Below are 56,275 nucleotides of genomic sequence, written 5' to 3'. Positions count from 1 at the left end.
CCTCTCCTGCATTGTGGCGATCACCCTTAACGCTGGAGCCTATGTGTCGGAGATTTTCCGCGCCGGCATCCAGTCGATCGACAAAGGGCAGATGGAGGCCTCCCGCGCGCTGGGCATGCCGTGGTGGAAAACCATGCGCAAGGTGATCCTGCCCCAGGCGTTTCGCCGCATTCTGCCGCCGCTGGGCAACAACGCCATCGCCATAGTCAAAGACTCGTCGCTGGCCTCGGCGATAGGCCTGGCCGATCTGGCCTATGCCGCGCGCACCGTCTCCGGCGCCTACGCCACCTACTGGGAACCCTATCTGACCATCTCCCTGGTCTACTGGGTGATCACCTTCCTGCTGGCGCAGCTGGTTAACCGTCTGGAAAAGAGGTTTGGCAAAAGTGATTCACATTAATAACTTACATAAGCGCTTCGGCGACAGCCACGTGCTGCGCGGCATCAGCTGCGACATTAAACCGCAGGAAGTGGTGTGCATCATCGGCCCCTCCGGCTCGGGGAAAAGTACCTTTCTGCGCTGTATGAACGCCCTCGAGACGGTCAGCGAAGGCGAGGTGGTGGTCAACGGCTTTGCCGCCCACGACCGCACTACCGACCTCAACAAGATCCGCGAAAGCGTCGGCATGGTGTTCCAGCGCTTTAACCTGTTCCCGCACATGACGGTGCTGGAAAACCTGATTATGGCGCCGATGAATCTGCGCAATATGCCGCGCCAGCAGGCGGTCGACCTGGCGGAAGCCTTGCTGGCGAAGGTGGGCTTAAGCGATAAGCGCGACGCCTGGCCCTCGAGCCTGTCCGGCGGCCAGCAGCAGCGCGTCGCGATTGCCCGCGCGCTGGCGATGAAGCCGTCGATAATGCTGTTCGATGAGCCCACCTCTGCGCTGGATCCGGAGCTGGTGGGCGACGTGCTGGAGGTGATGAAAAATCTCGCCAGCGAGGGGATGACCATGGTGATCGTGACCCACGAAATGGGCTTTGCCCGCGAAGTGGCCGACCGGGTGATCTTCATCGACCAGGGCGTGATTCAGGAAGAGGGCAAGCCGGGGCAGATCTTTAGCGCGCCGACCAACCCACGCACCGCCGCGTTCCTCAGCAAGGTGCTGTAAACCGGGCGGGCTGGCGCCAGGCCAGCCCAGCCCGCTGAGTGTGGGCCAGCCCAGCCCGCTGAGTGTGGGCCAGCCCAGCCCGCTGAGTGTGGGCTGGGGAGCGTGAGGGAGTGTAGGCTGCTTTTAGCGTGGTTGGGGAAGGTGTGGGAGTCAGGGTGGGGCAGAGTTGGCCCAGGAGCGGACCATATCGGCCATTGACATGGTTAACGCCCCGATACACGTGATTTATCCGCCTCGACATTTACGCTGACATTCAATCTTTTGGCTTCTATCGTTATCATTTTTTGCGCAAGCGCCATGTCCCCACCGTGCACCCGGTCTATCAACGTCTGGACGATTGTCATCATCAAAAAAGGCTGATTGGCAGGATAAAACTCTGTCATATCAATGCCATGCTCCGCAAGTTCCTGGTGTGCGGCTTTTTCTGTTTGTTCAACAATATTAGCGACTTCCGCAGTCATTTTATCGATATGCTTGAAGACAACGCGATTGATAAAGTCAATTTGCTCAGGCGTGAAATTCTTTTCCATCCGGACTTACCTTTGAGTATTTTAAGTATCCTGAAGCATATCATACCCTGACCAGAGGCGACGGAACCACTGGACGCCTGAAGCTATGCCTGAACATTACAGAGGTTATTACGGTAATCATTTCTTTGTTGTCGAAATGCCCGATGGCGGATTGGTGGCAACGGGGTATCTGGATCTTACCGGGGAAGCGTAGAAGCGATTAAAAGAGGGCTGAAACAGTTAACCCTGACCTCAACACCCAATGCGCAAACCTTCTACGAAAAGCATGGCTTTATGTTTATCAGGGAAAGTAAATACCCATCAAGACTTGCCCAGACAGATGTACGCGGTATGGACATGTCTATTGCACTATAAATTTGAGTTTCCTGTTGCCTTTCAATGTCAACCCTTCGCTCAGCGCTGAAACTCACCAAAGCCACCATCGCCTGGATTTTCTGCCACCGGTCAAAGCGAGTGCGTGGTCCCATTTTTTTAGAATGGCCGTTTCGCCCGCGAAGGAGAGCTTTTGCTCCAAATGGAAATACCGAAATGGCCTTAAGCGACCGGGAATATTTCACCTTATGATGTGAGCGATCCCACTGTTTTTTACCTTGTTATGTTCTGCTTTAATCATTCACAGAAGTGCCATCAGCTTTTAAACTCCACAACGCCTGTCTTCTGTTAAACATTTATCCCGAAAGACCGGTTTCCTGTTCCTGTCGGGCATACACCACCAGCCGCAGGTGTCGGTCTTCATCAACGGTCAGTGAGGTGAATTCGAAAGGGACGGGCTGCTCGTCGACCAGTCAATGACGGACACCATGGCACGGGACCTGCACCTGATGTTGCCGCCACCATAATTTAAACGCTGGCGAGATCCGTTCCAGATCGTTGACCAGTTCAGGAATGTCGGTACTTTGGCTGGCGCGGGTAAAATCCCGGCGAAAGCTGGACAACATCAGCGGCGCCTGTTGCTCCCAGTCAACGATACGCGCCTGCAGGACTGGTCTGCTGGCTGTTGTGGATGATGCAAAAATCGCCACGAATACCGAGATAAACGGCGTTTATCCCTTAACGTCCGGGTCAAACTTAACCGCGAATATGCAGGGTGAGAAATGAGGCTCACCGCGCATAATAAACAAACGCCAGCTTATTGCCGTCGGGATCGCGGACGTAGGCGCTGTGAAAGCCGTCGCCATACTGCGGACGGTGACCGGGCGCGCCTTCGTCACGCCCGCCGAGGCGCAGGGCGAGGGCATGCAGTTCCGCAATATGTTCGACGGAGCGGGCGTTAAGCGCCACCATCGTTCCATTGCCCACCCCGGCAGGCTGCTGATCAAAGGGGACGCCCACGCACAGCCCGCAGGTGTGGTTGCCGTTGAAGGTGCCCCATGAGGCGCCTTGTTCGTTACGGCCGGCTTTGGCGTGCCCCAACAATGCCATTAACGGGTCATAGAACTCGATGGCGCGTGGTAGATCGTTCGTTCCCAGCATAATGTATGAAAACATAGTGTCCTCCTGTTGCGGGCAAAAGGTGACTCTCGCCCGCTTACTGCGTGAAGCGGATGGCAACAGACCCGGCGCTGCGCTCAGCCTCGCCATGGTACACCGCCTCAATATTATTCCCCTGCGGATCCAGCACAAAAGCGGCATAGTAACCAGGATGATAGTGTCGTTCGCCAGGCGCGCCGTTATCGCGGCCGCCATGGGTCAGCGCTGCATGGTAAAAAGCGTCCACCATGTCGCGATCTCTGGCCTGGAACGCCAGATGGTGGCGCCCAGTCAGTTTCCCGGCGGCCTCCGGGCTGTGGCGTGAGGCCACCACCAGTTCGTCAGCCAGCAAGTATTCATTGGCGGTGGCGATCGCCGGGATCTCCAGCGCCGACAGTACGGCGGTATAGAAGTTTTTGCTTGCCTCAAAGTCTTCGACAACCAGCAGAATATGATCGATCAATCTGCCACGATGTAAGGTATTGCTTTCCATGGAATGTCCTCCTGGCAGGGGGGCCGGCAATGGTTAACAGCAGTGAGCCAGCAAAAACAGGATGCCCTCCGGTAAGGGCCATAAAAAAGGCTGGCGCCAGGCCAGCCCGTCAGGACTACTGCGCGGACTCCGTCGCTTCGTCCATGTCCTCTTCCTGCTCGCTGGCGAGCAGGGTTTTCTCGTTTTTACACAGACACTGGATCAGCAGGAACAGCCCGCCGCTGGCCACCAGGGTGGCGATCAGGCCATCGTAGCCGGTGATGCCGATCAGCATGCCGCTGACTACCGGTCCGGCGACGCTGCCGGCGGACCAGAAAAAGCCGAACAGGGCGTTAATCATAATCAGCTTCTGCCCGCTAAAGGTTTTCCCCGCCCGCACCAGCGACAGGGTATACAGCGCCCCCGCCGCGGCGCCCAGCAGCAGACAAATGGCCATCAGCTGAATGCGTGAGCCGAGCATCAGCGGCAGGGCCAGCAGCGACAGGCTGAAGACCACCGCGCAGGCCAGATGCACGCGGCGAATGCCGACCCGGTCGGCCAGCCAGCCGAGCGGGGTCTGGAACATCGCATCCCCGGTAAGCACCACGGTCACCAGCAGCACCGCCATTCCTTCATTAAGCCCCTTGTCCATGCCGTACAGCGGCAGCAGGGCGAGGATGCTGGCGTCGAAGAAGGCGAAGCAGAAGACCCCGGAGGCCAGTACCGGCAGGAAGGCGCCGAGGCTGCGCCAGCTGGCGCGCTCCCCAAGGCTTTCTCGGGTGCCGGTGGGCAGATGGCGCAGCATCAGCAGGCAGACGGCGGTGACCGCGACGATCGCCATCAGCGCCGAGGCCTGCCAGGCGGGGCCGACGGAGATCAGCAGCGGCCCGGCCAGCTGGCAGCCGGTAAAGGCCGAGGCGTAGATGCCGGTGAGGGTGGCGCGCTGGCTGCCCGCCGCGCCGCCGGTGATCCAGCTTTCGCCCAGTACGATAATGACCCCGGAGGCCAGGCCGGTCAGCAGGCGCGGCAGCAGAAGCAGCGTCATATCGGTGGTCATGCATGAGGCGATGGTCGCCAGCGCCAGCAGGATCAGACTGCCGCTCAGCAGCACGCCCATTTCAACGCGCCGGCACAGCGCAGGAGAGAGGAAAGAGGAGATCATCATACCGGCGGGCGGCAGGGCGGCCAGCAGGCCGACGTACAGCGGCGCAACCTGCTGCTGCGCCAGCTCAAGACTGATTAACGGCACCGTATAGCCGGTGATAAATCCCACGAGCGACGCGGCCATGATCATCGCCAGCGTGGGGGCAAGACGATTCTGGTCTGGGTTAAACATTTTATTTCCGATGACGGAGAGGTCAGTAGTGGATCCTTCGGCAAATTGCCGTCCTGAGTTGCATAATAATTAATCGCCTGGCCGTTGTCACCGTTGAAATCACTCCCAAAAAAGGTCCGCCCGGCGGCGGCTGGCGTGTACGCCGCGCCGCCGCCGCATTTCGTGACGTTGTCAGCGTGTTAACGACAGGATATAACGGAGGGAGCGGCAGCGACCCGGCGCCGGTGAGCGACGGGGAAAAACGCAGCGCATGACCCAATTATTCAGCATTACGCTATGCAGGAAAGGAGTAATACATGGCCGTATCGCCGTCACTGATCGCCGAAGCCACAGGCTGGCGACGTGAGTTTCACGCCGCGCCTGAGCTCGGATATCAGGAGCAGGAGACCTCGCGCCGCGTCGCCGAGCTGCTGGTCTCGTTTGGCCTGCAGGTTCATCGCGGGCTGGCCGGCACCGGCGTCGTGGCGACGCTGGAAAACGGCCCCGGGCCGGTTATCGGCCTGCGCGCCGATATGGACGCCCTGCCGATCACCGAGCTGGGGAGCGTCAGCTACCGTTCGCGCCGCGCCGGGGTAATGCACGCCTGCGGCCACGATGGCCACACCGCGATGCTGCTGGCGGCCGCGGCCCATCTGGCGCAGACCCGCCAGTTCAGCGGTACCGTCCACTTTGTCTTCCAGCCGGCGGAAGAGAACCTTGGCGGCGCGCGCAAAATGGTGGAAGAGGGGTTATTCGAACGCTTCCCGATGGATGCGATTTACGCGCTGCATAACTGGCCGGGGATCCCCCTCGGCGAAGTGGCGCTCAGCGATGGCGCGATGATGGCTTCCCTCGACGCCTTCGAGATCACCCTGCGCGGCAAAAGTTGCCATGCGGCGATGCCGGAGAGCGGGGCCGATCCCATCGTCGCCGCGGCGCAGCTGATTATGGCGCTGCAGACCATCCCCTCCCGTCGCCTGTCGCCACAGGATTCCGCGGTGGTCAGCATCACCCAGATAAACGGCGGCGAGGCGATCAACGTCCTGCCGGACACCGTGGTGCTGCGCGGCACCTTCCGCTGCCTGAGCAATCGCGTTCGCGCCCGCGTGCGGGAGCTTATCGAAAGCTATGTGGCCACCCAGCCTCAGGTGTCCGATGTCCGGGGCGAGATTAGCTGGTTTCCCGGGTATCCGGTGACCAAAAACCATGCGCCGCAGGCGCAGCTGCTGCGCGAGGTGGCGGTCGCCACCCTCGGCGCGGAGGCGGTGCGCTGGAACCAGGCGCCGTCGATGGCCTCGGAGGATTTTGCCTGCATGCTGGAGGTCTGTCCGGGGGCCTATTTCTGGATCGGCACCGATGGCGAAACGCCGTCGAAGCCGTTGCATAACGCCAGCTATGACTTTAACGACGCGCTGATTAGCCACGGGGTGGCGATGTGGGTGGCGCTGGTGGAGAAACAGCTGCCGGCGGCGTAACCCGCCGGCAGCGGCAGGAGGGAAGGGAGCGCGCGCTCCCTGAGGTCAGACGTCGGCGGCGGCTTTCAGTCGCGCCTTCATGTCGCTGTAGGCAGTCCAGGCATAGCGCTCCGCCCACTGCTGGTCGGCAATCGCTTCCACTTTCACCGCACAGTATTTGGTCTCCGGCGTTTTGGAGATCGGATCCAGGTTATCCTGGGTCAGCTCATTACAGGCGCCCACCCACCACTGATAGGTCATATAGACCGCGCCCGGGTTGATGCGATCGCTGAGGTCGGCGCGAGTGATAACCTTTCCGCGCCGGGAGCTAACCCACACCAGCTGTTTGTCGGCGATCCCCAGCCGTTGCGCATCCACGGGGTTCATCTGCACCCGTCCCGGCTCGTCGGCCAGCGACTGCAGCGCGGCGCAGTTGCCGGTCATCGAGCGGCAGGAGTAGTGCCCCACCTCCCGCACCGTGCAGAGCACCAGCGGCCATTCATCATCCGGACGCTCCGCCGGCGCGCGCCAGGCGGTGGCGAAAAGCTGCCCTTTACCCGATGGGGTGTCGAAGCGGTTGTCTTTATACAGCCACGGCGTGCCGGGGTGGTCGAGGGTCGGGCATGGCCACTGAACATGGCCCATATCGCCCATTTTCTCCCAGGTCACGCCGTAGAACAGCGGGCAGAGCTCGCGCATCTCGTCCCAGATCTGCTGGTTGTTGTCATAGTGCATCGGATAGCCCATTTCGCTGGCCAGCAGACTGATGATCTCCCAGTCGCGCTTCACATTCCCCGCCGGCGGGATCGCCTGTTCAAACCGCTGAAACCCGCGGTCGGCGCAGGTGAAGACGCCGCCGTGCTCGCCCCAGGAGGTGGCCGGCAGCAGGACATCGGCAATCTCCGCCGTTTTGGTCATGAAGATATCCTGCACCACCACGAAGTCCAGCGCCTCGATGCCTTTGCGCACCAGGCCGAGGTCGGCTTCGGTCTGCAACGGATCTTCGCCCATAATGTAATAGGCTTTGATCTCGCCCGTCAGCGCCTTATGCGGCACCTCGGTGATGCGGGTGCCGACCTGGTCATCCATCTGCGCCGGGTTGATCCCCCAGGCGGCGGCGAATTTCGCCCGCACGGCTGGGTCGGTGACCTCCTGATAGCCGGGGAACAGGTTCGGCAGCACGCCCATATCGCAGGCGCCCTGTACATTGTTTTGCCCACGGACCGGGCCCACGCCGACGTTCGCCCGTCCCAGGTTGCCGGTGAGCAGCGCCAGGCTTGCCAGGCCGCGCACCACGTCCACCGCCTGGCCAAACTGGGTGACCCCCATGCCCCACATAATGGTGGCGGAAGGGGCGGCGGCAAACATGCGCATTGCCTCGCGGATCGCCTGCGCGCTGACTCCGACAATCCCTTCCACTGCTTCCGGGGCGTAATCCTTCACCGCCTCGCGGTAGGCGTCCAGCCCTTCGGTATAGCGTTCGACATAGGCTTTGTTGTACAGCTCTTCTTCCAGCAATACATAGCCGAAGGCGTTCACCAGCGCCATGTTGCTGCCGTTGTTGAGCTGCAGATGACGGTCGGCTATGCGTGCGGTTTCAATGCGTCGCGGATCGCAGACGATGATTTTGGCGCCGTTTTCCCGGGCTTTGATCACCCGGCGGGCGACGATGGGATGGGAGTCGGCGCAGTTGTAGCCAAAGACCAACAGGCACTTCGAGTTTTCGATGTCGCTTATCGAGTTGCTCATCGCCCCGTTGCCCAGCGCCTGCTGCAGCCCGGCGACGGAAGGGCCATGGCAGACGCGGGCGCAGCAGTCGACGTTGTTGGTGTTCAGCACCGCACGGGCGAACTTTTGCATCACATAGTTGGTTTCGTTGCCGGTGCCGCGCGAGGAGCCGGTGGTCATGATGGCGCGCGGGCCATGCTTCTCTTTGACCTCCCTGAGCTTGCTGGCGGTATAGCGAATCGCCTCCTGCCAGCTGACCGGCGTGAAGGCGCCGCCTTTCTGGTAGCGGATCATCGGTTGTTTAAGACGGGGCGTCAGGAGCTGCGTGTCATTAAGAAAATCCCAGCCGTAATAGCCTTTCAGGCACAGCTGGTTCTGGTTGGTGACGCCGTCGGCGGCTTCCGCGCGAATGATTTTATTGTTGTCGACAACCAGTTTAAGTTTGCAACCCGCCCCGCAGTAGGGGCACACGCTCGTGATTTTTTTCATCAGTAACAGACCTGTTAACAGTGAACAGAGGATCGCTGTCGCGCCGGGCCCGACGGGCAACGATCGCGGTATCGCCTGGTGGTGATGCGGACGCAGGCCCGCTGCGCTATGCAGGTCTCGTGCCAGAATTTAATTTATTGATTTAAAATCAAAAATAACAGGGGAGGGATGACGGGAGCGTGACCTCGTCACTAATGACAATGACGCAGAGCGCCGACGTCAGACGCTCTGCAGGGGATAATGCCGCTACGCGAGAGGGCGGCAGCGGGCGATATGCGACTCGCTCAGGCCGACGTCGCGCGCGGCGGCGCAGATCGCCTGCCAGCTGCCCGCATCCAGCGGGATCCCCTCGGCCAGGCGCGCTTCGCGGTTGGCGGCCTCCCATTCGCCGGGGGCCAGCACCGGGGCATCGGGATCGTGCGGCGACTGTTTACACCATGCGATAAAGGCCTCCGTCTGCGCCTGGCTGTCCGGGGCATCGAACGCGTCCGGGCGCAGGATCACGGTGGTCATGCAGTTAAAGATGGCGTCGACGCTGGTCTGCAGGCTTTCCTGATGGGTGGTTTGCCCCCCGGAGAGCGCGCCGCCGAGCACTTCGCACAGTGTCGCCAGGGCATAGCCTTTGTGCTGGGCGAAGGTGAGCAGGGCGCCCAGCGGCGAGGTCTGCATCACCGCCGGGTCGGTGGTGGGCACCCCCTGGGCGTCGATCAGGCAGCCGGGCGCCACGGCTTCTCCTTTGTGCCAGGCGACGCGGGTTTTACCAAAGGCGATGGCGCTGGTGGCGTAGTCCAGCAGCAGCGGCGGATGGCCCGCGCGGGGGAACACCACGCACAGCGGGTTAGTGCCGAAGCGGCTGTCTTTTCCGCGGAACGGGGCGACCATCGGGTCGCCGATCACGCTGACGAAGTGAATGGAGATCAGCCCGGCGGCGGCGCACTGCTCCGCCCAGTAGCCGATGCGTCCGACGTGATGCGCATTGCGCAGGGCGATAGCCGCCATGCCGTGCTGCTTCGCCTTTTCGATGCCTAACTGCATCGCTTCGTGGGCGACCACCTGGCCGAAGCCGGCGTTGCCGTCGAGGGTGACCACGGCGCCGGCGTCTTTGGTGACCGTGGCGTGGCGGTTCAGCTGCAGAAAGCCGCCGGCGTGGGATTTCACATAGCTTGGGATCATCCCGACGCCATGGGAGTCATGCCCGGCCAGGTTGGCGGCGATCAGATGGTCGGCGACCAGCGTCGCTTCTTCTGAGCGGCTGCCGAGATGGGTAAACAGTGAGACGACAAACTGATGCAGATCCGTCGCCAGAAAGCGGTGTCCTGTTGGCACTGATTCTCTCCTGTAGTCTGTTGTTATTTTGTTATGTTTGCCGTTTTATGCTGCGCCGCCCGGCGCAGAAGGTCAAGGGCGGACTCTCCCGGCGACAGGCCCCTGCGCCAGCGCCTGGGTTATACGACAGACGATAAAAAACCGGTCCGGGATCGCGTTTTAATTAACGTCATAAACACCACATTTTTAAATTCTGCCACTGTCACAAAAGCCAGAAAAAAGCCAGCCCCGGCGTTGCAAGGGGAGCTGATACCACTATATGTTAAATTTGTGTTTATTAATTGATGATTAAAGGTTGGTATCATGTATAGGAAAATAAGTGGTTTAGTGGTTTCACTGACGGCCGTTTTCGCCTGTGCCGCCTGGGCGGAGGTGCCTGCGGGCTATCCGGCGGATTATCAAAAAACGGTTGATGCCGCCGTCAAAGAGGGCAAGGTGGTGATCTATTCCACAACCGATACCAAAGCGGCCGGGCCGTTAATTAAAGGATTTGAAGCGCAATATCCGGGCGTAAAAGTCGAATATAACGACATGAACAGCACCGAGCTGTATAACCGCTATATCAGCGAGCAGGCCGCCGGGGGCGGCAGCGGGGACGTGGTGTGGAGCTCATCGATGGATACCGCGCTGAAATTAGCCACCGAGTACGCGGAACAATATGCCTCGCCGGAGGTGAAGCAATTACCCGACTGGGCGGTGTGGCAGCAGAAAGCCTATGGCACCACCTACGAGCCGGTGGTATTTATCTATAACAAACGACTGATCCCGCAGAATGAGGTGCCGGACTCGCACACCGCGCTGGCCAAATTGATCGCCAGCCAGGCCGATAAATTTAAAGGCAAAGTCACCACCTACGATATCGAAAAATCGGGCCTCGGCTTTATGCTGGCGGTCCAGGACAGCCAGGCCGACGCGAACTATTTTACCGATCTGGCGAATATCGCTAAAGGCGGCCTGACGGTGCAGTCTTCCACCGGCACGATGATGGAGCGCGTCTCCTCTGGCGAAAACCTGATCGGCTATAACATTCTTGGCTCCTATGCCGAAGCGCGGGCGAAAAACGATCCCTCTTTAGGCATCGCCTATCCGAAAGATTACGTGCTGGTGCTCTCCCGCGTCTCGTTTATTAGCCAGGAGAGCGAACATCCTAATGCCGCGAAATTGTGGCTGGATTATGTCCTGTCGGAAAAAGGTCAACAGATCCTCGCCAGCCAGGCGGATATTCCCTCTCTTCGTCGCGATATTGAAGGCAAAAATGATATTGACGGCATGACCACGCTGCTGGGCAAAGCGTTAAAACCGATCCCGGTCAACGAAACGCTGCTGGATTATTTACAGCCGCAAAAACGTCTGCAGTTTATTAAACAATGGCGCAGCGCCGCCGCGAAATAATCCTCCCCCGGGGCATCGCCGATGCCCCTTATTCACACCCGGCGGGTTTATTCACCTGACCAAAGGGATGAACCATGAATGTAATACGCAGAAAGTGGCAGGGGCTGCCGCGCGGCGTGGTGGTGTGCATCACGGCGCTGGTGATTTACGTCCCGCTGTTATTTATTGTGGTGCAGAGTTTTCTCTCCGCGCCGTTCTTTTCCCGCTCTAAATCCTGGAGTCTGGAAGCCTTCGCCTTTATTTTTACCGACCCGGATTTTTATCTGGCGTTAAGGTCTGGGTTTATTCTGGCCTTTGGCCTGGTGATTATCGCCATTCCGCTGGGCGGTATTTTGGCCTTTCTGATGGTACGCACCGATTTACCCGGTCGGCGGTTCATTGAGCCGCTGATCCTGGTGCCAATCTTCGTCTCGCCGATGGTGCTGGGCTTTGGCTACGTGGTGGCCGCCGGGCCGGTAGGCTTCTTTTCCCAGTGGGCGCAGCAGCTGATCGGCTTTGTGCCGTGGAATATCTACTCGATGTTCAGCATTGTGGTCATCGCCGGCTTAACCCACGTGCCGCACGCCTATCTCTACATCTCCTCGGCGCTGCGCAGCGTTGGTTCGGACGTGGAAGAGGCGGCGCGCACCGTCGGCGCCACGCCGCTGCAGGTGATGACTTCGGTGAGTCTGCCAATGGTGCGGCCCTCCATTCTTTACGCCTGCGTGCTGCTCTTTTTCCTTGGTCTGGAAGTCTTCGGTCTGATGCTGGTGCTGGGCGACCCAGAGGGCAACATGGTACTGGCGACCTATCTCTACAAGCTGACCAATAAGCTAGGCACCCCCTCCTACCATCTGATGGCGGCGGTGGCGGTGGTGCTGATCTGCATCACCATCCCGCTGGTCATGCTCCAGCGTCGGCTGATGCGCACCGCCAACCGCTTTGTCACCATGAAGGGCAAGGCGTCGCAGGCGCGGGCGCTGCCGCTGGGCAAATGGCGCTGGGTGGCCGGGGCGGTGGTGGTGGCCTGGCTGACGGTGACCATCGGCGTGCCGCTGCTCGGCGTGGCGCTGCGCGCCTTTATCTCCAACTGGGGCGTCGGCGTGTCGCTGTGGGATGAGCTGTCGCTGACGACGTTCCACAATATCTGGCAGCAGCCCAACCTGCTGCGGGCGATCGTCAACTCGATGGCTATCGGCATCGTCGGCGGCGCGCTGGCGGTGATCTGCTATCTGTTTGTTGGCATCGCCATGCACCGCAAAGCGGACAACGTCACCCGCTTTCTTGATTACAGCGTGCTGGTCCCGCGCGCGGTGCCGGGGCTGCTGGCCGGTCTGGCCTTCCTGTGGGTGTTCCTGTTTGTGCCGATGTGGCTCGATCAGTCGCTGAAGCATGGCTGGCTCTCGGCGCTGCCGGTGGCGGACTGGCTGCGGGAGCACCTTATCGTGCAGCTGCGCGCGCTGCGCAATACCATCTTCAGCGTCTGGCTGGCCTACACCGTGGTATGGATGGCCTATGGCCTGCGGCTCATCTCCTCAACGCTGCTGCAGGTGGGCCCGGAGCTGGAGGAGGCGGCGCGCAGCACCGGCGCCTCGCGGGGGCAGATCACCCGCCACGTCACCGTCCCGCTGTCGCGCTATGGGCTGATTGGCTCCTGGCTGCTGATGTTTCTGATCTTTGAGCGCGAATATTCCACCGGCGTCTATCTGCTGTCGCCGGGTACCGAAACCATCGGCTCGATGCTGGTGTCGCTGTGGGCGGCGGGGGCCATCGATATCGTCGCGGCGCTCTCCTTTATCAATATTCTGCTGGTGGTGATTGGCCTTGGCATCGCCCTGCGCTTTGGAGTGAAATTACATGATTGAGTTATCGGTAGAAAATCTGCATCTCACCTATGGCGACAACCCGGTGCTGAAAGGCGTGTCGATGACGCTCGGCCGGGGGGAGGTGGTGTCGCTGCTGGGGCCTTCGGGAAGCGGCAAAACCACGCTGCTGCGGGCGGTGGCCGGGCTGGAGAAGCCGACGAGCGGACGGATCGCCATCGGCAACCGCACGGTGTACGACGGCACGCCGCGCAGCGAAATCCCGGCCGAAGAGCGTAACCTCGGCCTGGTGTTCCAGTCCTATGCCCTGTGGCCGCACAAAACGGTGTTCGACAACGTGGCCTATCCGCTGAAGCTGCGTAAAGTCGCCGCCGGGGAGATAAAGGAGCGGGTGCAGCGCGTGCTGGATCAGCTGGGGCTGGGGCATCTTGGCAACCGCCATCCGCACCAGCTCTCCGGCGGCCAACAGCAGCGGGTGGCCATTGGCCGGGCGCTGGTCTACAACCCGCCGGTGATCCTGCTGGATGAGCCGCTCTCTAACCTCGACGCCAAGCTGCGCGAGGAGGCGCGGGTGTTTCTGCGCGAGCTGATCATCAAGCTGGGCCTCTCGGCGCTGATGGTCACCCACGATCAAAATGAAGCGATGGCCATCTCCGATCGTATTCTGCTGCTGAACAATGGCGTCATCGAGCAGCAGGGGACGCCACAGGAGATGTACGGCAGCCCGGCGACGCTGTTCGCCGCCGAGTTTATGGGCAGCAATAATCGCCTGCACGGCAAGGTGATGGCGCTGGAGAACGGCAGGGCGCGCATCGAAGGCGCCAGCTGGAGCCTGTGGGGGCGAGCGGGCGAGGGGGTCAGCGTCGGCGAGCCGGCGACGGCGGTGATCCGCGTCGAGCGCCTGCGTCTTGACGGCGCGGCGCAGGATAACAGTCTCCAGTTACCGCTGCTGACCAGCATGTACCTCGGCGACCGCTGGGAGTACCTGTTCCGCACCGAGGGCGACGACTTTCCGCTACGCGCCTACGGAACCGCGCTGCGCGATGCTGAACACTGCCATCTGACGCTTCCGGCGGAGGATGTGTGGATTTTTCCGCAGCGGTAACTACGCGAAGCCACGGAAGGCAAGCGTCAGGTTATAACGCTACGCTATGGGATGACAAAAGCACTTTGCGTCCGGCTATGGGCCGGGCAGGCCAGTAGGCTAGACCGATCCTGGTCAGCAGCCAGTCGACGGTGGTGACATTGAGACAATCTTGTCCGCTGGATGAATGTTGAAGCTGACGCGAAAACCCTGCGGAGTGCAATTATCGTAAATCTGGTGTTTTAATAAGCTGCTAAACACAATATGCTGGTGTCTTCCCCACGTGCGTGGGGGTGTTTCCATGTCACTATGATTTACCACCGGTTCACCCATGTCTTCCCCACGTGCGTGGGGGTGTTTCTACCGACTTTGGTCGGCCTTATCTACCCCGAGCGTCTTCCCCACGTGCGTGGGGGTGTTTCCACGATTGACCAGGACGACGGATCCAGCACACGGTCTTCCCCATGTGCGTGGGGGTGTTTCCATGCTCGCGCAGCGCCAAACCATCAGTTATGAGTCTTCCCCACGTGCGTGGGGGTGTTTCCTGGATGCGTCAGCATATCATTGACTCCACATTGTCTTCCCCACATGCGTGGGGGTGTTTCCGCAGAAAGCACGCTGGCTTCTGCTATCAGCGCGTCTTCCCCACGTGCGTGGGGTGTTTCACGTGACCGTTTATCTGATGCAGACGCATCAATGCGTGACATTATGGTCCTTAACGTACATCAATGTCTTCGATATTTCGTTTAGCCAGCTCCGTCCTATATAATTTTTATATGATTTCACTTATAAATATTCGTGAACTATGTTTGTTTTATACTTTCTAAAATGACGTATAAAGCGTTAGGCTTTATGACTCATCTGGAGATATCGCTCTTCCTATTAATTATTTTTAATTTTTTATATTATTATTTTGGGTTTTTATAATAAATTCAGTCTGTTGTGTGTGCTTTTTTATTTTATAAAAAGTTATTTATAAATCCCCCTATTTTTAGTATTAATAAAGGGCACATGATTTTTAAGGAAAAATTCCATGAGGCGCTTAACCAGGGTTTCGCTTCAAAATCAACATGCCACCGCGGCGATAAGTTATGAAAACTGCCCAGCGAAAACCCGAAGGTTGAATGATGGCCGCGTGGTGCAGGGACGCTCGTTGTTGAGCCATTGTCAGATTGTCGGGGAGATAGCTCGTGCGCTAATAGCGCGCTATCCCGAGCCGATGCGAAGTCGATTGTTTCCAGCGGGAAGTGAAATGGCGGCCGCCTGCCACGATATCGGAAAGGTCAGTCCAACCTTTGCTGCTAAACTTTTTGCTGCATGCGACGTTAATGACAAGCGTCTTTCTGCGTTATCGGCGGTGAATCCGGAGCTGGAGACACTTTGGGGAGGTCATGCAGGCGTCAGCCAGGCGACAGCGGAAAGTTTACAAGCCCCGCGCTATGTTCCCGAGATCCTCGGCCAACACCACGGTTTTAATCCAGCACTCAACGGCAGGCGTGGCGATGCTGATGTATTCGGCGGGTTGCTCTGGTTTGATGAGCGTAAAAAACTCGTGGATAAGCTGAAAGCGGATCTGGTCGCCGATTGGCCGGCATTTAATTCAGTCGCTCAGGCTCGCGTGGTTGCCGGGTTGACTTCGGTAGCGGACTGGATTGGCTCCGGTGAGTTTTTTGAAAATCCAGATCAAGCGTGACAGCCCGTAATAGCGGCTGCCCTGAATAATGCAGGTTTTATTAAACCTGTTATCCGTCAAGGGCTATCCTTTGCGGACGTCTTTTTTCCTGACGATCCGTCGAAACGACCACGCGAAGCGCAATGGCGTTTTATTGATCAGGTTTCGGGGCCTGGTCTCTATATTCTCGAAGCGCAAATGGGAATGGGGAAAACAGAAGCCGCGCTATATGCGGCTTATCAAATGCTGGCCCAGGAAAAAGCAACCGGCATTTATTTCGCCTTACCCACTCAGTTGACCTCGAACAAAATATACGATCGCTTCGATGCTTTTCTGCAACAAATTGTCAGTGCTGAAACCCCGCAGCGTGCCTTACTTTTGCATTCCGGCGCCTGGTTGATGGATACCGAGATGGGGGAGGAAGGAAGCCCAGGTGGTGCATGGTTTAATCACCGAAAACGCGGCTTATTAGCGCCATTTGCCGTCGGCACCATCGATCAGGCTTTGATGGCGGTGATGAATGTGAAGCATGGATTTGTCAGGGCGTATGGCCTCGCGGGCAAAGTGGTGATCCTTGACGAAGTCCATTCCTACGATCTCTACACTGGCACGATCCTCAACGCGCTAGTCGAATTTCTGCGTCAAATCGACTGCACGGTGATTATTCTCAGCGCCACGCTGAGCCGGGCCCGTCGTGACGCCTTGTTGCAGCAGACAACAACCAGTGAAGCATATCCGCTGATCACCGCTGCTCCCATCTGCGCTGGAGAGCCGGTGCTTTCCGAAATTGGCGTACCTGCCACTGAGCACGCCACCCTCACACTCTATTCCTGTAGCAATGATGAATCCGCGCTGGAAGAGGCACTACGGCGCGCAGAACGTGGGCAACAGGTGTTGTGGATTGAAAATACCGTTGCTGAAGCGCAGCAACGGTATCTGGATATGGCCAGCCGGGCTGTTGAGGCGGGATGTGAAATAGGACTCTTACACTCCCGTTTTATACCTCAACATCGCAACCTGCATGAGCAACGCTGGGTCGCGCTTTACGGCCGTGCCGGCCGGTCGCAACGTAAGCAGTGCGGGCGAATTTTAGTCGGAACCCAGGTTCTGGAACAATCCCTTGATATTGATGCAGATTTCCTCGTGAGCCGTTTTGCGCCAACAGATATGTTGCTGCAACGTCTTGGCCGGCTGTGGCGTCATACCGATACCCCCCGCCATGCGAGTGCGAAAGCGGAATGCTGGTTATTGTCTCCATCGCTTGAGAGCGCTTTAGCTAACCCGGGTTCTGCGTTCGGCATGAGCGCGATGGTCTACTCGCCCTATGTGTTATGCCGCAGTCTGGAGGTCTGGCAAGCGATCCTCTCTCTATCATTGCCTGGGGATATTCGCCCCCTGATCGACCGGACCTATAGTGCACGTTCGGAAGAGGGGCCATGGGCCACGCTACTGCATGAACTGAAGAATGGCAGCCGCTTTCGTTCCGGTGAAGAGGCGTTGCAGTCTCTGGCGAAGCTCACGTTATCTGGCGGCGGGAAAACGCTGCCTGAGCATAAAGCGGAGACGCGCTATAGCGATAGTGACACCCATGACCTGTTGCTGCTACGTGGTCTGCGTACGCAAGACGGCGTCACGTATTTGCGCCTGCTCGATGATGCTGAATTAGCCCTTCCGCATGGGCGGCATTGTTTAAGCCGGACGCAGTGGCGACAGCTGGCGGTGGCGCTTAATCAGCAGCTGGTGCGAGTTAATCCGACGTATTGTCCGCCTAAAATAGCAAAAAATGAGCTGGAAAAATTACACCTGCAACAGGTGTTCTATCTCGGTCGCCCCGAAGATGACGAGGCGTTACTGCGCGTTGCTATTGTCAGCCCTGCGGGTGAATTGAAGACGCTGGATGGCCGGCCCACAGGCGATAAATACACTCTCGAATATAGTGAATATCTTGGCTTCCGGGCCATTTCCAAAAAGGAATAAACCATGGAGAACCGCTTCAATTTAATTGATGAACCCTGGATTGCGGTCGTGGATGTGGGGTTGGTCAGTTTAACCGATATTTTTAGTCAGCCGGAATTACGCGCTTTAGGGGGCAACCCGGTACAAAAAATAGCGCTCACCAAATTACTCTTAGCCATCGCTCAGGCGGCCGCGACGCCTGCTGATGATAGCGACTGGCAACAGATGGGCTGGCAGGGAATGGCCAATCGCTGTCTGCAGTACCTCGCTAAATGGCACGACCGCTTTTATTTGTATGGTGAAAAGCCTTTCTTACAGATGCCCGCTATTCAGACCGCGGAATGTAAGTCATTTGGAGTTTTATCACCGGAGGTGAGTACCGGCAACACCACCGTTTTGACCGAAAGCCAGCAACAGCAACAATTAACCGATGCGGACAAAGCGCTAGCTATCATTGTTCAGATGGGATTGGGGCTCGGGGGCAAGAAAACCGATAACGCCGTGGTGTTAACAGCAGGCTATTGTGGTAAACAAAACGAAAAAGGTAAACCGAGTAGTGGTAAACCCGGCGTTTCTGTCGGACATATGGGACTGTTGCATTCGTTCTGGATGGGGAATTCCATTGTACAGAGCATTTGGTTCAATCTGTTTACCGCTGAGGATATTGCGCAACTGGTGATGTATCCCACGCTGGGGACCGCCCCATGGGAGCAAATGCCGACAGGGGAAGATGATGACATTGCGCGTTCGTTGAAAGCGTCTCTGCTTGGCCGCCTGATCCCAATGGGTAAATTTTGCCTTTTAGCCGAGGACGGCATTCACTATAGCGATGGAATAAGCCATGCCGGCTATCTGGAAGGTAAAACCGACCCCTCGGTTTCCGTCGACTTTTCAGGCAAGAAACCGAAGGCATTATGGGTTAACCCGGGTAAACGCCCCTGGCGCGAACTGACGTCGCTATTGCAGTTTATTGAGCAGGATAGCTCCCGGGGATTTGAAACCCGCCAGCTTAGCCTTCCTATGAAGCGGATAACCCATCATGCGGAGCAGTTTGCGCTATGGTCAGGCGGCTTAAGGGTGAGTAGTAATGCGGGTGAACAGTACGCGTCAGGGACAGATGATTATGTTCAGTCAGAAATATGGTTATCCTCCGGGTTAATTAATCACGCCTTTTTAGAATATTTAAAATATGAAATGACGCAGCTTGAGGCTGTGCAAAAACAGCTCTGGGGGGCGGTTGTGCGTTATTTCCGCCAGCTTTCCGATATCGATAAATCAGCAACCGGCAAGGCCCAACCTTTTGTGGCAAAGCAGGCTGAAAAAGCGACGTCTCTATTCTGGCAACTCTGTGAACGTCAGGCTCAGGCGCTAATTAATGCTTGCCTGAATTTCGGAGAACAGCATTTCGTGCGTCATCAGTTACGAAAAATTTTTGCCAGCTACGCCGGGCAGGTTTTTGATCAGCTCTGTCCTGCCGACAGTGCACGTCAATTAGATGCCTGGGCGCAGGCCCGGCCTAATTTTTCCCAATATATCACCCTCGATTAAGGAGGATCATCATGGATCAGGTTCCTGCAGACGTTACCGCCGAAAGCGCGGCTAACGAATCGTCAGCCAAACGATTTGTCGGTTACGTGATTGATCGTATCGCGAAAGACAATGGCTTTGCCGCCCGCCTTAAACGAGCGGATAACCCGACGACCGAGTATCAGAGCTGGGAAATCCTGGCGGGCTTTGGCATTGACCTTGAAAAGGAATGGCAACGCCTGCCGTACTGCGTCATTGGCGCCGCGCTGGCAAAGGCGAAACCGGCCAGCAATGGCACAATCACTCTGGGGGCTGCCATTGCCGGTTGTTATCCCGAGGGCAATCAGTCTGAACAGGCGAAAGCTCGCCTGCGACGGCTATTGGCCTGTACTTCGACCAGCGAAGCGTGCCGTATTTTGCGCCCGTTGTTGGCATTAATGGCCAGCCGCAGTGTGACGCCGGATTTCGCCGGGCTACTCAATGAACTGCAGTGGTTCTCCGGCAGCAGTCGCGAACGGATCCGCGCCCGCTGGGCGCAGGAATTCTATCGTCGTGCCGGTGAGGCTGCCGGGAGTGAGGCGAGGAATTCACATGACTGAACTCTTTGCGAGTGCTTTACATCTCGATCGCGCTGCGGTGAAAGCGCTGAAAATCAGCGATGCCTACTCCCTACACCGGGTGGTGTACAGCCTGTTTGCTGACGCGCGTACAGACCGGGAGAAGTGCAGCCATATTTCGAGCGGGATCGCCTATGCCGACCAGGGAGGGGATTTTCATGGCCGCAAAATATTGATCGTCTCTGACAGACCTCCGGCTGCAAAGGTTGATGGGCTGTACGGTGAGGTCATCAGTAAATCGATTCCGGCCGCTTTTCTCTCCCATTCGCGTTATCGCTTTCAGGTACAGGTGAATCCGGTACGGAAAGATAAGCAAACGGGTAAGCGCGTCGCCGTGAAAGGCCGGGCTGATATTGCGCAGTGGTTTATTCAGCGAGCCGCCAGCCGATGGGGCTTTGAAGTAGATCTGCCGAGCCTGCAGGTCGAGGCAATGGAAGTTCTGCAGTTTAAAGAGAAAGCCGGCCGCCAGGTAACGCTTGGCAAGGCGACGATGCAAGGGCTGCTCACCGTCACCGACCAACAGCAGTTCCAGCATAGTTTTCATCATGGCATTGGCAAAGGGCGAGCCTTTGGCTGCGGCCTGCTGCAGATTGTGCCCGTTGTTGATGCGCTTTTTTCCTGATGGTTAAATAATTTATTAAGGATAATCTTATGACTACCCGGTTCAAAAATACCCGTATTGAGTTTCATCTTTTGCAGTCTTTTCCGGTGACCTGCCTTAACCGCGATGACGTGGGCGCCCCCAAATCCGCCATCGTTGGCGGCGTTTCGCGCGCCAGAGTGTCATCGCAGTGCTGGAAGCGCCAGGTGCGTCTGGCGCTGCCTGATTTTGGCATCCGTCTCGGGGTGCGTAGTAAAAAAATTGCCTCACTGCTGACCAACGCCTGTCGTGAATTGGGCGCAAGCGAAGAGCAGGCCACCGGATGCGGTGAGGCGATGGCCGCTTTTTTCTCCGATGACACCTTGCTGTTTCTCAGTGAGGCTGAGGCTGCTGCGTTTGCCGCCTACGCGCAGGAAAAAGATTTTGATGCCGCCAGCCTGAAAGACAAAGAACTGGTTAAAATTGCCAAAAAAGTAGTTAACAGCACCCTGGATGCCCTGGATATTGCGCTTTTCGGGCGCATGGTGGCCAAAGCGGCAGATATGAACGTTGAGGCGGCGGCCTCGTTCGCGCATGCCATTTCCACCCATAAAGTGAGCAATGAAGTCGAGTTCTTTACCGCCGTGGATGATTGTAAAACGGAGGATGAAAGCGGTTCGGCGCATATGGGGAGTCTGGAGTTTAATTCGGCGACCTACTATCGCTATGTCAGCCTGGATCTCGGGCAGCTGGCGCAAACGTTGGGGGAGGATGCCGATATGAAAACCGCCGTCGCAGCTTTTGTTAAGGCGCTGTACGTTGCCGTTCCCTCGGCCCGACAAACAACGCAATCCGGGGCCTGTCCGTGGGAATATGCCCGCGTGTTGCTGCGTAAAGGCCAGGGGCTGCAGGCTTCATTCGAACAGCCCGTTAAGAGTCAGGGCGAAGGCTACTTATCGCCCAGTAAAGCGGCGCTGAAAGACTGGCTGAATAAAAAAGAAAAACTCTCCGGCTCCCTGTTCGGCAAACAAGGCGATTACGAGTGGGGCGAGGATCTCGACTACAGCATTGACCGCCTGATCGCCGACTTACAGTCACATCTGTAAGGGACGGTGAATATGAGCCAATCAATACATCATATGCTGCTGTGGCTTGAAGGGCCGCTGCAGTCCTGGGGATTCGATTCAAAATTTGGCGTACGCGATACGCTGAATTTCCCGACCCGCTCGGGTATTTTGGGGCTGATTTGCTGTGCACGCGGCGCATCGGGACCAGAGGTCGAGTGGCTGGCGGAGATGAATAATCTGTCGATGGAGGTTCGTGCCTACGCCCGTACCGACAAGCAGGGCCAGCCGCTCATACGTGAGCCGGCATTGTGCGACTTCCAGATGGTGGGTAGCGGTTATGACGACAGCGATCCCTGGCAAAATCTGCTGATACCTAAGACATCTGATGGAAAGAAAGCCGTGGGTGGCGGAACGAAAATGACCTACCGTTACTACCTTCAGGATGCCGTATTCGCCGTGGTGATGGCGCTTGGCAGCCAACAGGCGGAGTCATTGCCAGAGGCTCTACAAAACCCGGTATGGGACTTATATCTCGGTCGTAAAAGCTGCGTGCCCAGCGAGCTGATCTACCAGGGGATCTATGACAGCGCAGAAGCAGCCTGGCAACAGGCGCAGCAGTTAGCCGATAGCAAACAGCGCACGTTGAGCTATGCGGTTATTGAAGGAGAAGGGGATGGAGATGTTATCACGCTAAATGATGTCCCGGTGCAATTCGGCCGGTATAAGCGTTATCGGGATCGCCAGGTGACCGTGCTGGAGTTCGGCTAATGGCCCAGGGGGAGAGGCTGTTTGTCAAAGTCACCCGCGAACTTCTGCCTCAGGTAAAAGATAAATACCCTTTTCTATACCTTGAGCGCGGGCGGCTGGAGATTGATGACAGCAGTGTGAAATGGGTTGATGCGGATGGCAACGTGGTACCTCTCCCGGTGGCGACCGTCAACACGCTGCTGCTTGGCCCCGGGACCTCAGTGACTCATGAGGCGATCAAAACCGCGACCGCGGCTAACTGCGCGGTGTGCTGGGTGGGTGAGGATAGTCTGTTATTTTACGCCGCTGGTTTTTTGCCCACCGCTGATACCCGCAATCTTAAAACACAGATGGCACTGGCCAGCGATGCGTCGTCTGCGCTAAAGATTGCCAGAGCGATGTTTGCTAAACGCTTTCCGGATGCCGAACTGGAGGGCAAAAGTTTAAACAGCATGATGGGCATGGAGGGGAGCCGGGTTCGTGCGTTGTATCAGCAAAAAGCGCAGGAGTATGGCGTGGGCTGGAAAGGGAGGCAGTTCACGCCCGGTAAGTTTGAACTGAGCGACCTGACAAACCAGGTGTTGACCTCCACTAACGCCGCCCTGTACGGCATATTATGCTCAGTTGTTCATGCGATGGGCTACTCGCCGCATATTGGTTTTGTTCATTCAGGTAGTCCTTTACCGTTTGTCTATGACCTGGCTGACCTTTACAAAGAGCGGCTCTGTATCGATCTGGCGTTTTCCCTGTCGAGGGAGATGGCGGGTCGATATGATAAACATAAAGTTTCTGATGCATTCAGAAAACGAGTGATAGCCCTGGATTTGCTCAACCTGATTGCCGCCGATATCAATGAGCTGATGGGAGGGAAAGGTGCTCGTCGTACTGGCAAATGATCTGCCGCCAGCGGTTCGTGGGCGAATGAAGCTGTGGTTTGTCGAACCCCGGCCAAATGTGTTCGTCTCTGGCGTCAAAGATTCGGTCGCGCAAACCGTTGTTGATTATCTGATGCAGTACACGCCTGTGGAATCAGGCCTGATGCTGTTTCGCAGTATTTCTCAACCGCCTGGTTATGAAATTCGCTACAAGGGGGAGGTCAGAAAGCCGATTATTGAGCTCAGTGGGTTACAACTGATTATTGAAACCCTAAAACTGTCGTAATTCGCGGATATAGTGGTTGAGTTGATGCTCTTTGACAATATGTTGGTGTCTTCCCCACGCACGTGGGGGTGTTTCTATTCCCATTATCCCCAACAGGTTGCTCCTGGAGTCTTCCCCACGCACGTGGGGGTGTTTCCGCTATTTATGTTCCGCGCGTCATGAATTACAGGTCTTCCCCACGCACGTGGGGGTGTTTCCCAAAAACCTCACTGCAATGTTGTCGGGCTGTTGTCTTCCCCACGCACGTGGGGGTGTTTCGGTCAAAACCGCGGCCCCGGCAACTCAACGGGATTCTTCCACACGTCCGTGGGGGCTGCTTCCGCCCAGCTTACCCCGCCAGATGGCACACGGCTTCAATATTGTGCCCGTCTGGCGCGATCACAAAGGCGGCGTAGTACCCGGCGTGGTAGTTGGGCCGTAACCCCGGCGCGCCGTTGTCCTTTCCTCCGGCGGCCAGCGCCGCCTGCCAGAAGGCATCCACCTGCTCGCGGCTGTCGGCGCGAAAGGCGATATGCAGCGGCGCCGGTTTGTCCGCACTTTGATAGAGACACAAAGAGACATCCTCGCTACCCGCCAGCTCTGCGCCGTAGGTCGGCTCGCCTTCATCGACCAGCGTTACGCCAAGCGGGGCCAGAGCCTGTAAAAAGAACGCTTTGCTGGCGGCATAGTCGCTGACGCCGAATTTCACATGATCGAACATCTCTTCTCTTCTCCTGTGGATGGGGATCGCCAGCCGAACGCGTTAGCCGGGAAATAGATGCAAAATAGTTAACAACGGGTAGTAACTTTTTTAACAGCTCAAAATGTTTAATTATTCCTAATACGAGTATTTACAGACGTTTAATCTGCCATGTACCATAAACAAAAAATAACATTTGTGATACAAGTCACTCTTTTTTGGCGCATGGGTAAGCTCAGCGCGGTGTGAACGCCGCCGGTTTACCGCCTCAAGGTTATGGCAGCACCCTTCTCACGATGACATTCCGGTGAATTTCTCTCCGATTTCCCGCGTTTCGTTGAGAATCGTCTACTATCCAAACGATAACCCTATAAATGATATCGCCTCTGGCGATGTTTTATCCGACTTGCCGGTCCGGGCCAGACGTTAAGCGGTTTAAAAGCGCAATGGTATCGGTTCCAGCACGACATTCACTGGTTTTGTCAGCGACAAAAACAGTAATTTTCAATGACAGGAATGTGATGATGTCGAGCGAGAAAACAAACAATTCCAGGCGTGATTTCCTGGTGAAATCGATGGCGCTGATCCCGACGGTGGTGATCGGCGGCGCGGGAGCAGGGGCCATTGGCGTGGCCACCAGCGCGACCGCGCAGGCGGCCCCCGCTTCAGAGCCAGCCTCCGGGAACACGGCGGCGGCCAGCGACTGGAAGCCGCAGTTCTTCAACGATCGTGAGTGGGCGTTTATCAACGCCGCTGTCGCTCGCTTAATCCCGGCGGATGAACTTGGTCCCGGCGCCAAAGAGGCCGGCGTGCCGGAGTTTATCGACCGCCAGCTCAATACCCCTTACGCCACCGGCTCCATCTGGTATATGCAGGGGCCCTTCAACCCCGACGTGCCGAAAGAGATGGGCTATCAGCTGCCGCTGGTGCCCAAGCAGATCTATAACCTCGGGATCGCCGATGCCGAGGCCTGGTGTCAGGACAAGTATCACAAGACCTTTGCTGAACTGAGCAGCGAGCAGCAGGACGAGGCGCTCGGCCTGTGGGAATCGGGCAAAGCCGAGTTCAAACAGCTCCCGGCTTCGCTGTTCTTCACCTATCTGCTGCAGAACACCCGCGAAGGCTTCTTCAGCGACCCGATCCATGGCGGTAACAAAGGCATGGTCGGCTGGACGCTGATTAATTTTCCCGGCGCGCGCGCCGACTTTATGGACTGGGTTGAACGGGGCGAACGCTACCCCTTCCCGCCGGTATCAATTAATGGGGAGAGGGCGTAATCATGGCCACCGTATTGAAAAAAACCGATGTCGCGATCGTCGGCTTCGGCTGGGTTGGGGCGATCATGGCCAAAGAGCTGACCGAAGCCGGGCTCAACGTCGTGGCGCTGGAGCGCGGCCCGATGCGCGACACCTGGCCGGACGGCGCCTATCCGCAGGTGATTGACGAGCTGACCTACAACATCCGCCGCAAGCTGTTCCAGGATCTGTCGAAAAGCACCGTCACCATCCGGCATAACACCAGCCAGCAGGCGGTGCCGTATCGCCAGCTGGCGGCCTTCCTGCCGGGTACCGGCGTGGGTGGCGCCGGGCTGCACTGGTCCGGCGTCCATTTCCGCGTCGATCCCATCGAACTGCGGATGCGCAGCCACTATGAAGAGCGCTACGGCAAAAACTTCATTCCCCAGGATATGATCATCCAGGATTTCGGCGTCACCTACGACGAGCTGGAACCGTTCTTCGATAAAGCGGAGAAAGTGTTCGGCACCTCCGGGACCGCCTGGTCGATCAAAGGCAAGGTCGTCGGCAAAGGCCGCGGCGGCAACGCCTTCGCCCCGGACCGCTCAGATGACTTCCCGCTGCCGGCGCAGAAAAACACCTGGTCGGCGCAGCTGTTTGAAAAAGCGGCGCTCGAGGTGGGCTACCATCCCTACAACCTGCCGTCGGCCAACACTTCCGACTCCTATACCAACCCCTACGGGGCGCAGATGGGCCCGTGCAACTTCTGCGGTTTCTGCAGCGGCTACGCCTGCTACATGTACTCCAAAGCCTCGCCGAACGTGAACATTCTGCCGGCGCTGCGCCAGGAAAAACGCTTTGAGCTGCGGACCAACGCCAACGTGCTGAAGGTCAACCTGACCGATGACAAATCCCGTGCCACCGGCGTGACCTACGTCGACGGCCAGGGGCGCGAAATGGAGCAGCCGGCGGACCTGGTGATCATCGGCGCCTTCCAGTTCCATAACGTGCACCTGATGCTGCTCTCCGGGATCGGCAAACCCTACAATCCGGAGACCGGCGAAGGGGTGGTGGGGCGTAACTTCGCCTACCAGAACATGACCACCATTAAGGCCATTTTCGACAAAGACACCTACACCAACCCGTTTATCGGCGCGGGCGGCAACGGCGTCGGCGTCGACGACTTCAACGCCGACAACTTCGACCACGGCGCGGCGGGCTTTGTCGGCGGTTCGCCGTTCTGGGTCAACCAGGCCGGGACCAAGCCCATCTCCGGTTTCCCGGTACCGCCGGGCACCCCGGCGTGGGGCAGCAAATGGAAAGCGGCGGTGGCCGATACCTACACCCATCACCTGTCGATGGATGCTCACGGCGCGCACCAGTCCTATCGGCAGAACTACCTCGATCTTGATCCGAACTACAAAAACGTCTTTGGCCAGCCGCTGCTGCGCATGACCTTTGACTGGCAGGAAAACGACATCAAGATGGCGCAGTTTATGTTCGATAAGATGGCGCCGATCGCCAAAGCGATGAAGCCGAAATATATCCTCGGCAGCCCGAAAAACGCCAACAGCCACTTTGATACCACCACCTACCAGACCACCCATATGAACGGCGGGGCGGTGATGGGGGAAGATCCGAAAACCAGCGCCGTTAATCGTTATCTGCAAAGCTGGGACGTGCATAACGTCTTCGTCATCGGCGCCTCCGCTTTCCCGCAGGGGCTGGGCTATAACCCAACCGGCACGGTGGCCGCGCTGGCGTACTGGTCAGCGAAGGCGATCCGCGAGCAGTATCTGAAAAATCCGGGTCCCCTGGTGCAGGCATAAAGGAAGGCAGATGATGAAAATGCAATGGTTATCGGCCCTGGTGCTTGGGGCATTGAGCTGCGCGGCCTTCGCCGAAGAGGCGCCTGCGGACAGCAATCTGATTAAGCAAGGGGAGTATCTGGCGCGGGCGGGGGACTGTGTCGCCTGCCACACCAACGGCAAAGCGGGCAAACCTTTCGCCGGCGGTCTGCCGATGGAGACGCCGATCGGCACCATCTACTCCACCAATATCACGCCGGATAAAGAACACGGCATCGGCGGGTACACCTTCGAAGAGTTCGACGACGCGGTGCGCAAGGGTGTGCGGAAAGACGGTTCCACGCTCTATCCGGCAATGCCGTATCCCTCATTCGCGCGGATCAGTGAAGCGGACATGCGCGCCATGTACGCCTACTTTATGCATGGCGTGGAGCCGGTGAATGTCGCCAACAAGGACACCGACATCCCGTGGCCGCTGTCGATGCGCTGGCCGCTGGCGTTCTGGCGCGGCATCTTCGCCCCGACGCCGAGCGACTTTGTCGCCAACCCGCAGGTTGACCCGGTGCTGGAGCGCGGTCGCTATCTGGTGGAAGGCCTGGGCCACTGCGGCGCCTGTCATACCCCGCGTAGCCTGACGATGCAGGAAAAAGCGCTCAGCGAAAGCGAAGGCGATGATTACCTGGCGGGCAGCAATGCGCCGATTGACGGCTGGGTCGCCTCCAGCCTGCGCGGCGAAAATCGCGACGGTCTGGGGACCTGGAGCGAAGCCGAGCTGGCTGAGTTCCTGAAAACCGGACGTAACGATAAATCGGTGGTCTTCGGCGGCATGAGCGATGTGGTAGAGCACAGTCTGCAGTATCTCTCTGATGACGACATCACCGCCATCGCCCGCTATCTGAAGTCGCTCCCGCCGCGCGGCGGCAAACAGACCCCAGCCCCGGTGGAAGACAGCGTGGCGAAAGATCTGTGGAAGGGTAACGACAGCAAAACCGGCGCCGCGCTGTATGTCGATAACTGCGCCGCCTGCCACCGCACCGACGGCGCGGGCTATCAGCGCGCCTTCCCGTCGCTGAAGGGCAACCCGGTGGTGCAGACCGAAGATGCCACTTCGCTGATCCACATCGTTCTGACCGGGAGCACCACGCCGGCGGTGAAAGATGCGGTCTCCAACCTGACCATGCCGTCGTTCGGCTGGCGTCTGGACGACCAGCAGGTGGCGGATGTGGTCAACTTCATCCGCACCAGCTGGGGTAACAACGCGCCGACGGTCAGCGCCAGCGATGTGGCGAAGGTGCGTAAGGAGACCGCGGCGCACGATGAGAAGGCGTTAGGCAACGCCGATATCTCGAAGCTGCCGGGGGCCGGACAGTAACCGTCAGGGTTGCGTCGCCCGCGCGGCGCAACCCTGACTTAGCCAGGACGTAAAAGACTGTCTGAATCAAGGAGTTTGCCTTCATGCTGCATGCAGAGCGACTGACCTGCATCGTTGACGATCGACCACTGTTTGCGGAGCTGACGCTGTCCCTTGCTGCCGGCGAGCTGCTGCAGGTCGCCGGTGATAACGGCGCGGGGAAAACCTCGCTGCTGCGGATCCTCTGCGGCCTGGCGCGCCCGGAAAGCGGGGTGGTGAGCTGGCAGGGCCAGCCGCTGGCCCAGGTGCGGGAGTCATTTCACCGCCAGCTGCTGTGGCTGGGCCATAAGCCCGGCGTCAAAGCGGCGCTGACCGCCGATGAAAACCTGCGTTTCTTCTTTCCGGCCAGCCGCCTTCAGCAGCGGGAACGCGCCCTCGCCGCCGTCGGCCTGGCGGGCTATGAAGATCTCCCCTTAAGCCAGCTCTCCGCCGGGCAGCAGCGCCGGGTGGCGTTAACCCGCCTGTGGTTAACCGATGCGCCGCTGTGGATCCTCGATGAGCCGTTTACCGCCCTCGACGCCACGGCGATAGAAACCCTGACCCGACGCCTGGAGCAGCACGCCCGGCAGGGGGGAAGCGCGATCCTCACCACCCATCAGCCGCTGAGGCCGCTGGGCTGCCCGTTGCGCACCCTGCGCCTCGGCGACGACGGCGGGAGGCGGCAATGATGAGAGCGCTGTTGGCCCGGGAACTGCGCCTGGCGTGGCGCAGCGGGGCAGAGATCCTCAATCCGCTATGGTTCTTTCTGATCGTCATCACCCTGTTTCCGTTCGGCGTCGGCGCCGCGCCGCAACTGCTGGCGCAGATTGCGCCGGGCGTGGTGTGGGTCGCCGCGCTGCTGGCGGCACTGCTGGTGATGGATCGGTTGTTTCGCGACGACTGGCAGGACGGTTCCCTGGAGCAGCTGATGCTTCTGCCGACGCCGCTGGTGGCGGTGGTGCTGGTGAAGGTGGTCGCTCACTGGATGATGAGCGGCCTGCCGCTGCTGATCGTCTCGCCGCTGGCGGCGCTGCTGCTGGGGATGAATCTGCACGACGCCGGCGTGCTGGCGCTGACCTTGCTGCTTGGCACGCCGACGCTCAGTTTTCTTGGCGCGGTGGGGGTTGGCCTGACCGTCGGCCTGAAGCGCGTCGGCGTCCTGCTGAGCCTGCTGGTGCTGCCGCTGGCGGTGCCGCTGCTGATTTTCGCCACCGCGGCCTGCCAGGCGGCGGCCGCCGGGCTCCCGGTCGGCGGCTATCTGGCGATGCTGGCGGCGTTCTTAACCGCCAGCGCCACCCTGTGTCCGTTCGCCACCGCCGCCGCGCTGCGGCTGACCGTGCAATAATTCGCTGCGCCTGCGGGCGCGGCCATCATAACCGTATGAGTAAGCGTCTATGTGGAAAGCGTTACATCAACTGGCGATCCCCGAGCGGCTGTACCGCCTGTGCGGGTGCTGGATCCCCTGGCTGGCGGCGTTGAGCGCGCTGTTGCTGGTCATCGGCCTGGGGTGGGGCTTTGGCTTCGCCCCGGCGGACTATCAGCAGGGGGAAAGCTACCGGATCATGTATCTTCACGTCCCGGCGGCGATGTGGTCGATGGGGCTGTACCTGGCGATGGCCGTCGCGGCCTTCGTCGGGGTGGTGTGGCAGATCAAAATGGCCGACCTGGCGATCGCCGCCCTGGCGCCGGTAGGGGCGGTCTGCACCCTGGTGGCGCTGGTCAGCGGCGCGGCGTGGGGCAAGCCGATGTGGGGGACCTGGTGGATCTGGGACGCCCGCCTGACCTCGGAGCTGGTGCTGCTGTTTCTGTATGCCGGCGTCATCGCCCTGTGGCACGCCTTTGACGACCGCCGCCTGGCCGGGCGCGCGGCGGGGATCCTCGTGCTGGTCGGGGTGGTCAATCTGCCCATCATTCATTACTCGGTTTACTGGTGGAACACCCTGCACCAGGGCTCGACCAACCTGCAGCAAACCATCGACCCGAGCATGCGTCTGCCGCTGCGGATCTGCATTTTTGCTTTCCTCGCGCTGTCGGTCACCCTGACCCTGATGCGCCTGCGTAACCTGATCCTCCAGCTGGAACGTCGTCGGCCGTGGGTGGTGGCGCTGGCTAACAAAGGAGCCGCCCGATGAGCCCCGCTTTTTCTTCGTTCGCCGCCTTCCTGAATATGGGCGGCTATGCCCTGTACGTCTGGCTGGCGGTGGCCGTGGCCATCGCCGCCTTTGGCCTGCTGACGGTTCATACCCTGTGGGCGCGGCGGGCGCTATTCCAGGAGGTGCGACGCCAGCAGGCGCGCGAGCGGCGGATCGCGGCCGCTCGCGAACATGACAAGGAGGCCGCGGATGCAAGCGCGTCGTAAAACCCGGCTGTATATCGTGCTGGCGGTGCTCGCCGGCCTTGGGCTGACCGTCAGCCTGACGCTGTACGCCCTGAGCAGCAATATCGATCTGTTCTACACCCCGGGAGAAATTATCTACGGTAAAACGGAAACCCGGGCGCTGCCCCATACCGGGCAGCGCCTGCGGGTGGGAGGCTACGTTCAGCCCGGCTCCCTGCAGCGCGACCCGCAAACCCTCGACGTGCGCTTTAAGCTGTATGACGCCCGCGGGGTCGTGGACGTCAGCTATAAGGGCATTCTGCCGGACCTGTTCCGTGAAGGACAGGGCGTGGTGGCCCAGGGCGTTCTGGACGGCAAGCGGCATATCACCGCTCAGCAGGTGCTGGCCAAGCATGATGAAAATTACACCCCGCCGGAGGTGAAAAACGCCATGACGCCGGCGAAAGCGGAGGCGCAGCCATGATGCCGGAGCTGGGCAACTTTTTATTGTGTCTGGCGGCGGGGCTGGCGCTGCTTCTGAGCGTCTATCCCCTGTGGGGCGCGGCGCGGCAGGACCGGCGGCTGATGGCCCTGGCGCGGCCGCTGGCCTGTGGGCTGTTCGCCTGCATCGGCGGCGCCTTCCTGCTGCTGGTGCACGCCTTCGTGGTCAACGATTTTACCGTCCGCTACGTGGCAGAAAACTCCAATAGCGCGCTGCCGGTGTGGTATCGGGTGGCGGCGACCTGGGGGGCGCACGAGGGCTCGCTGCTGCTGTGGGTCCTGCTGCTCAGCGTCTGGACCTTCGCCGTCGCCCTCTTCAGCCGCCGGATGCCGCTCGACGCCGTCGCCCGGGTGCTGGCGGTGATGGGGATGATCGCCTTTGGGTTCCTGCTGTTCATCCTCTTTACCTCCAACCCGTTCAGCCGCGGCCTGCCGCAGTACCCCATTGACGGCCGCGACCTTAATCCGCTGCTGCAGGATATCGGCATGATTTTTCATCCGCCGATCCTCTATATGGGGTACGTCGGCTTCTCGGTGGCTTTCGCCTTCGCCATCGCCTCGCTGCTGGCGGGGCGGCTGGACACCGCGTGGGCGCGCTGGTCGCGTCCCTGGACCCAGGCGGCGTGGATGTTCCTCACTCTCGGCATCGTGCTGGGCTCGGCGTGGGCCTATTACGAACTGGGCTGGGGCGGCTGGTGGTTCTGGGACCCGGTGGAAAACGCCTCGTTTATGCCGTGGCTGGTAGGGACCGCGCTGCTGCACTCCCTGGCGGTGACCGAGAAGCGCGGCAGCTTCCGCGCCTGGACGGTGCTGCTGGCCATCGCCGCCTTCTCCCTGTGCCTGCTGGGCACCTTCCTGGTGCGCTCCGGCGTGCTGGTCTCGGTGCATGCCTTTGCCTCGGATCCATCGCGTGGGCTGTTCATTCTGGCGCTGCTGATTGTCGCCATCGGCGGGTCGCTGCTGCTGTACGCCCTGAAGGGCGGCAGGGTGCGCGCGCGGGTGGAACATACGCTGTGGTCGCGCGAGTCGTTCCTGCTTGGCAACAATATCTTGCTGATGGCCGCGATGCTGGTGGTGCTCCTCGGAACGCTGCTGCCGCTGGTGCATAAAGAGCTGGGCCTCGGCAGCATCTCCATCGGCGAGCCGTTCTTTAACACCATGTTCACCGCCCTGATGGCGCCGTTTGCGCTGCTGCTGGGGCTGGGACCGCTGATCCGCTGGCGGCGCGATGACATCGCCAGGCAGATTAAGCGCCTGGTGGTCGTCCTGGTGGTGACATTGTCACTTTCTCTGGCGCTGCCGTGGCTGCTGCAGGATCGTATCACCGCGATGGCGGTCATTGGCCTGATGATGGCCCTGTGGGTGCTGATTTTCGCCCTGATGGAGGTTCACGAACGGGCCACCCATCGCCACGGCTTCTGGCGCGGCCTGCGGACGCTGACCCGCAGCCAGTGGGGGATGGTGCTTGGTCACGTCGGCGTGGCGGTGACCGTTATCGGCATCACCTTTAGCCAGAACTACAGCGTGGAGCGCGATGTACGGATGCGCCCCGGCGACAGTATCGATATCCACCGCTATCACTTCGTGTTTAACGGCGTGCGCAATATTGTCGGCCCCAACTGGACCGGCGGGGAAGGCATTATTGCCGTGACCCGCAACGGCCGCCCGGAAGCGACGCTGTATGCCGAGAAACGCTTTTACACCGCCAGCCGGATGATGATGACCGAGGCGGCGATCAGCGGCGGGCTGACCCGCGATCTGTACGCCGCGCTGGGGGAAGAACTGAGCGACGGCAGCTGGGCGGTGCGTCTGTACTACAAACCGTTCGTTCGCTGGATCTGGTATGGCGGGGTGCTGATGGCCCTCGGCGGTCTGTGCTGCATGCTCGACCCGCGCTACCGGATGCGTAAGAAACTGCAGGAGGCCTCATGAACCGGAAGCTGCTGTTTATCCCGCTGGTGCTGTTTCTGGCGCTGGCCGCCGCGCTGTTCTGGCAGCTGATGCGTAACGCCGATGGCGACGACCCGACGACCCTCGAGTCGGCGCTGATTGGCAAACCGCTGCCGGAATTTCGCCTTGAAGCGCTGAATACCCCCGGCCAGACGCTGGACCGACGGACGCTGATTGACGGCAAGCCGCTGCTGCTTAACGTCTGGGCCACCTGGTGCCCAACCTGTCGCGCCGAGCATCAGTTTCTCAACGGCCTGGCGCAGCAGGGCGTGCGGGTGGTGGGGATGAACTACAAAGACGATCGGCAGAAGGCGATCAGCTGGCTGCAGCGCCTGGGTAATCCGTACAGGCTGAGCCTGTACGACGGCAACGGCATGCTCGGCCTGGATCTGGGGGTTTATGGCGCGCCGGAGACGTTTCTCATCGACGGTCAGGGCATTATCCGCTGGCGGCACGCCGGCGACCTGAACGACCGGGTGTGGCGCGAGGAGCTCCAGCCGCTGTGGAATCAATACAACCGGGGGGCGGGCTGATGAGACGTGTCATAGCCATCCTGCTGGCGCTGATGCTGACCGGCCAGGCGTGGGCCGCCATCGATACCTGGCAGTTTAAAGACGAGGCCCAGGAGCAGGCGTTCCGCGAGATCACCTCCCAGCTGCGCTGCCCGAAATGCCAGAACAACAGCATCGCCGACTCGAACGCGATGATTGCCGCCGATATGCGGCAGAAGGTGTACGAGCTGATGCAGCAGGGGAAAACGAAAGGGCAGATCGTTGACTATATGGTGGCCCGCTACGGCAATTTTGTCAGCTACGAGCCGCCGCTGACCGCGGGCACGGTGCTGCTGTGGCTGGGGCCGGGGCTGTTCGTGCTGGCGGGCGCGGGGGTGATTATCGCCCGCGCGCGTCGTCGCGACATCCCTGACGCGGCGCTCAGCGTCGAAGAGCGCCAGCGGCTGGCGGCATTATTGAAAGAAGGAAAAGAACGATGAGCCTGTTGGTGGTTATCGCCGGGCTGCTGCTGGCTGGCGCGCTGGGGCTGCTTTATTACCCGTGGCCGGGCAAAGGGGCGGTGGACCGCGATACCCTTAACCGCGCCCTGTATCAGTCGCGCCTGCAGGAGCTGGCGCAGGAGCGCGGCGAGGACAACCCGGCGCTGGTCGTCGAGCTGCAGCGCACGCTGCTGACGGATATCCCGCCCCAGGCACAGCCTGGCGAACGGCCGCTAAGCCGCTGGGCGCTGTTTCCGGGCGCGCTGCTGCTGGTGGTCCTGAGCCTGGGCCTGTATCTGAAAACCAGTGATATTGGCCAGGTGCTGCTCTGGCAGCAGGCGGAGCGGCATTATCCTGCGCTGCTGCAGCAGGTTAAGGACCCGACCGCGCCGCCGCTGCGTATGGATGAGCTGGAGGAGCTGCGGCTTGGCCTGCGCAGCCATCTGCAGAATACTCCGCACGACCTCGCCGGCTGGCAGTTGCTTGGGCGGCTGGGGCTGTTGTTGAACGATGGCGAGACGGCGATCGGCGCTTTTGGCCGGGCGCATGCGCTGGCGGCGGACGACCCGGCGGCGGCTTTCGATTACGCCAGCGCGCTGGTGCGGGCGGGGGATAGCGGTCAGGTCCGGATGGGCGAGCTGCTGCTGCGCGACCTGCATCAGCGACAGCCGACCAGCCTGCCGGTGCTGGAGATGCTGGCCCTGAGCGCGGTGCGTAATGAAGATTACCCCGAAGCCGTGGCGGCCCTGCAGGCGTTGCTGGCCCGGCTGCCGGAAGGGGATGCGCGGCGCGAGGCGATTGTCCGCCAGCTGGCGCAGGCGCAGCAGCAGGCGCAGTAACTGCCCGGCGGCGCTGAACGTGGGGTCTGCCGCGAGGACGGAACCGGCGGCCCTGGTTTTGTAGGCCGGGTCAGGCGCAGCCGCCACCCGGCACAAAATCGGCTCCGTGCCCGCTGTCCTTGCCCGGCGGCGCTACGCTTGCGCGGGCCTACGAAGGGCGCGAATAGAGCGCCAAATCGCGGGCAGCCTTTGTAGGCCGGGTAAGCGAAGCGCCACCCGGCAACATGTTGAGCTCGGAGCCTGATACCTTCCCGGCGGCGCTGCGTTAGCGTGGGCCTGGGGATATGAGCTGACGGGAGGTCTTTGTAGGCCGGGTAAGGCGCAGCCGCCACCCGGCAACATGGCGGGCACGGAGCGATAGCTTGCCCGGCGGCGGGGCAGACTGTTATCGGTTTTACAGGTTCTCAGCCCGGGGAAAGTGTTTATCACGCGTGACTTCAGCGTACTTTATGCTCCCGCTTCGTGTTGCTGCACCCTGTTTTCCGTGGCGCAGGGAGCAGTATGGCAGCGGCAACGACTGCCGGACGGTTCCCTCTCCCTCCGGGAGAGGGCCAGGGGCGGGAAAGTACTGCTGGGAAGGCTTTTATGTTATCTGTGGCTTCAGCGGGTATTGCGCTCCCGGTTAATTGTCTGCGTTATGTCACTCATGGCGCAGGGAGCGCACAGGGGGCGGCCAGTCGCCGCCGCCCCCTGTACCCCCGGGCTCCGGCCAGCAAAATCGCCACTGCGTGGTCCCTTCGACTTATCCCTGCAGGCTTCGGGTCGGGCCGAGGCAGCGTCCGTGCAAAACACGGCCCTCAGCCCGCATCCATGCGGGCTGCCCCGGCCTTCCGGGAACGTCTCAGCGATTTTGAGGCCGTCAGCACCGGCAGTTTCAGCAACCATGGTGAATATGTTAACGACATGTCGCACGAACCCTGTAGGCCGGGTAAGGCGCAGCCGCCACCCGGCAAAAATACGGCACAAGCGCGGCCCAACAGTGTAGCCGGGATAAGGCGTCACGCATCGCTATCCGGGATTCTCCCTGCTGGCGCTATGATCAGCCGCTTCCGTGTTAATCTCCAGGTGTCGCAGGAATCACTGAAGACTCTCCCCCTTAGCATCAGCTGCAGGCTGCCGCTTAGGCCCCGGAGATCACTCTCTTAAGGTTGCAAGCGCGGTAGAACTCGATCAACGAGGTTAAAAGGGGCTTCAGCGCGGAACGTGAGTTAAGGCTAATCAGGGCAGGGGGACCGGCAGAATTTATAACCCGATAACCGACTGCGCTGGGCCTTCAGCGCCATTTGGCTGGACTGCCACAGGGACATCATCTGGCGCTGTCATGCCGCTGACGCGGCATACTGAAGCTCGTCGATGTTGTAAGTGTACGAATGCTATTACAGAATTTCACGTCTACTGTGTGCCAGGAGCGGACATTGTCGCCTCACTCAAATTTGATGGGTATGCTTTAGAACTTTTATGGTAGATGTAAATAGCTCGCAGAATAAAACGTACAAGGAAAAGCTATGAAGATCAGACTTGCTGTGCCTGTAGAGGCAGAAGAATGCTGGAACATTCGAAATCAGGCTATACGTTACGGATGTAAGAATAGTTATGATGATGCGGTTATTGCAGCCTGGACACCGGAAAAAATGCCTGAAAGCTACAGGAATGTCATTGTAGCGAATCCTTTTTTCGTTGTTGCTGCTGATGGCAGACTATTAGCTACAGGCTATCTTGATCTATCTACAGGAAGTATTGAGGCTGTATTTACGTTACCTCGATATACAGGTAAAGGGTTAGGTAGTCAGATTATTGAAGCCATCAAAAGTGAAGCTCGTGAACGTGGATTTGAGCAATTGACTTTGTCCTCAACACCTAATGCCCAGACTTTTTATGAGAAGCATGGTTTCAAACTTATGCAGGAAAGCATGTATCCCTCTGCCTTGGCGCAGGCTGAACTGCGCTGCATGGAAATGTCTATAAATCTCCTGGGATAGTAGTTCGCTGTCTAATCGCAATGATCACTATACCCAGTAACCACTGCAGATAGATCTTAAAAGCTTCAAAAATTAACGTCCGCTCTTTGCACCGTCCGGACCTTGCTTAGCATGAATTTCTTCTGTGCCCAAGTGCGGAAGTGGTTACAACATTCTGTGTGGTGCAACGGGGAGCGTGTCAAAGGAGTCAAGCTGGCAATCAGGAAGAGCTTGAAATTACGCTAGGGACTAAAATCAGTCCTGCCATCGCAACACTAAATTAGCGTCAAGAAACGCTTTAGATTGCCGACATATACATTTAACGTTATCCCTGAAAATAAACAAAATGGATTGAGCCGTATGAAAAAACTTTTACTTCTTTTTCCGCTGGTGTTTACTGCGCCGGTACAGGCTTCTGAAGTCACGGTAGGTCAGATTTGTAAGGCTACTTCTGCTGCGATGTTTGGCCGTGACCATAAGATCATGCAACTGGATAAAGTTGAATCAGGTATTGCCTACGTACATTATATCCGACAGAACGATGGCACCCGTTGGGCAATAAAGTGCAAACTTATAGGTGATCAGGTTATGTGGGCATCTGATAACCCTGACAGCACCGGTCGCTGGCGGGATGATCCTGCGGACAGTACAGTCAAATATTCTATTGATGGTAAAAAAATAATTATTACCGAGCTCTATAGTGACGGTTCCAGTACCACGAACTCTTATCCCTTGAAGCAGCTAAAATGACTTTGACCTGCTCTCCGTTGATTACGGCACCTCAATGTTAGTAACGTAGTTGTGGGAGTTGCAAACTTCCGCTCCTCGCTCATGTCGGACCTTTGGCTCACCTGGTTTGTCCGCTTGATGCCAGGAGCGGAAAGCGCTGACATCACCAGGTACCACTCAACGCGGCGCAAGCCAGTCAGATAGTTAGCGAGTTTTTGTAGGCCGGGTAAGGCGCAGCCGGCACCCGGCAAAAATACGGCACAAGAGCGGCCCAACAGCGTAGCCGGGATAAGGCGTCACGTATTGCTATCCGGGATTCTCCCTGCTGGCGCTATGCTCAGCCGCTTTCGTGTTAGGCTCCCAGGCGCAGCTGGAATCACTGAAGTACATTCCCCTTAGCATCAGCAGCAGGCTGCCGCTTAGGCCCCGGCGATCCCTCCCTTAACGCTGCAAGCGCGGTAGATCCCGAGCACCGGAGTTAAAAAGGATTAGCTGAACGTCTTCAGCGCGGGACGCGAATCCATGTTAATCACCTGAGGGGGTTAGCTCGCTCATGTTCCCCGACGAACCGGATAGCGCTGCCGACAACTGGCAAAAGAGTCGTTGATATAGTCGCTCAGCGCCCATTTGTCCTGATAGCCAAACGTCCTCGGGAATGGATGCAGTACGAAGCGCCAGGTCAGGAGTTCAACGTGATTGCTGCTGAAGACGTGGTATTCACGGATCATCTCATCTGGTAACCTGTCACGCGCGCCGTTGGTAACGTGAATACTCGTGGTTAACTTTGGAACTCAGACGATTTATGAAATCTAGCAGACTATTCACTCTAATTTTGCCATTTTTACTGACACTCTGCGCCGGCATACAGGCCAGCGCCAGCACACCTTCAGGCAGCATTTCCTCTGGAAACACATCAATTACCACTCGTGATAAGAACGGAAACCTACTGCCGAGTTTCCTGCGGATTCAGTACGATGTCGATTCAGATGGCAGAGTTCAGAATGTAAAAATACTTGAATCGACAACGACGCCGGAGTTGGAACATCAAATCATTGATAAAATGATTAAAAAATGGCGTTTTGAAAAGGGCAAACCGGGAATAGCTCAAAGATTAGTCGTCAAGATCCCACCCAAATCAGACGGCGGTCCCGCGAATAAGCAGTAAGCACTTTTAATGACTAGTCGCCTGACGCAACGTCTACGTCTTTAACGTCCCCGGGGCGCCTGGAGGGGACTCTACCTATCAATAGAGGGTTCGTTTTACCGTAAGCTTACTCTCCAACAAAAAAGCCCCTGCATATCAGCAGGGGCAAGCCATGTCAGAGCTTATTATTTATTAGTTAAATACCATCCCGCCGTCGATCAGCAATGACTGACCGGTCATATAATCAGAATCCGGGCTGGCAAGATAGGAGACGCAGGCGGCGACATCTTCCGGTTCGGACAGACGACCGAGGGTGATGCGCTTGGCGAACTCGGCGGTACCGTAACCCAGCGGTTTACCGGCAGCTTCGGACACCTGGCGGTCAATTTCGGCCCACATCGGCGTTTTGACGATCCCCGGGCAGTAGCCGTTGACCGTGATGCCCAGCGGCGCGAGGTCGCGAGCGGCGGTCTGGGTTAAGCCGCGTACGGCGAATTTACTGGAGCTATACACCGCCAGCTCCGGGTTGCCGACGTGGCCGGCCTGGGAACAGGCGTTAATGATTTTCCCGCCGTGACCCTCTTTCTTAAAGGCCTCGACCGCCGCCTGAATGCCCCAGATCACCCCCTTAACGTTGATGTTGTAGACTTTATCGACAATCTCCGGGGTAATGGACTCGATCGGCGTGGACGGCGCCACGCCGGCGTTGTTGACGATGACGTCGAAGCCGCCCAGCGTTTTGCGCGCCTGTTCGACAGCGGCAAACACCTGATCGCGGTCGGAGACATCCACTTTCACCGCCATGGCGCGGCCGCCGGCCTGGTTGATTTCGGAGGCGACCGCTTTGGCGGTGGCGTCGTTATAATCGGCAATGGCCACGGCAAATCCATCCTTCACCAGACGAAGGGCGATAGCTTTACCAATCCCCTGGCCAGCGCCGGTAACAAGTGCGACTTTTTTCATTTTCCTTTCCTTATTGTGATGACTTACAGAATCTGACTCAGATGCAGCTGACCCATCAGCAGCGGGTTATCGCGATAATCCACCGGGATGGCCACTACCGCCGGGCCGTCGACGTCCATCGCCGCGCGCAGGGTCGGCTCCAGCGCCTCGGCGCTTTCCACGGCAAACCCTTTGGCGCCGAAGGACTCGGCATAGGCTTTAAAATCCATCGGCCCGAACTCGACGCCGGACAGGCGCTGATATTTTTTCTCTTCCTGGATGGCCACCATGTTGTAGCCGTTATCGACCCAGATCAGGTGCAGCACGTTGGCTTTCAGGCGGACGGCGGTCTCCAGTTCCATGCTCGACTGCAGGAAGCCGCCATCGCCGGAGACGGAGACCACTTTGCGCTCAGGATTGACCAGCCAGGCGCCGATGGCCCAGGGCAGGGCGACGCCCATGGTCTGCTGGCCGTTGGAGATCATCACCTGACGGGCGCGGAAGCTGTACAGGTAGCGGGCGATCCAGATATGGAAGCTGCCCATGTCCACGGTCAGCGTGACGTCGCTGTTGACGATATCCTGCATCGCGCGAACGATACGCAGCGGATGCAGGGCAAACTGATTCAGCTGCGCGCCGCGGCGGTCCAGCAGTTCGCGCTGGTGCTGGCGGTCGCGGAGGATCTCCGCCGCCTGCGGGGAGAGCACCAGCCGGCGATCGATATTTTGCGCCAGCTTGCTGAGGGTGCCGGCGATATCGCCCACCAGCTCGACGTCCGGGGTATAGTTGCGTTCTTCATAGGCGGGCAGGACGTCGATATGCACCAGCGTCGCGTTGCCGCTGTTCCACATCGCCGGTTCATATTCCACCGGGCTGTAGCCGATGCAGATCACCAGGTCGGCGAGCTGCAGCAGACGGTCCCCGGCCTGGTTGTTAAACAGCCCGACCCGGCCGGCGAAGCGAGAGAAGTTATCCTGATTCACCGCCCCGGCGGCCTGATAGGTGCTGGTGACCGGAATATGGCTGGCCTCCAGCAAACGGCGTAGCGCCGCGCTGTTTTCCGGCTGGCTGGCCATCAGGCCGAGCAGGAAGATCGGGTTCTTCGCCTGAGCGATAAGCTTCGCCACCTGGTCGATGGCGGCATCCGGCGCGGCGCCCATCTGCGGGGCCCCGCTGGCCGGCAGCACTTTGCCGCTGACCGGGCCATCGACCACATCCTGCGGCAGACTGACGAAAGCGCTGCCCGGGCGGCCCTGCTCGGCGGCGCGGAAGGCGTTGGAGACCACTTCCGCCAGCGCGTCCGGCGCGGTCACCTCGACGGCGTATTTCGTCACTGGGCTGAACATCGCCACCGTATCCATACTCTGGTGGACCTGTTTGGCCTTATCGGCGCGTTTCACCGCGCCGCCCAGGGCCACCACCGGGTCGCCTTCGCTGTTGGCGGTGGCCATACCGGTGATCAGGTTGGAACAGCCCGGACCGGAGGTGACCAGCGCCACGCCCGCTTTACCGGTAATGCGCCCGACGGCGGCGGCCATAAAGGCGGCGTTAGCTTCGTGGCGTACCGGAATAATGCGAATGGAGGAATCCAGCAGTGAGTCGAATACCTTGTCGATTTTGGCGCCAGGGATGCCGAACACCTGACGTACCCCCTGGGCTTCCAGCTGGCTGACGACGAGATCGGCGCCGTGCGCCCACTGCCGTACCGGATACTGTTTGTCCATGTGACCCCCTTAACTTTCTACGGAACGGATGGCGGCATCGAGATTATCGGGATGCAGATTGGCCTGCAGGAACGCGCTGTCGGCGGGCAGGTCGATCATCAGCTTGTGAATTTCGCCGAAGGTCAATACCCCGTGGTCGAGCTGGTAATCCAGCAGGTGACCGCCGCCTTTGCGGTCATCGGTTATAAAGTGCTCGTGATACCCGGCGACGTTGATCCCCTGCATATGCTGCGGGGTACGGAAGCCGACCAGCACCCCTTCGCGCTGGTTAAAGCGGAACACCGGCTGATCGTCGAGGACGTCGGTCATCGCCCGGTACGGCGGCGTCTGGCGCGGCACGGTGCGGGTATGGGCATGGCGGAAATGGCCGTCGATGCGCAGGGCGCAGAACAGGTTGTCAGAGGGGATTTGCTGGTCGATCACCTCGTGCAGCTGCTGGCGGCTCACCGGATGGTCGAAGGTTTTCCGGTACTGCGGCTGGAACCAGGTCATCACCGCGAACGGCGTTTTCTGCTCCGGCTGGGCTTTGCGCGCGCTGCCGTCGGCCCGCAGCTGATAGACCTGACTGCTGAAGGCGATCAGCTCCCCGTCCAGCTCATTAAAGGTGCCGAGACCGAAATCGCCGTGCTTCAGCAGGTCCGCGATGGTGGTGCTGCCTTCGTAAACCCCGCTCAGCAGGGCGCTCATGAGCGATGTCTGATAGAGCACGTTCTCGGGATGCTGCGCGGAAAACGCCCGCAGGGTTTCGCACAGACTCTCTTCGCAGGTGCATTCAGCAGAATGATTCATATACCACTTCCTCGTTCAACAAATATAAGAAAGGTTAAATAAATGTTGACCCGATTCAGCTCACAGTTCCAATATAGAAACCATGCTGGTTTGAGACGTTTTCGATATGGAACTTCGTTATCTTCGCTATTTTGTCGCCGTCGCCAGGACGCGGCACTTCACCCAAGCCGCCAAGGAACTGGGTATTTCACAGCCTCCGTTAAGTCAGCAAATTCAGCGGCTTGAGCGCGAGGTGGGGACCCCGCTATTTCGGCGTTTGACCCGCGGGGTGGAGCTCACCGAAGCCGGTGAGTCGTTCTATGAGGATGCCCGCCAGATCCTCGCCATGAGCGATGCGGCGCTGGAGAAGGCCAAGGGCATTGCCCGCGGGATGAACGGCAGCCTGTCGTTAGGCATTACCAGTTCTGATGCTTTCCACCCGCAAATCTTCACGCTGCTGCACCGTTTTCAGCTCGATCACCCCGGGGTGACCCTGCACCAGATGGAAGACAATATGGCCAATCTGATGACCGCCCTGAGCGAGGCCGAGCTGGACATCGCCTTTGTCCGTCTGCCGTGCGAGAGCAGTAAAGCCTTTAATCTGCGGATTATCGATGAGGAGCCGATGGTTATCGCGCTGCCGCGCGATAACCCGCTGGCGACGCAGCCGACCCTGGCCCTGGAGCAGCTGCGCGACGTGGCGCCGATCCTCTTCCCGCGGGAGGTGGCCCCGGGGCTGTATGAGCTGGTGTACAACAGCTGCCTGCGCGCCGGCATCGATATGGAGCGCGCCTGGCAGTCGTCGCAGATTTCGTCATCGCTGAGCATGGTTAATGCCGGGTTCGGCTTCGCGCTGGTCCCGCAGTCGATGACCTGCATTCAACAGCCGAACGTCAGCTATCACCCGCTCAGCGGGGCGCCGCTGAAGACCGATATCGCCATCGCCTGGCGGCGCTTCGAGCGTTCTCGCACGGTGAAACGCTTTCTGGCGATGTTCTGATCGTCGCGACGCCTGCGGTTTACTGCGCCACCCAGCCGCCGTCCATGTTCCACGCCGCGCCGCGCACCTGGGCGGCGGCGTCGCTGCACAGAAACAGCGCCATTTCGCCCAGCTGCTGCGGGGTGACAAACTCCCCGGAGGGCTGTTTTTCCGCCAGCAGCTGCGCGCTGGCCTGCTGCGGGTCGACCCCTTCGGCGATGCGCTTATCGATCTGCTGCTGCACCAGCGGGGTCAGCACCCAGCCGGGGCAGATGGCGTTGCAGGTGATGCCGCTGCGCGCGGTTTCCAGGGCCACGGTTTTGGTCAGGCCGACCACCGCGTGCTTGGCGGCGACATAGGCCGATTTCTCTTTCGACGCCACCAGGCCATGCACTGAGGCAATGTTGATGATGCGCCCCCAGTCGCGCTGACGCATGCCAGGCAGCGCCAGGCGGGTGGTGTGGAAGACGCTGGAGAGATTGATCGCGATGATGTCGTTCCATTTATCCACCGGGAACTGCTCCACCGGGGCCACGTGCTGGATGCCGGCGTTATTGATCACGATATCGACGCCGCCGAAGGTGCTTTCGGCATAGCGCATCATCGCCTCGATCTGCCCGACGTCGCGCAGGTCGGCGTCGTGATAGCCGGGGATCTTGCCCAGCGCGGCGACTTCAGCCCGGGCGTGGCTGCTGTCGCCGAAGCCATTGAGCACCAGCTGGGCGCCCGCCTGCGCCAGCACTTTGGCGATCCCTAAGCCGATGCCGCTGGTGGAGCCGGTGACCAGCGCTGTTTTACCGTTTAAATTCATCATATTTCTCCTTCAGTCGGGTCTCAGACAATGCCGGTCACATAGAACGTGGCAATGACAAACAGTACCGCGAGGCTTTTGATCACCGTGATGGCGAAAATGCCGCCGTAGGCCTGGCGATGGCTCAGGCCGGTGATCGCCAGCAGGGTGATCACCGCCCCGTTATGCGGCAGGGTATCCATGCCGCCGCTGGCCATGGCGGCGACGCGGTGCAGGACCTCCAGCGGAATATTGGCGGCGTGGGCGGCGGCGACAAAGGTCTCGGACATCGCCGCCAGGGCGATGCTCATTCCCCCGGAGGCCGAGCCGGTGATCCCGGCCAGCACCGTGACGCTGATCGCCTCGTTTAACAGCGGATTGGGAATGGCCGCGAGGGCTTTCGACAGCACCAGGAAACCCGGCAGGGCGGCGATAACCGCGCCGAAGCCATACTCAGAGGCGGTGTTCATTGCCGCGAGAATCGCCCCGCCCACCGCCGTCCGGCTCCCCTCCGCCAGCCGGCCGCGAATATTGCGATAGCCGCAGACCAGCACCAGCACAATGCCGGAAAGCAGCGCCGCCTGCACCGCCCAGATGGCGGTGATTTTTCCCACCTCGGTGATGACAGGCTTCGCCAGACCCGGCAGGGTGAGCTCATGGCTGGCGCCGTACCATTGCGGGATCCAGTGGGTAAACAGCAGATTCAGCACCCCCACCAGCAGCAGCGGGGCGATTGCGATCAGCGGATGCGGCAGGTCGATGTCATCCGGGGTCTCCGGCTCATTTTGCAGATCGGTCCCATAGCCTTCGCCGCTGGCCTGCGCTTTGCGGCGCTGGCGCTCCAGCCACAGCAAACCGAAGAGGATAATGAACAGCGAGCCGATAAGCCCCAGCCACGGGGCCGCCCAGGCGTTGGTGCCGAAGAAGCTGGTGGGAATAATATTCTGGATCTGCGGCGTGCCGGGCAGGGCGTCCATGGTAAACGAGAACGCGCCGAGGGCGACGGTGGCGGGGATCAGCCGTTTGGGGATCCCGCTCTGGCGAAACAGCTCGGCGGCGAAAGGGTAAACGGCAAAGGCCACCACAAACAGCGACACCCCGCCGTAGGTCAGCAGGGCGCACACCAGCACGATCACCGGGATCGCGTGGCGGCGGCCGAGGATGCGGATGGCGGCGGCGACAATCGACCGTGAGAATCCCGACAGCTCAATCAGCTTGCCGAACACGGCGCCCAGCAGAAACACCGGGAAATAGAGCTTTACAAAGCCAACCATTTTTTCCATAAACAGCCCGGTAAAGGCCGGGCCGACCGCGCCCGGGTCGGTGAGCAGCACCGCGCCGAGGGCGGCGATCGGCGCAAAGAGGATCACGCTGTATCCACGGTAGGCTGCCAGCATCAGTAACGCCAGCGCGGCCAGGGCTATTATCACACTCATCACGACGTCTCACTCTCATTGTTATTGTAGGGGTACAGAACGCGATACTAGGGTTTCAGGGCGAAGCGCAGCTGGTGTTCCCGGCGCGACTGGATGCGCTGACGCCGCGCCTCGTCCCAGCGGTAAAAGCCTTGCCCGCTGCGGGCGCCGGTGTCGCCTTGCGCCACTTTCTCCGCCACCAGCGACATCATCTCCGTACCGCTGGCCAGCTCCGGCAGCAGGTGCTGGCAGATATCCTGGACCGTCGCCAGGCCGGTCATGTCCGCCGCCTCCAGCGGGCCGACCATCGCATAGCGACGGCCCAGCGAGGCGCGCATCACCTGGTCCACCACCTCCGGGGAAGCGATGCCGCTGTGGACGATGTGCAGCGCTTCGCGCAGCAGGGCGAACTGCAGCCGGTTGCCGACAAAGCCCGGCGCGGCGCGATTGAGCACCACCGCTTCCAGCGCGCAGGCGGCGCAAAAGTCGCTTACCTGGCGCGCCAGATGGGGCAGCGTGGCGCTCCCGGGCACCACTTCCACCAGCGGGATCAGGTGCGGCGGATGCCAGAAATGAGCGATCAGCAGCCGTTCCGGAAGGCGCATGCCCTGCGCCAGCCGATCCGGCGGCAGGCCGCTGGTGTTGCTGGCGATAATCGCCTCGTCGGCGATCAGCGTTTCCAGTTCGGTATACAGGGCGTGCTTCAGCGCCAGCCGTTCGGGGATCGCTTCAATCAGCAGCGTGGCGTCGGCCAGCGCCTGCAGCGCCGGGGTGGGGATTAAACGGCTCAGCACGGCGTCGCGGTCGGCGGGATCCTGCTGACCGCTCGCCTCCAGCTCGCGCAGGATCGCCCCGGCCACCGTGGGCACCTCGGCAAGACGTTGCGGATCGGTGTCATACAGGCGGACGGCGTGACCGTGACGGGCGAAATGACAGGCGATGCCGACGCCCATCAGTCCCGCGCCGAGTACCGCCAGACGTGGTGTAAACATAGTGGCTCCTGTTAACGTTGAAGGGTCATGGCGATGCCTTGGCCGCCGCCGACGCACAGGGTGGCCAGCCCTTTACCGGCGCCCCGGCGCTGCATCTCATGCACCAGGCTGACGAGGATCCGGCAGCCGGAGGCGCCGATGGGATGGCCCAGGGCGATGGCGCCGCCGTTGACGTTGACTTTCTCGCTGTCCCATTCGAGCAGCTGACCGACGGCCAGCGCCTGGACGGCAAAGGCCTCGTTGGCTTCGATAAGATCCACCTCGTCCAGCGTCCAGCCGGCATGCTGCAGCGCTTTGCGGCAGGCGCTCACTGGGCCGATGCCCATCACCGACGGGTCGACCCCGGCGACCGCCGCACTGACGATGCGCGCCAGCACCGGCAGCCCAAGCTCGCGCGCTTTATCGACGCTCATCAGCAGGACCGCCGCGGCGCCGTCGTTCAGGGATGAGGCATTCCCGGCGGTGACGCTGCCGTCAGCCGGGCGAAACGCCGGGCGCAGCTTGGCCAGCTGCGGCTCGCTGGTCTCCGGGCGCGGTTGTTCATCGTCGGTGACGACACGCGGCGGTTTTTTGCCCTGCGGGACGCTGACCGGGACGATCTCCTCGCGAAAGCGTCCGGCGGCGATAGCGGCCGCCGCTTTGCGCTGGGAGCTGGCGGCGAAGGCGTCCTGGCGCTCGCGGCTGATATCGAAGGCATCGGCGAGGTTCTCGGCGGTCATGCCCATGTGGTAGTCGTTAAAGGCGTCCCACAGGCCGTCCTGGATCATGCTGTCCTGCAGGCTGGCGTGGCCAAAACGCAGGCCGTCGCGGGCGCCGTGCATCAGATAGGGAGCATTGCTCATGCTCTCCTGGCCGCCGGCGATAACGATCCCGGCGTCGCCGCAGCGGATCGCCTGCACCGCCTGCTGAACCGCTTTCAACCCGGAGCCGCACACCAGATTGACGGTGACCGCCGGGGTGTCCACCGGCAGGCCGGCCCGCAGCGCGGTCTGGCGCGCCGGGTTCTGCCCGCAGCCGGCGGTGAGCACCTGGCCGAAAATCAGTTCATCGACCGCCGCGGCGGGCAGCTGGCAGCGTTCAAGCAGGCTGCGCACCACCGTCGCGCCGAGGTCGACGGCGGAAAGCGGGGCGAAGGCGCCGCGAAAGCTGCCGACCGGGGTGCGTACTGCAGCAACAATGGCAATATCGGTCATGGTCTCTCCTTAGCTGAAGCGCATTTCGCGCACGTCGTCGGCGACGATCAGCCGTCCCGCCGTTTTACGCATCACCTCGTCGGGGCTGACCCCCGGAGCCACTTCGCGCAGGACAAACGCCCCGTCGACAATGTCCAGCAGGGCCAGGTCGGTGAGCACCCGGCGAATGCAGCCCACGCCGGTGAGCGGCAGGGTGCACTGCGGCAGCAGTTTGGATTCGCCGTTCTTTGAGGCGTGGGTCATCACCACGATGATGTTCTGCGCGCCGGCCACCAGGTCCATGGCGCCGCCCATCCCCTTAACCATTTTCCCGGGGATCATCCATGAGGCGATATTCCCCGCGACGTCGACCTCAAAGGCGCCAAGAACCGTAAGATCGACGTGGCCGCCGCGGATCATGGCGAACGACTGGGCGGAATCGAAGATCGCCGCCCCGGTTTGCGCGGTGACGGTCTGCTTGCCGGCGTTAATCATGTCGGCGTCGATGGTTTCCTCATCGGGAAATTCGCCCATCCCCAGCAGGCCGTTCTCCGACTGGAGCATCACTTCAATACCGGCGGGGATATAGTTGGCCACCAGCGTCGGGATACCGATCCCGAGGTTGACGTAGTCGCCGTCGCGCAGCTCCTGAGCGACGCGCATCGCCATTTGTTCACGGGTTAGCATCTCAGTGCCCTCCGGCGCGCAGGGTGCGCTGTTCAATACGTTTTTCGAATTGCCCGACGATCAGCCGGTCGACATAGATCCCCGGGGTGTGAATGGCGGAGGGCGGCAGTTCGCCCGGCGGCACGATCTCTTCCACCTCCACCACCGTAATGCGCCCGGCGGTGGCCATCAGCGGGTTGAAATTCTGCGCGGTGTGGCGGTAAACCACGTTGCCGTACCAGTCAGCTTTCCAGCCCTTCACGAGGGCGAAATCGCCGCGAATGGCCTGTTCGAGAATGTAATTTTTACCGTCGAACTGGCGCACCTCTTTGCCTTCGGCGACAGGGGTGCCATAGCCGGTAGCGGTGTAAAAGCCGGGGATCCCGGCGCCGCCGGCGCGGATTTTTTCCGCCAGCGTTCCCTGCGGGGTGAGCTCTACCGCCAGCTCGCCGCTCAGCACCAGCTGTTCAAAAAGCGCGTTTTCCCCGACGTAAGAGGCCACCACTTTGCTGACCTGGCGCGATTCCAGCAGCATGCCGAGACCGAAGCCGTCGACGCCGCAGTTGTTGGAAACCACCGTCAACCCCTGCACCTGGCGGCGCTTCACTTCGGCGATCAAATTCTCGGGTATACCGCACAGGCCGAAGCCGCCGGCGAGCAGCGTCATGCCGTCCGTTAACCCTTCCAGCGCCGCTTCGTAGCTGGCGACGCGTTTATCCAGTCCTGCCATCTTGTCTCTCCTGCCTTGCGATAGCCTTATCATTGGCGCTGGCGACTGATTTGATAATTTTGAATTTGTGACCCACTCATTTGGAAATTTTATTAATTTCCTGTTAACTAATTTCTTTCAATTAGTTAACAGGATGAAAAATGAGAATGAGTGTCAAACAGTTACGCGCGTTTTTAGCGGTAGCTCACACTCTCAATTTCGCCCACGCCAGCGAAAGGCTGAATCTGTCGCAGCCAGCTCTCAGCCTGACCATCAAAGGGTTGGAGGAGGCGCTGGGGGGCGCGCTGCTGCAGCGCAGCACCCGCAAAGTGACCCTCACCCAGGAGGGGGAACTCTTTCTGCCGATGGCCCGTCAGCTGCTGGCCGACTGGGATAACGTCGAGGAGGCGATGCGTCAGAGCTTTACCCTGCAGCGGGGCAAAATCTCGGTCGCCGCGATGCCGTCGTTCGCCGCCAACGTTCTGCCGGAGGCGCTGAAAGCCTTCCGCGACCGCTATGCCGGGGTGAACGTCACGGTGCATGACGTGATAAATGAGCAGGTGATCGAGATGGTGCGCGAGGGGCGGGTGGAAATGGGTATCGCTTTCGAGCCATCGCCCAGCCACAACCTGCTGTTTACCCCGCTGGCGGTGGACCGCTTCGTGGCGATCGTTCCCCGGCAATCGCCGCTGGCGAAGAAAAAAAAGCTCACCTGGCAGGAGCTGTTAACCCTCGACTTTATTACCCTCCAGCGCCCTTCGGCGGTGCGCCTGATGCTGGAGGAGGCGCTGGCGCGCAGCGGGCGTCAGCTGGACGTGGCCCTGGAGAGCCATCAGCTGGTGACGGTGGGGAGAATGGTGGCCAGCGGGCTGGGGGGCAGCGCGGTGCCAGCGCTATGCAAAACGCAGATGGCCTCGCTGGGGGCGGTGTGCATTCCGCTTAGCGATCCGCCGATTGAAAAGTGCGTTGGGGCGATTTATGCCGGACATCTGCCGCTGTCGAAGGCGGCGCAGGCGCTGCTGGATACGCTGAAAGGGTTTTTACCCAGCTGAGGCGGGCGGGAGGCAAAAAAAAACCGGCCCGCGGGCCGGTTTGATAATCAGATTTTGCAGGCGTCGCCGCAATCGTCATCGGCAACGATCGCCTGGGCTTTTTTGTCCGCTTCTTCCAGACGCTCCGCGTTGCGCTCTTCCGCTTCATCCAGGCCGCTGAAGACCAGGTTGTCGAGATCAATTTCCATAAGTTACCTATCGTTGCTGGTTTTGGATCAGCGTCAAGTATAGGGTAAAACCGCCCGCGGATGTACCCGCGCTTCGCGCCGAACGCACAGAGCGTTAAGTCGCTGGGCGGCGGGCATCACCTACCATAATTAATCGTTGACAGGATGGCGTTAATTTTAATTATCGTCGGCAGAACAATTTCCTGCCGCAATATTAAATGAAAGGACAACGAAGGTGTAATTAAGCGTTGACGAATATCTTTTATGTTAATATGGCCGCGATTATGGATGAATCTATGGATCTTAATCAATGGGACATACTGTTGCAGGCGCCATCAAAGAATGGCGTAAACATAATAAAGTGATCGGTCAGGTCAAAATAAACTATAAAAAAATTTTACGAAAATGCAGAGAGCTCTCGCTCGCAGGAGGTAAGTACAGAGAATATCAAGGACTTTGCGCCAAATATCAGTGCGCGCGGTTGACCGCCGTAACCCAGGGGCTGGTGCCTTTCGAGGATAAACCCTTTAAGGCCTATCTTAATAAACGGATGTCAAAACGGCGCAAGCTGGATATTGCCCACGGTTCGCTGAATTTTATCGAGAAAACATTTCAGCCGGATGTGCTGCCGCAGCTCTATACCGTGGCGGATTTTGGCCGGGCGATGTTTGCTATTCCTTTGAAAAATGGCGATAAGCTTGACGTTAAGCTGCTGGCGTCGCCGTTTCAGGAGGAGGGGGAACTGATGCTGCAGCTGTTTCTCGGCGACCGTCGCGTCTATAGCGTCTGTTTTTCCTGTACCGACGATGGCCGCGCCTATATCGGCGGTATTCAGGGCGGGAAAGATATCACCAATGAAGAGGTGAAGGCGCTGACCAAAGAGCTGCATGGCGCGCGGCCGAAAAATATCATCATGAGCGTGCTGTATGGTTTCTTAGGCTATTTCAACATCACCACGGTCTACGCGATCGATTCCGATTACCACGTGAAAAGCGATCTGGTGAAAGCCAGTTACTCATCGCTGTGGCTGGAAATGGGCGGTGAGAAACAGGCTCGCGGCTGGTATAAACTGCCGGCGCAAGAGATCAAAAAAAGTATTGAAGAGGTGAAAAGTAAACACCGCAGCCAGTTTATTAAGCGCGAAGGCATTAAAGAGCTGATTCAGCTCGATATGGCCAACGCCCTGCGGCAAATCACCTTGCGTTCGCGGGTGAATTAACGCCTCTTATACGTCAGGCGGACAGCAGGGGGCTGTTGTCCGCCTGACGATATCCTCTCTTTACTGGCCGCTTTCGCCGACCGGCGGCGACGCGGAGGCGGCGAGCAGCGGGGCGCTACGCCACCACACCATCAGCGCGACCAGCGCGATAACGCTCAGCACCCCGAAGGCGGTGGCAAAGGAGTAGCGTCCGGCGATAGCGCCGGTTAACGCCGGACTCATCGCCGCCCCGGCCCCCTGCATCAGCATCACCACGCTCTGTCCGGCGTTGACGTGCCCGCTGCCGCGCAGCAGCGAGACGATAAAGCTGGGCACCGCCACCCCCAAAATCCCTGCCGCCAGACCATCAAGAATTTGCACCGGGACCATCATCTCCGGGGCGTCGCTGGAGGCCGCCAGCGCCGCGCGGATGGGCATGATCAGCAGCGCCAGCAGAATGCATCGCCAGTAACCATATTTGTCGATGCTGCCGGCGACCCGAATGGCCACCGGGATCATCACCACCTGCGAAATAATTACCGTGGCGGCGGCAAACAGCCCCGGATTGAGGTGTCCCGGCGCGGCGGCGATCCGCATGCTCAGCATCGGCAACAGCGCGGCGTTGGCGAGATGGAACAGCATCAGGGTCACGCCGGCGATCAGCAGCGGCGTATGGCGGAACAGGATGGCAAACCCAGGCAGCGCGGGCGGGACGGCCGACTCGAGGCCGCGGGCGGCGTCATCGTCGATATCGCTGCCGCGGATCGCCAGCAGGGCGATGAGGGTGAACAGGGTGGTACCGGCCATCAGAATGAAAATACCGCCGATGCCCCAGTACCAGGCGATGGCCCCGGCAATCAGCGCGGTGAAGAAATTCCCCGCGTGGTTGAAGGCTTCGTTTTTGCCCATCTGGGCGCTAAAGCCGCGCTGTCGGGTCAGCCCAAGGGTGATCCCGGCGATTAACGGTCCGACAAAGGCTGCGCAGATCCCGCTTGCGACTTGCGAAAGGGCCACCACGCTGGTCTTCTGACTGAACCAGAGCAGCAGAGTGGTCAGGGTTATCACCAGGCAGACCACGGCCAGCAGCACGCGCTTATGCCGCGAGGTGTCGGTGATGAAGCCGGCGGGCAGGGTCGCCAGCAGGCCAGCAACGCCGCCGATGGTCATCAACAGGCCGATATCCTCCGCCTGCCAATGACGCTGGGTGAGAAAGATCCCCAGAAACGGCCCAAGGCCGTCGCGAACGTCGGCGATAAAGAAGCTGGTCAAACATAAAGCCCGCAGTGAACGAAGCGACATTTTCTACCTTTAGCATGAGCGATCCGCGGATCAGCGGCGGACCAGGGCGGTCATGGCGTGCGCCACGGATAATGGCCGGGATCGGACCCGGCAGAGAGCGTCATCCTTTATCGCACCGTTCGATGAAAGCAAAATGTCCCGCTGTCTTCGGGTAACGTGGCAATGCAACATACCTGCTCGTCGCGGCTTCCGCCAGAGGTCTACGAAAGTTCTGTAACGGGGCAACCGCGCCGCAGCCTGCGCCGCGGGGCTATCAGCGTTCGTCTGCTTTAACGATCTGCAGCGCGGCGGGATTCGCCACGCTGCCGCTGGCGGTGACGAACCCCGGATGGACGGCCTCGCCGCTGACGCTGTCCACCAGCGCAATATGCGGCGCGCTGTGCAGCACCTGCTGGTGGCCCCATTCCATCAGGGCGAACAGCACCAGCGCCAGGCTACGGCTTTTATCGGTGAGAACATATTCATAGCGCTCGCGAGCCCCCGCTTCCCGGTAGGGGACTTTGCGGAGCAATCCCATTTCGGTCATCGTTTTCAACCGGGTGGTGAGCGTCTGGCGGGTGATATGGGTATGCGTCTGCATCGTTTCAAAGCGCGTCACACCGTAAAACGCCTCGCGGAGGATCAGCAGCACCCAGCGGTCGCCGAGTATTTTGGCTCCTTCCGCCAGGCCGCACAGCTCCGGATCGAGGTAGGGCAGTGATTTATTTTTTGACATCGCGAGATTGACCTTCTACTCTGAGTTTGAATTTTAGACTTAGATGCGAAGGAGCATAGCGTGCCATTTGTTAACGTGCAAACCATTAAAGGGATCATGACCGCGGAACAGAAAAGTGAGCTGCTGCGGCGGATGACCGATCTGCTGGTGGAGATTGAGGGGCAGGGCGATCCGCAGTTCCGCCAGTCAGTATGGATCCGCATTGATGAACATGACCCGGAACAGTGGAGCCTCGGGGGCGTCCAGCCGACGGCCGCGATGATTGCGGCTAAATTCGCCGCGGCGCGGCGCGACTGATCCCCTGAATAAACCGGGCTGCGAAGCCCGCCCCGGCGATCTGGCGCAGAAGAGGAGTCAGATCGCCGGGTAATATTGCTATTCGCTATGGTGCAAAAGCGTATTTTGCGGCTAAGGTAACGGTCAGGGAACCCAACAAACAGGGCGCGATGCCAGACGGCCAGCCTGGCGCCACTCTCACACCGGTGAAAACAACGGATGTCTACAGAACAGATGCTGCCGCTGGCGGCGCAGAACAAAAATATCATCCGCCTGGCCGCCGCTCAGGCGCTGGCCGGCGCCAACTCGGTGGTGTTCTACGCCACCGGCGCTATCGTCGGCAATACCCTCGCCCCCAGCCCGTCGCTGGCCACGCTGCCGATCACCCTGTTTGTGCTGGGGATGGCGGCCTCGATTTTGCCTTTCGGCGCGCTGGCGCGAAAGCGGGGCCGCAAAGCCGCGTTTATGGCCGGTACCGGCGCCGGGGTGGTCACCGGTCTGGCGGCCGCTCTGGCGGTGGTGCTGGGCTCTTTTCTGCTGTTTTGCTTCGCCGCGATGCTCGGCGGCGCCTATGCCGCGGTGGCGCTCAGTTTTCGCTTTGCCGCCACCGACGGCGTCGCTCCGGAACGTCGCGCCCGCGCGCTGTCGCTGGTGATGGGCGGCGGCGTGGCCGCCGGGATCATTGGCCCGATGCTGGTCACCGGCACCATGCACCTCTGGCCGACCCATACCTTCGCCTTCACCTTTCTCGCTCAGGCGCTGGTGGCGGCGCTCGCCGCCATTCTGCTGGCAGGCGTGACGTCGGCAGAGCCCGCGGCGGCCAGCGTGCGCGGAGGGCGGCCGCTGCGCGAGATTATCCGCCAGCCGGGCTTCGCCACCACGGTGTTCAGCGGGGCGGTGGCCTATATGGTGATGAATTTTCTGATGACCGCCGCGCCGCTCTCCATGCATATGCACGGTCTTTCCCAGCAGGCCGCCAACCTCGGGATCCAGTGGCATGTGATGGCGATGTACGGCCCGGGATTTGTCACCGGCCGGTTGATCCAGCGCTTCGGCGCCGTGCGCATGGCGGCGGCGGGATTGCTGATCACCGGCGCGTCGGTGGCGGTCGGTCTCAGCGGCGTCGGGGTATATCATTACTGGCTGTCGCTGATTTTGCTCGGCATCGGCTGGAACTTTGGCTTCACCGGCGCCTCGGCGAAAATCATCGATTTCCACCGCCCGGAAGAGAAGACCCAGGTGCAGTCGCTCAACGATTTTCTGGTCTTCGGCGTGATGATCGTGGGTTCGTTTTCGTCCGGCGTTCTGCTCAACGCCTTCGGCTGGAACGCGGTGCTGTGGGGCACTCTGGTGCCGGTGGGGCTGGCGCTGTTCACCCTGCCGCTGCGCCCTTTATCGCCACCCCGCGCTTAGCGCCTGGTCTGCCGCTGCGCGGGCCGTCTTTTTGCGCTTTTCGCAAATGCGTTGCCGAACTTTATCAAAGCCAGCGCGTGGGAAAACGTCACATACGCGACATGCTGTAGTAATGTCTACAGCATGAGAATGCATCTCCTGACCCTCAACCTGACGATGTCTCAAGCCGCTGAACCCTGAAGAGCACGTCAGCACGCGGGTGACCTTCGACGTTCTGGCCCGACGCAGTGCTCTGGAGGCCGCGATCCCCGATACCCGATACCCTGGGGCGGTTGATCCACTTCCTGGACGTCGGTGGGGAACCGACCCCGGAGGCGGCGGGAGTGGAGAGTGTGCTTGCAGGGCTGCGGGAAACCATTACGGACGATGACCAACTGCTGGCGGCAGCCTGCTCGCTGTTCGACGGCTTATTGACGTCCTGTGAAATGAGGTCTGGCAATCATGAGCAAAACGGTGGTTCTTCCGCAGAGTGACAGTCCTTCCGTCGTCGCCTCCGTCTCCTTCTGGCAGGCCTTTCGCTTCTGGCTGAAGCTCGGCTTTATCAGCTTCGGCGGGCCTGCCGGGCAGATCGCCATGATGCACCAGGAGCTGGTGGATAACCGCCGCTGGATCTCGGAAGGACGATTCCTGCACGCGCTCAACTTTTGTATGGTCCTGCCCGGCCCGGAGGCGCAGCAGCTGGCGACCTATATCGGCTGGCTGATGCATAAAACCTGGGGAGGCGTCATCGCCGGGGTGCTGTTTATTTTGCCCTCGCTGGCGTTACTCATCGCGCTGGGGTGGATCTACCTCGTCTGGGGAGATGTCGCGGTGGTGGCGGGGATTTTTTATGGCATCAAACCCGCCGTGGCGGCGATCGTGCTGCAGGCGGCGCACCGCATCGGCTCGCGGGCGCTGAAAAATGGCGCCTACTGGGCCATCGCCGCCGCTGCCTTTGTCGCTATTTTTGCGCTGAACGT

Annotated in this window: 57 protein-coding genes, 1 pseudogene and 1 CRISPR repeat array (2 of these 59 running past the window's edge); of the genes and pseudogenes, 37 read left to right on the top strand and 21 right to left on the bottom strand. The window is 59.8% G+C overall.

All coding sequences use genetic code 11. From position 1 onward, the window contains the following. Both AC6CWS_RS10410 and AC6CWS_RS10405 read left to right on the top strand, forming a co-directional pair. Positions 1-400: the 3' portion of an amino acid ABC transporter permease gene (locus AC6CWS_RS10410; RefSeq protein ID WP_004151161.1), read on the top strand. Its footprint begins 365 nt before the window's first position; 400 of the gene's 765 nt are visible here — the last part of the coding sequence; its start codon lies beyond the left edge, outside the window; it ends in the stop codon at positions 398-400. Continuing rightward, a complete protein-coding gene (locus AC6CWS_RS10405) occupies positions 387-1,109 on the top strand; it encodes an amino acid ABC transporter ATP-binding protein (protein ID WP_065881704.1) in 723 nt (240 codons plus the stop codon). The genes AC6CWS_RS10410 and AC6CWS_RS10405 overlap by 14 nt, the downstream gene beginning before the upstream one ends. Positions 1,110-1,312: 203 nt before the next feature. On the opposite strand, the gene AC6CWS_RS10400 is transcribed toward AC6CWS_RS10405, so the two are convergent. The 5 genes from AC6CWS_RS10400 to AC6CWS_RS10380 form a co-directional block, all read right to left on the bottom strand. Continuing rightward, on the bottom strand, positions 1,313-1,639 hold the full coding sequence (locus AC6CWS_RS10400; RefSeq protein ID WP_065881387.1) for a nitroreductase: 327 nt from the start codon (positions 1,637-1,639) through the stop codon (positions 1,313-1,315). A gap of 785 nt (positions 1,640-2,424) precedes the next feature. Next, positions 2,425-2,661 carry an MmyB family transcriptional regulator gene (locus tag AC6CWS_RS10395; protein ID WP_428992080.1) on the bottom strand — a complete coding sequence of 79 codons (237 nt, stop codon included), beginning with the start codon at positions 2,659-2,661 and terminating at the stop codon, positions 2,425-2,427. 79 nt (positions 2,662-2,740) lie between these two features. Next, complete coding sequence (locus AC6CWS_RS10390) at positions 2,741-3,127, bottom strand: VOC family protein (RefSeq protein WP_065881389.1); 387 nt, start codon at positions 3,125-3,127, stop codon at positions 2,741-2,743. A gap of 40 nt (positions 3,128-3,167) precedes the next feature. Next, positions 3,168-3,602 (bottom strand): VOC family protein, encoded by a 435-nt coding sequence (locus tag AC6CWS_RS10385; RefSeq protein ID WP_065881391.1) that lies wholly within the window; start codon positions 3,600-3,602, stop codon positions 3,168-3,170. Positions 3,603-3,717: 115 nt separating this feature from the next. Next, positions 3,718-4,917: an MFS transporter gene (locus AC6CWS_RS10380; protein ID WP_044523748.1), complete on the bottom strand. Its 1,200-nt coding sequence runs from the start codon at positions 4,915-4,917 to the stop codon at positions 3,718-3,720. 296 nt (positions 4,918-5,213) lie between these two features. On the opposite strand from AC6CWS_RS10380, the gene AC6CWS_RS10375 reads away from it, so the two are divergent. Further along, positions 5,214-6,371, top strand: coding sequence for a M20 aminoacylase family protein (locus AC6CWS_RS10375; RefSeq protein ID WP_023290035.1), 1,158 nt, complete (start codon positions 5,214-5,216; stop codon positions 6,369-6,371). 45 nt (positions 6,372-6,416) lie between these two features. Here the strand turns inward: AC6CWS_RS10375 and fdhF are convergent, their stop codons facing one another. After that, a complete protein-coding gene (gene fdhF / locus AC6CWS_RS10370) occupies positions 6,417-8,567 on the bottom strand; it encodes a formate dehydrogenase subunit alpha (RefSeq protein WP_065881395.1) in 2,151 nt (716 codons plus the stop codon). A gap of 246 nt (positions 8,568-8,813) precedes the next feature. Then, a complete protein-coding gene (locus AC6CWS_RS10365) occupies positions 8,814-9,893 on the bottom strand; it encodes a malate/lactate/ureidoglycolate dehydrogenase (RefSeq protein ID WP_498256400.1) in 1,080 nt (359 codons plus the stop codon). Between the two features lie 303 nt (positions 9,894-10,196). On the opposite strand from AC6CWS_RS10365, the gene AC6CWS_RS10360 reads away from it, so the two are divergent. The 12 genes from AC6CWS_RS10360 (at position 10,197) to cas2e (ending at position 23,498) form a co-directional block, all read left to right on the top strand. Next, positions 10,197-11,285: an ABC transporter substrate-binding protein gene (locus AC6CWS_RS10360; protein ID WP_065881397.1), complete on the top strand. Its 1,089-nt coding sequence runs from the start codon at positions 10,197-10,199 to the stop codon at positions 11,283-11,285. Positions 11,286-11,359: 74 nt separating this feature from the next. Continuing rightward, positions 11,360-13,129, top strand: a complete 1,770-nt coding sequence (locus AC6CWS_RS10355; protein WP_065881399.1) for an ABC transporter permease — start codon at positions 11,360-11,362, stop codon at positions 13,127-13,129. Next, a complete protein-coding gene (locus AC6CWS_RS10350; protein ID WP_002908292.1) occupies positions 13,122-14,192 on the top strand; it encodes an ABC transporter ATP-binding protein in 1,071 nt (356 codons plus the stop codon). The genes AC6CWS_RS10355 and AC6CWS_RS10350 overlap by 8 nt, the downstream gene beginning before the upstream one ends. 251 nt (positions 14,193-14,443) lie before the next feature. Next, a CRISPR array of direct repeats spans positions 14,444-14,837; the repeat unit is 28 nt; unit sequence GTCTTCCCCACGTGCGTGGGGGTGTTTC. 367 nt (positions 14,838-15,204) lie between these two features. Continuing rightward, positions 15,205-15,864, top strand: a complete 660-nt coding sequence (locus AC6CWS_RS10345) for a CRISPR-associated endonuclease Cas3'' (protein ID WP_225045496.1) — start codon at positions 15,205-15,207, stop codon at positions 15,862-15,864. A gap of 9 nt (positions 15,865-15,873) precedes the next feature. Next, positions 15,874-17,820, top strand: a complete 1,947-nt coding sequence (cas3, locus tag AC6CWS_RS10340; protein ID WP_140599666.1) for a CRISPR-associated helicase Cas3' — start codon at positions 15,874-15,876, stop codon at positions 17,818-17,820. 3 nt (positions 17,821-17,823) lie between these two features. Beyond that, on the top strand, positions 17,824-19,347 hold the full coding sequence (gene casA, locus AC6CWS_RS10335; RefSeq protein ID WP_065881402.1) for a type I-E CRISPR-associated protein Cse1/CasA: 1,524 nt from the start codon (positions 17,824-17,826) through the stop codon (positions 19,345-19,347). 11 nt (positions 19,348-19,358) lie between these two features. Continuing rightward, on the top strand, positions 19,359-19,925 hold the full coding sequence (gene casB / locus AC6CWS_RS10330) for a type I-E CRISPR-associated protein Cse2/CasB (protein WP_065881404.1): 567 nt from the start codon (positions 19,359-19,361) through the stop codon (positions 19,923-19,925). Further along, entirely contained in the window at positions 19,918-20,565 is a 648-nt protein-coding gene (gene cas6e / locus AC6CWS_RS10325) for a type I-E CRISPR-associated protein Cas6/Cse3/CasE (protein WP_065881406.1), read from the top strand. Before casB ends, cas6e begins: the two co-directional genes overlap by 8 nt. 29 nt (positions 20,566-20,594) lie before the next feature. Next, positions 20,595-21,629 carry a type I-E CRISPR-associated protein Cas7/Cse4/CasC gene (gene cas7e, locus AC6CWS_RS10320; protein ID WP_065881409.1) on the top strand — a complete coding sequence of 345 codons (1,035 nt, stop codon included), beginning with the start codon at positions 20,595-20,597 and terminating at the stop codon, positions 21,627-21,629. A 12-nt stretch (positions 21,630-21,641) separates the two neighbouring features. Further along, positions 21,642-22,358, top strand: a complete 717-nt coding sequence (gene cas5e / locus AC6CWS_RS10315) for a type I-E CRISPR-associated protein Cas5/CasD (RefSeq protein WP_065881411.1) — start codon at positions 21,642-21,644, stop codon at positions 22,356-22,358. Next, positions 22,358-23,233, top strand: coding sequence for a type I-E CRISPR-associated endonuclease Cas1e (gene cas1e, locus AC6CWS_RS10310; RefSeq protein ID WP_065881413.1), 876 nt, complete (start codon positions 22,358-22,360; stop codon positions 23,231-23,233). The genes cas5e and cas1e overlap by 1 nt, the downstream gene beginning before the upstream one ends. After that, on the top strand, positions 23,211-23,498 hold the full coding sequence (gene cas2e, locus AC6CWS_RS10305; RefSeq protein WP_074442552.1) for a type I-E CRISPR-associated endoribonuclease Cas2e: 288 nt from the start codon (positions 23,211-23,213) through the stop codon (positions 23,496-23,498). Before cas1e ends, cas2e begins: the two co-directional genes overlap by 23 nt. A gap of 328 nt (positions 23,499-23,826) precedes the next feature. Here cas2e and AC6CWS_RS10300 read toward each other — a convergent pair whose 3' ends face one another. After that, entirely contained in the window at positions 23,827-24,198 is a 372-nt protein-coding gene (locus tag AC6CWS_RS10300) for a VOC family protein (protein ID WP_065881417.1), read from the bottom strand. A 500-nt stretch (positions 24,199-24,698) separates the two neighbouring features. Here AC6CWS_RS10300 and AC6CWS_RS10295 point away from each other — a divergent pair, with 500 nt between their 5' ends. The 14 genes from AC6CWS_RS10295 (at position 24,699) to AC6CWS_RS10230 (ending at position 37,916) form a co-directional block, all read left to right on the top strand. Continuing rightward, positions 24,699-25,454 carry a gluconate 2-dehydrogenase subunit 3 family protein gene (locus AC6CWS_RS10295; protein ID WP_004175724.1) on the top strand — a complete coding sequence of 252 codons (756 nt, stop codon included), beginning with the start codon at positions 24,699-24,701 and terminating at the stop codon, positions 25,452-25,454. 2 nt (positions 25,455-25,456) lie between these two features. Further along, positions 25,457-27,241, top strand: a complete 1,785-nt coding sequence (locus AC6CWS_RS10290; RefSeq protein WP_002908285.1) for a GMC family oxidoreductase — start codon at positions 25,457-25,459, stop codon at positions 27,239-27,241. A 10-nt stretch (positions 27,242-27,251) separates the two neighbouring features. Then, complete coding sequence (locus tag AC6CWS_RS10285; RefSeq protein ID WP_074442553.1) at positions 27,252-28,592, top strand: c-type cytochrome; 1,341 nt, start codon at positions 27,252-27,254, stop codon at positions 28,590-28,592. An 83-nt stretch (positions 28,593-28,675) separates the two neighbouring features. Continuing rightward, entirely contained in the window at positions 28,676-29,299 is a 624-nt protein-coding gene (gene ccmA, locus AC6CWS_RS10280; RefSeq protein ID WP_065881419.1) for a cytochrome c biogenesis heme-transporting ATPase CcmA, read from the top strand. Then, positions 29,296-29,955, top strand: coding sequence for a heme exporter protein CcmB (gene ccmB, locus AC6CWS_RS10275; RefSeq protein WP_065881424.1), 660 nt, complete (start codon positions 29,296-29,298; stop codon positions 29,953-29,955). The genes ccmA and ccmB overlap by 4 nt, the downstream gene beginning before the upstream one ends. Before the next feature lie 49 nt (positions 29,956-30,004). After that, on the top strand, positions 30,005-30,742 hold the full coding sequence (locus tag AC6CWS_RS10270) for a heme ABC transporter permease (protein ID WP_023290025.1): 738 nt from the start codon (positions 30,005-30,007) through the stop codon (positions 30,740-30,742). Further along, entirely contained in the window at positions 30,739-30,969 is a 231-nt protein-coding gene (gene ccmD, locus AC6CWS_RS10265; protein ID WP_023290024.1) for a heme exporter protein CcmD, read from the top strand. The genes AC6CWS_RS10270 and ccmD overlap by 4 nt, the downstream gene beginning before the upstream one ends. Continuing rightward, positions 30,953-31,411: a cytochrome c maturation protein CcmE gene (gene ccmE, locus AC6CWS_RS10260; protein ID WP_065881427.1), complete on the top strand. Its 459-nt coding sequence runs from the start codon at positions 30,953-30,955 to the stop codon at positions 31,409-31,411. Before ccmD ends, ccmE begins: the two co-directional genes overlap by 17 nt. Beyond that, on the top strand, positions 31,408-33,360 hold the full coding sequence (locus AC6CWS_RS10255; RefSeq protein ID WP_065881428.1) for a heme lyase CcmF/NrfE family subunit: 1,953 nt from the start codon (positions 31,408-31,410) through the stop codon (positions 33,358-33,360). The genes ccmE and AC6CWS_RS10255 overlap by 4 nt, the downstream gene beginning before the upstream one ends. After that, positions 33,357-33,911, top strand: coding sequence for a DsbE family thiol:disulfide interchange protein (locus AC6CWS_RS10250; protein ID WP_023290021.1), 555 nt, complete (start codon positions 33,357-33,359; stop codon positions 33,909-33,911). The genes AC6CWS_RS10255 and AC6CWS_RS10250 overlap by 4 nt, the downstream gene beginning before the upstream one ends. Before the next feature lie 11 nt (positions 33,912-33,922). Next, positions 33,923-34,369 (top strand): cytochrome c-type biogenesis protein, encoded by a 447-nt coding sequence (locus AC6CWS_RS10245; protein ID WP_074442570.1) that lies wholly within the window; start codon positions 33,923-33,925, stop codon positions 34,367-34,369. Next, positions 34,366-35,208: a c-type cytochrome biogenesis protein CcmI gene (gene ccmI, locus AC6CWS_RS10240; RefSeq protein WP_065881431.1), complete on the top strand. Its 843-nt coding sequence runs from the start codon at positions 34,366-34,368 to the stop codon at positions 35,206-35,208. Before AC6CWS_RS10245 ends, ccmI begins: the two co-directional genes overlap by 4 nt. A gap of 1,505 nt (positions 35,209-36,713) precedes the next feature. Further along, on the top strand, positions 36,714-37,187 hold the full coding sequence (locus AC6CWS_RS10235; protein ID WP_048297685.1) for a GNAT family N-acetyltransferase: 474 nt from the start codon (positions 36,714-36,716) through the stop codon (positions 37,185-37,187). A gap of 339 nt (positions 37,188-37,526) precedes the next feature. Beyond that, complete coding sequence (locus AC6CWS_RS10230; RefSeq protein ID WP_043519870.1) at positions 37,527-37,916, top strand: hypothetical protein; 390 nt, start codon at positions 37,527-37,529, stop codon at positions 37,914-37,916. Positions 37,917-38,446: 530 nt separating this feature from the next. Here the strand turns inward: AC6CWS_RS10230 and AC6CWS_RS10225 are convergent. Then, a complete protein-coding gene (locus AC6CWS_RS10225; RefSeq protein WP_158238146.1) occupies positions 38,447-38,623 on the bottom strand; it encodes a hypothetical protein in 177 nt (58 codons plus the stop codon). Between the two features lie 74 nt (positions 38,624-38,697). Between AC6CWS_RS10225 and AC6CWS_RS10220 the strand changes: the two genes are divergently transcribed. Beyond that, positions 38,698-39,060 (top strand): TonB family protein, encoded by a 363-nt coding sequence (locus AC6CWS_RS10220; RefSeq protein WP_074442555.1) that lies wholly within the window; start codon positions 38,698-38,700, stop codon positions 39,058-39,060. Positions 39,061-39,231: 171 nt separating this feature from the next. Here the strand turns inward: AC6CWS_RS10220 and AC6CWS_RS10215 are convergent, their stop codons facing one another. Genes AC6CWS_RS10215 through budA form a run of 3 tightly spaced genes read right to left on the bottom strand, consistent with a single transcriptional unit; the run spans position 39,232 to position 42,494 of the window. Next, positions 39,232-40,002, bottom strand: coding sequence for a (S)-acetoin forming diacetyl reductase (locus tag AC6CWS_RS10215; protein ID WP_004151179.1), 771 nt, complete (start codon positions 40,000-40,002; stop codon positions 39,232-39,234). Between the two features lie 23 nt (positions 40,003-40,025). Then, positions 40,026-41,705 (bottom strand): acetolactate synthase AlsS, encoded by a 1,680-nt coding sequence (gene alsS, locus AC6CWS_RS10210; RefSeq protein ID WP_023290012.1) that lies wholly within the window; start codon positions 41,703-41,705, stop codon positions 40,026-40,028. 9 nt (positions 41,706-41,714) lie between these two features. Beyond that, positions 41,715-42,494: an acetolactate decarboxylase gene (gene budA / locus AC6CWS_RS10205; protein ID WP_031590062.1), complete on the bottom strand. Its 780-nt coding sequence runs from the start codon at positions 42,492-42,494 to the stop codon at positions 41,715-41,717. Positions 42,495-42,600: 106 nt separating this feature from the next. On the opposite strand from budA, the gene AC6CWS_RS10200 reads away from it, so the two are divergent. Then, a complete protein-coding gene (locus tag AC6CWS_RS10200; RefSeq protein WP_004145376.1) occupies positions 42,601-43,473 on the top strand; it encodes a LysR family transcriptional regulator in 873 nt (290 codons plus the stop codon). Positions 43,474-43,492: 19 nt separating this feature from the next. Here the strand turns inward: AC6CWS_RS10200 and AC6CWS_RS10195 are convergent, their stop codons facing one another. The 6 genes from AC6CWS_RS10195 to AC6CWS_RS10170 are packed head-to-tail and all read right to left on the bottom strand — an operon-like array spanning position 43,493 to position 49,217. Then, complete coding sequence (locus AC6CWS_RS10195; RefSeq protein WP_065881433.1) at positions 43,493-44,263, bottom strand: 3-hydroxybutyrate dehydrogenase; 771 nt, start codon at positions 44,261-44,263, stop codon at positions 43,493-43,495. A 23-nt stretch (positions 44,264-44,286) separates the two neighbouring features. After that, positions 44,287-45,681 carry a GntP family permease gene (locus tag AC6CWS_RS10190; RefSeq protein WP_202821034.1) on the bottom strand — a complete coding sequence of 465 codons (1,395 nt, stop codon included), beginning with the start codon at positions 45,679-45,681 and terminating at the stop codon, positions 44,287-44,289. A gap of 44 nt (positions 45,682-45,725) precedes the next feature. Further along, on the bottom strand, positions 45,726-46,649 hold the full coding sequence (locus AC6CWS_RS10185; RefSeq protein ID WP_065881436.1) for a 3-hydroxyacyl-CoA dehydrogenase family protein: 924 nt from the start codon (positions 46,647-46,649) through the stop codon (positions 45,726-45,728). Between the two features lie 11 nt (positions 46,650-46,660). Continuing rightward, a complete protein-coding gene (locus tag AC6CWS_RS10180) occupies positions 46,661-47,842 on the bottom strand; it encodes an acetyl-CoA C-acetyltransferase (RefSeq protein ID WP_065881438.1) in 1,182 nt (393 codons plus the stop codon). Between the two features lie 9 nt (positions 47,843-47,851). Further along, on the bottom strand, positions 47,852-48,508 hold the full coding sequence (locus tag AC6CWS_RS10175) for a CoA transferase subunit B (protein WP_021312467.1): 657 nt from the start codon (positions 48,506-48,508) through the stop codon (positions 47,852-47,854). Position 48,509: 1 nt separating this feature from the next. Beyond that, on the bottom strand, positions 48,510-49,217 hold the full coding sequence (locus AC6CWS_RS10170) for a CoA transferase subunit A (protein WP_023290007.1): 708 nt from the start codon (positions 49,215-49,217) through the stop codon (positions 48,510-48,512). A gap of 140 nt (positions 49,218-49,357) precedes the next feature. Between AC6CWS_RS10170 and AC6CWS_RS10165 the strand changes: the two genes are divergently transcribed. Beyond that, on the top strand, positions 49,358-50,248 hold the full coding sequence (locus tag AC6CWS_RS10165) for a LysR family transcriptional regulator (protein ID WP_023290006.1): 891 nt from the start codon (positions 49,358-49,360) through the stop codon (positions 50,246-50,248). 47 nt (positions 50,249-50,295) lie between these two features. On the opposite strand, the gene AC6CWS_RS10160 is transcribed toward AC6CWS_RS10165, so the two are convergent. Continuing rightward, a complete protein-coding gene (locus AC6CWS_RS10160; RefSeq protein ID WP_002908189.1) occupies positions 50,296-50,436 on the bottom strand; it encodes a hypothetical protein in 141 nt (46 codons plus the stop codon). Positions 50,437-50,725: 289 nt separating this feature from the next. On the opposite strand from AC6CWS_RS10160, the gene AC6CWS_RS10155 reads away from it, so the two are divergent. Continuing rightward, positions 50,726-51,634 (top strand): DUF535 family protein, encoded by a 909-nt coding sequence (locus AC6CWS_RS10155; protein WP_032453173.1) that lies wholly within the window; start codon positions 50,726-50,728, stop codon positions 51,632-51,634. Positions 51,635-51,694: 60 nt separating this feature from the next. On the opposite strand, the gene AC6CWS_RS10150 is transcribed toward AC6CWS_RS10155, so the two are convergent. Then, the gene (locus AC6CWS_RS10150; RefSeq protein WP_065881439.1) at positions 51,695-52,912 is read right to left on the bottom strand and encodes an MFS transporter; all 1,218 of its coding nucleotides are present in this window, start codon (positions 52,910-52,912) and stop codon (positions 51,695-51,697) included. A 253-nt stretch (positions 52,913-53,165) separates the two neighbouring features. Then, positions 53,166-53,627 (bottom strand): winged helix-turn-helix transcriptional regulator, encoded by a 462-nt coding sequence (locus AC6CWS_RS10145; protein WP_023290003.1) that lies wholly within the window; start codon positions 53,625-53,627, stop codon positions 53,166-53,168. A gap of 60 nt (positions 53,628-53,687) precedes the next feature. On the opposite strand from AC6CWS_RS10145, the gene AC6CWS_RS10140 reads away from it, so the two are divergent. From AC6CWS_RS10140 to chrA, 4 genes and pseudogenes are all read left to right on the top strand, one after another. Beyond that, entirely contained in the window at positions 53,688-53,924 is a 237-nt protein-coding gene (locus tag AC6CWS_RS10140) for a tautomerase family protein (protein WP_004202976.1), read from the top strand. Positions 53,925-54,122: 198 nt separating this feature from the next. Further along, on the top strand, positions 54,123-55,316 hold the full coding sequence (locus AC6CWS_RS10135; protein WP_223822575.1) for an MFS transporter: 1,194 nt from the start codon (positions 54,123-54,125) through the stop codon (positions 55,314-55,316). A 175-nt stretch (positions 55,317-55,491) separates the two neighbouring features. After that, a pseudogene (locus tag AC6CWS_RS10130) lies at positions 55,492-55,789 on the top strand (chromate resistance protein ChrB domain-containing protein); the annotation flags it as partial. Further along, positions 55,758-56,275, top strand: partial view of a chromate efflux transporter gene (gene chrA / locus AC6CWS_RS10125; protein ID WP_065881444.1) — the start only. The gene runs 850 nt beyond the window's last position; 518 of the gene's 1,368 nt are visible here — the first part of the coding sequence; it begins with the start codon at positions 55,758-55,760; its stop codon lies off the right edge, out of view. The pseudogene AC6CWS_RS10130 and the gene chrA, both read left to right, overlap by 32 nt.

The organism is Klebsiella sp. M041 (assembly GCF_059759695.1).
Note: the sequence above shows the minus strand (reverse complement) of the source record. Positions and strands in the feature narration are given on the sequence as shown.

Bases quoted from the DNA above. Each gene is read 5' to 3' on its own strand.
- AC6CWS_RS10185 (WP_065881436.1), bottom strand. From the start codon at position 46,649: ATGTTTACACCACGTCTGGCGGTACTCGGCGCGGGACTGATGGGCGTC.
- AC6CWS_RS10255 (WP_065881428.1), top strand. From the start codon at position 31,408: ATGATGCCGGAGCTGGGCAACTTTTTATTGTGTCTGGCGGCGGGGCTG.
- cas1e (WP_065881413.1), top strand. From the start codon at position 22,358: ATGGCCCAGGGGGAGAGGCTGTTTGTCAAAGTCACCCGCGAACTTCTG.
- AC6CWS_RS10165 (WP_023290006.1), top strand. From the start codon at position 49,358: ATGAGAATGAGTGTCAAACAGTTACGCGCGTTTTTAGCGGTAGCTCAC.
- AC6CWS_RS10400 (WP_065881387.1), bottom strand. From the start codon at position 1,639: ATGGAAAAGAATTTCACGCCTGAGCAAATTGACTTTATCAATCGCGTT.
- AC6CWS_RS10350 (WP_002908292.1), top strand. From the start codon at position 13,122: ATGATTGAGTTATCGGTAGAAAATCTGCATCTCACCTATGGCGACAAC.
- ccmE (WP_065881427.1), top strand. From the start codon at position 30,953: ATGCAAGCGCGTCGTAAAACCCGGCTGTATATCGTGCTGGCGGTGCTC.
- AC6CWS_RS10150 (WP_065881439.1), bottom strand. From the start codon at position 52,912: ATGTCGCTTCGTTCACTGCGGGCTTTATGTTTGACCAGCTTCTTTATC.
- AC6CWS_RS10145 (WP_023290003.1), bottom strand. From the start codon at position 53,627: ATGTCAAAAAATAAATCACTGCCCTACCTCGATCCGGAGCTGTGCGGC.
- AC6CWS_RS10290 (WP_002908285.1), top strand. From the start codon at position 25,457: ATGGCCACCGTATTGAAAAAAACCGATGTCGCGATCGTCGGCTTCGGC.
- cas7e (WP_065881409.1), top strand. From the start codon at position 20,595: ATGACTACCCGGTTCAAAAATACCCGTATTGAGTTTCATCTTTTGCAG.
- AC6CWS_RS10220 (WP_074442555.1), top strand. From the start codon at position 38,698: ATGAAATCTAGCAGACTATTCACTCTAATTTTGCCATTTTTACTGACA.
- AC6CWS_RS10135 (WP_223822575.1), top strand. From the start codon at position 54,123: ATGTCTACAGAACAGATGCTGCCGCTGGCGGCGCAGAACAAAAATATC.
- casB (WP_065881404.1), top strand. From the start codon at position 19,359: ATGGATCAGGTTCCTGCAGACGTTACCGCCGAAAGCGCGGCTAACGAA.
- AC6CWS_RS10250 (WP_023290021.1), top strand. From the start codon at position 33,357: ATGAACCGGAAGCTGCTGTTTATCCCGCTGGTGCTGTTTCTGGCGCTG.
- AC6CWS_RS10225 (WP_158238146.1), bottom strand. From the start codon at position 38,623: ATGATCCGTGAATACCACGTCTTCAGCAGCAATCACGTTGAACTCCTG.
- casA (WP_065881402.1), top strand. From the start codon at position 17,824: ATGGAGAACCGCTTCAATTTAATTGATGAACCCTGGATTGCGGTCGTG.
- AC6CWS_RS10230 (WP_043519870.1), top strand. From the start codon at position 37,527: ATGAAAAAACTTTTACTTCTTTTTCCGCTGGTGTTTACTGCGCCGGTA.
- fdhF (WP_065881395.1), bottom strand. From the start codon at position 8,567: ATGAAAAAAATCACGAGCGTGTGCCCCTACTGCGGGGCGGGTTGCAAA.
- AC6CWS_RS10345 (WP_225045496.1), top strand. From the start codon at position 15,205: ATGAGGCGCTTAACCAGGGTTTCGCTTCAAAATCAACATGCCACCGCG.
- ccmB (WP_065881424.1), top strand. From the start codon at position 29,296: ATGATGAGAGCGCTGTTGGCCCGGGAACTGCGCCTGGCGTGGCGCAGC.
- cas5e (WP_065881411.1), top strand. From the start codon at position 21,642: ATGAGCCAATCAATACATCATATGCTGCTGTGGCTTGAAGGGCCGCTG.
- AC6CWS_RS10295 (WP_004175724.1), top strand. From the start codon at position 24,699: ATGATGTCGAGCGAGAAAACAAACAATTCCAGGCGTGATTTCCTGGTG.
- AC6CWS_RS10160 (WP_002908189.1), bottom strand. From the start codon at position 50,436: ATGGAAATTGATCTCGACAACCTGGTCTTCAGCGGCCTGGATGAAGCG.
- AC6CWS_RS10195 (WP_065881433.1), bottom strand. From the start codon at position 44,263: ATGAATTTAAACGGTAAAACAGCGCTGGTCACCGGCTCCACCAGCGGC.
- AC6CWS_RS10375 (WP_023290035.1), top strand. From the start codon at position 5,214: ATGGCCGTATCGCCGTCACTGATCGCCGAAGCCACAGGCTGGCGACGT.
- AC6CWS_RS10180 (WP_065881438.1), bottom strand. From the start codon at position 47,842: ATGACCGATATTGCCATTGTTGCTGCAGTACGCACCCCGGTCGGCAGC.
- AC6CWS_RS10285 (WP_074442553.1), top strand. From the start codon at position 27,252: ATGATGAAAATGCAATGGTTATCGGCCCTGGTGCTTGGGGCATTGAGC.
- AC6CWS_RS10200 (WP_004145376.1), top strand. From the start codon at position 42,601: ATGGAACTTCGTTATCTTCGCTATTTTGTCGCCGTCGCCAGGACGCGG.
- ccmI (WP_065881431.1), top strand. From the start codon at position 34,366: ATGAGCCTGTTGGTGGTTATCGCCGGGCTGCTGCTGGCTGGCGCGCTG.
- AC6CWS_RS10215 (WP_004151179.1), bottom strand. From the start codon at position 40,002: ATGAAAAAAGTCGCACTTGTTACCGGCGCTGGCCAGGGGATTGGTAAA.
- AC6CWS_RS10170 (WP_023290007.1), bottom strand. From the start codon at position 49,217: ATGGCAGGACTGGATAAACGCGTCGCCAGCTACGAAGCGGCGCTGGAA.
- AC6CWS_RS10300 (WP_065881417.1), bottom strand. From the start codon at position 24,198: ATGTTCGATCATGTGAAATTCGGCGTCAGCGACTATGCCGCCAGCAAA.
- budA (WP_031590062.1), bottom strand. From the start codon at position 42,494: ATGAATCATTCTGCTGAATGCACCTGCGAAGAGAGTCTGTGCGAAACC.
- cas6e (WP_065881406.1), top strand. From the start codon at position 19,918: ATGACTGAACTCTTTGCGAGTGCTTTACATCTCGATCGCGCTGCGGTG.
- AC6CWS_RS10355 (WP_065881399.1), top strand. From the start codon at position 11,360: ATGAATGTAATACGCAGAAAGTGGCAGGGGCTGCCGCGCGGCGTGGTG.
- ccmD (WP_023290024.1), top strand. From the start codon at position 30,739: ATGAGCCCCGCTTTTTCTTCGTTCGCCGCCTTCCTGAATATGGGCGGC.
- AC6CWS_RS10360 (WP_065881397.1), top strand. From the start codon at position 10,197: ATGTATAGGAAAATAAGTGGTTTAGTGGTTTCACTGACGGCCGTTTTC.
- AC6CWS_RS10270 (WP_023290025.1), top strand. From the start codon at position 30,005: ATGTGGAAAGCGTTACATCAACTGGCGATCCCCGAGCGGCTGTACCGC.
- ccmA (WP_065881419.1), top strand. From the start codon at position 28,676: ATGCTGCATGCAGAGCGACTGACCTGCATCGTTGACGATCGACCACTG.
- AC6CWS_RS10385 (WP_065881391.1), bottom strand. From the start codon at position 3,602: ATGGAAAGCAATACCTTACATCGTGGCAGATTGATCGATCATATTCTG.
- AC6CWS_RS10380 (WP_044523748.1), bottom strand. From the start codon at position 4,917: ATGTTTAACCCAGACCAGAATCGTCTTGCCCCCACGCTGGCGATGATC.
- alsS (WP_023290012.1), bottom strand. From the start codon at position 41,705: ATGGACAAACAGTATCCGGTACGGCAGTGGGCGCACGGCGCCGATCTC.
- AC6CWS_RS10155 (WP_032453173.1), top strand. From the start codon at position 50,726: ATGGGACATACTGTTGCAGGCGCCATCAAAGAATGGCGTAAACATAAT.
- AC6CWS_RS10175 (WP_021312467.1), bottom strand. From the start codon at position 48,508: ATGCTAACCCGTGAACAAATGGCGATGCGCGTCGCTCAGGAGCTGCGC.
- AC6CWS_RS10235 (WP_048297685.1), top strand. From the start codon at position 36,714: ATGAAGATCAGACTTGCTGTGCCTGTAGAGGCAGAAGAATGCTGGAAC.
- AC6CWS_RS10390 (WP_065881389.1), bottom strand. From the start codon at position 3,127: ATGTTTTCATACATTATGCTGGGAACGAACGATCTACCACGCGCCATC.